Origin of the sequence: Tepidibacillus infernus (genome assembly GCF_048898065.1) — a bacterium.
Classification (GTDB): domain Bacteria; phylum Bacillota; class Bacilli; order Tepidibacillales; family Tepidibacillaceae; genus Tepidibacillus_B; species Tepidibacillus_B infernus.
In genome coordinates, this window is the sequence record NZ_JBLWFI010000001.1 from 1648233 (window position 1) to 1699333 (window position 51101).

At 36.5% G+C, this 51101-nt stretch carries 43 protein-coding genes, 3 pseudogenes and 1 riboswitch (1 of these 47 only partly in view); of the genes and pseudogenes, 10 read left to right on the forward strand and 36 right to left on the reverse strand.

The genetic code is table 11. The annotated features are described in order from the left end of the window. Together TEPIDINF_RS08300 and TEPIDINF_RS08305 are read right to left on the reverse strand one after the other, a co-directional pair. Window positions 1–290, reverse strand: a pseudogene (locus tag TEPIDINF_RS08300) (RNA-guided endonuclease TnpB family protein) (it extends 825 nt beyond the left edge of the window). Between the two features lie 520 nt (window positions 291–810). Then, window positions 811–1113: a YutD family protein gene (locus TEPIDINF_RS08305; RefSeq protein WP_068725622.1), complete on the reverse strand. Its 303-nt coding sequence runs from the start codon at window positions 1111–1113 to the stop codon at window positions 811–813. 167 nt (window positions 1114–1280) lie between these two features. Between TEPIDINF_RS08305 and TEPIDINF_RS08310 the strand changes: the two genes are divergently transcribed. The 3 genes from TEPIDINF_RS08310 to TEPIDINF_RS08320 all read left to right on the forward strand — a co-directional run bounded on the left by TEPIDINF_RS08310 (window position 1281) and on the right by TEPIDINF_RS08320 (window position 3246). Next, window positions 1281–1706, forward strand: a complete 426-nt coding sequence (locus tag TEPIDINF_RS08310) for a rubrerythrin family protein (protein WP_235589095.1) — start codon at window positions 1281–1283, stop codon at window positions 1704–1706. A gap of 113 nt (window positions 1707–1819) precedes the next feature. Then, window positions 1820–2404 carry a DUF3501 family protein gene (locus TEPIDINF_RS08315; RefSeq protein WP_069800551.1) on the forward strand — a complete coding sequence of 195 codons (585 nt, stop codon included), beginning with the start codon at window positions 1820–1822 and terminating at the stop codon, window positions 2402–2404. A 188-nt stretch (window positions 2405–2592) separates the two neighbouring features. Then, window positions 2593–3246 carry a hypothetical protein gene (locus TEPIDINF_RS08320; protein WP_421691736.1) on the forward strand — a complete coding sequence of 218 codons (654 nt, stop codon included), beginning with the start codon at window positions 2593–2595 and terminating at the stop codon, window positions 3244–3246. Here TEPIDINF_RS08320 and TEPIDINF_RS08325 read toward each other — a convergent pair. The 4 genes from TEPIDINF_RS08325 to TEPIDINF_RS08340 all read right to left on the reverse strand — a co-directional run bounded on the left by TEPIDINF_RS08325 (window position 3203) and on the right by TEPIDINF_RS08340 (window position 7069). Continuing rightward, window positions 3203–4411, reverse strand: coding sequence for an MFS transporter (locus TEPIDINF_RS08325; RefSeq protein WP_421691737.1), 1209 nt, complete (start codon window positions 4409–4411; stop codon window positions 3203–3205). The genes TEPIDINF_RS08320 and TEPIDINF_RS08325 overlap by 44 nt on opposite strands. A gap of 110 nt (window positions 4412–4521) precedes the next feature. Continuing rightward, the gene (locus TEPIDINF_RS08330; protein ID WP_421691738.1) at window positions 4522–5337 is read right to left on the reverse strand and encodes a metal ABC transporter permease; all 816 of its coding nucleotides are present in this window, start codon (window positions 5335–5337) and stop codon (window positions 4522–4524) included. 4 nt (window positions 5338–5341) lie between these two features. Continuing rightward, window positions 5342–6106 carry a metal ABC transporter ATP-binding protein gene (locus TEPIDINF_RS08335; protein WP_421691739.1) on the reverse strand — a complete coding sequence of 255 codons (765 nt, stop codon included), beginning with the start codon at window positions 6104–6106 and terminating at the stop codon, window positions 5342–5344. After that, window positions 6107–7069 carry a metal ABC transporter substrate-binding protein gene (locus TEPIDINF_RS08340; RefSeq protein WP_068725633.1) on the reverse strand — a complete coding sequence of 321 codons (963 nt, stop codon included), beginning with the start codon at window positions 7067–7069 and terminating at the stop codon, window positions 6107–6109. A gap of 194 nt (window positions 7070–7263) precedes the next feature. Between TEPIDINF_RS08340 and TEPIDINF_RS08345 the strand changes: the two genes are divergently transcribed. The 4 genes and pseudogenes from TEPIDINF_RS08345 to TEPIDINF_RS08360 all read left to right on the forward strand — a co-directional run. Continuing rightward, complete coding sequence (locus TEPIDINF_RS08345) at window positions 7264–8463, forward strand: ornithine cyclodeaminase, nickel-pincer nucleotide-dependent (protein ID WP_068725635.1); 1200 nt, start codon at window positions 7264–7266, stop codon at window positions 8461–8463. Window positions 8464–8582: 119 nt separating this feature from the next. Continuing rightward, window positions 8583–9353 carry a nickel pincer cofactor biosynthesis protein LarB gene (larB, locus tag TEPIDINF_RS08350; protein WP_421692156.1) on the forward strand — a complete coding sequence of 257 codons (771 nt, stop codon included), beginning with the start codon at window positions 8583–8585 and terminating at the stop codon, window positions 9351–9353. Between the two features lie 2 nt (window positions 9354–9355). Continuing rightward, window positions 9356–10183, forward strand: coding sequence for a nickel pincer cofactor biosynthesis protein LarC (gene larC / locus TEPIDINF_RS08355; protein WP_069800567.1), 828 nt, complete (start codon window positions 9356–9358; stop codon window positions 10181–10183). A gap of 3 nt (window positions 10184–10186) precedes the next feature. After that, window positions 10187–10325: pseudogene (locus tag TEPIDINF_RS08360) on the forward strand (IS3-like element ISBce13 family transposase); the annotation flags it as partial. A 75-nt stretch (window positions 10326–10400) separates the two neighbouring features. Here TEPIDINF_RS08360 and TEPIDINF_RS08365 read toward each other — a convergent pair. The 12 genes and pseudogenes from TEPIDINF_RS08365 to larC2 all read right to left on the reverse strand — a co-directional run bounded on the left by TEPIDINF_RS08365 (window position 10401) and on the right by larC2 (window position 24815). Then, window positions 10401–11315: an ROK family protein gene (locus TEPIDINF_RS08365; protein WP_421691740.1), complete on the reverse strand. Its 915-nt coding sequence runs from the start codon at window positions 11313–11315 to the stop codon at window positions 10401–10403. A 127-nt stretch (window positions 11316–11442) separates the two neighbouring features. Further along, the gene (locus TEPIDINF_RS08370) at window positions 11443–13377 is read right to left on the reverse strand and encodes a BglG family transcription antiterminator (protein ID WP_421691741.1); all 1935 of its coding nucleotides are present in this window, start codon (window positions 13375–13377) and stop codon (window positions 11443–11445) included. A 366-nt stretch (window positions 13378–13743) separates the two neighbouring features. Then, complete coding sequence (locus TEPIDINF_RS08375) at window positions 13744–15066, reverse strand: 6-phospho-beta-glucosidase (protein ID WP_421691742.1); 1323 nt, start codon at window positions 15064–15066, stop codon at window positions 13744–13746. A gap of 181 nt (window positions 15067–15247) precedes the next feature. Then, on the reverse strand, window positions 15248–16636 hold the full coding sequence (locus tag TEPIDINF_RS08380) for a glycoside hydrolase family 1 protein (protein ID WP_421691743.1): 1389 nt from the start codon (window positions 16634–16636) through the stop codon (window positions 15248–15250). Between the two features lie 167 nt (window positions 16637–16803). Next, window positions 16804–17109 carry a PTS sugar transporter subunit IIA gene (locus TEPIDINF_RS08385; RefSeq protein WP_069800577.1) on the reverse strand — a complete coding sequence of 102 codons (306 nt, stop codon included), beginning with the start codon at window positions 17107–17109 and terminating at the stop codon, window positions 16804–16806. Between the two features lie 192 nt (window positions 17110–17301). Next, on the reverse strand, window positions 17302–18585 hold the full coding sequence (gene celB / locus TEPIDINF_RS08390) for a PTS cellobiose transporter subunit IIC (protein WP_421691744.1): 1284 nt from the start codon (window positions 18583–18585) through the stop codon (window positions 17302–17304). 20 nt (window positions 18586–18605) lie between these two features. Further along, window positions 18606–18914, reverse strand: a complete 309-nt coding sequence (locus TEPIDINF_RS08395; RefSeq protein ID WP_069800581.1) for a PTS sugar transporter subunit IIB — start codon at window positions 18912–18914, stop codon at window positions 18606–18608. Between the two features lie 227 nt (window positions 18915–19141). Beyond that, window positions 19142–19339: a hypothetical protein gene (locus TEPIDINF_RS08400; RefSeq protein WP_421691745.1), complete on the reverse strand. Its 198-nt coding sequence runs from the start codon at window positions 19337–19339 to the stop codon at window positions 19142–19144. After that, on the reverse strand, window positions 19320–20276 hold the full coding sequence (manA, locus tag TEPIDINF_RS08405; protein ID WP_421691746.1) for a mannose-6-phosphate isomerase, class I: 957 nt from the start codon (window positions 20274–20276) through the stop codon (window positions 19320–19322). The genes TEPIDINF_RS08400 and manA overlap by 20 nt, the downstream gene beginning before the upstream one ends. A 59-nt stretch (window positions 20277–20335) precedes the next feature. Next, a pseudogene (locus TEPIDINF_RS08410) lies at window positions 20336–22191 on the reverse strand (fructose-specific PTS transporter subunit EIIC). A 110-nt stretch (window positions 22192–22301) separates the two neighbouring features. Continuing rightward, the gene (locus TEPIDINF_RS08415; RefSeq protein WP_421691747.1) at window positions 22302–24185 is read right to left on the reverse strand and encodes a BglG family transcription antiterminator; all 1884 of its coding nucleotides are present in this window, start codon (window positions 24183–24185) and stop codon (window positions 22302–22304) included. Window positions 24186–24269: 84 nt separating this feature from the next. After that, a complete protein-coding gene (gene larC2 / locus TEPIDINF_RS08420) occupies window positions 24270–24815 on the reverse strand; it encodes a nickel pincer cofactor biosynthesis protein LarC2 (RefSeq protein WP_321164182.1) in 546 nt (181 codons plus the stop codon). Window positions 24816–24886: 71 nt separating this feature from the next. Between larC2 and TEPIDINF_RS08425 the strand changes: the two genes are divergently transcribed. Then, window positions 24887–25873, forward strand: a complete 987-nt coding sequence (locus tag TEPIDINF_RS08425) for a M23 family metallopeptidase (RefSeq protein WP_068725647.1) — start codon at window positions 24887–24889, stop codon at window positions 25871–25873. Between the two features lie 55 nt (window positions 25874–25928). Next, a riboswitch (SAM riboswitch) is annotated at window positions 25929–26030 on the forward strand. Window positions 26031–26143: 113 nt separating this feature from the next. Continuing rightward, window positions 26144–29599, forward strand: coding sequence for a methionine synthase (gene metH / locus TEPIDINF_RS08430; protein WP_421691748.1), 3456 nt, complete (start codon window positions 26144–26146; stop codon window positions 29597–29599). Between the two features lie 76 nt (window positions 29600–29675). On the opposite strand, the gene TEPIDINF_RS08435 is transcribed toward metH, so the two are convergent. The 12 genes from TEPIDINF_RS08435 to yunB all read right to left on the reverse strand — a co-directional run bounded on the left by TEPIDINF_RS08435 (window position 29676) and on the right by yunB (window position 43741). After that, complete coding sequence (locus TEPIDINF_RS08435) at window positions 29676–29816, reverse strand: MetS family NSS transporter small subunit (RefSeq protein ID WP_181482157.1); 141 nt, start codon at window positions 29814–29816, stop codon at window positions 29676–29678. Next, window positions 29816–31297, reverse strand: coding sequence for a sodium-dependent transporter (locus tag TEPIDINF_RS08440; protein ID WP_068725651.1), 1482 nt, complete (start codon window positions 31295–31297; stop codon window positions 29816–29818). Before TEPIDINF_RS08440 ends, TEPIDINF_RS08435 begins: the two co-directional genes overlap by 1 nt. Before the next feature lie 223 nt (window positions 31298–31520). Beyond that, the gene (locus TEPIDINF_RS08445) at window positions 31521–33287 is read right to left on the reverse strand and encodes an ATP-binding protein (RefSeq protein WP_068725653.1); all 1767 of its coding nucleotides are present in this window, start codon (window positions 33285–33287) and stop codon (window positions 31521–31523) included. Next, entirely contained in the window at window positions 33274–33969 is a 696-nt protein-coding gene (locus TEPIDINF_RS08450; RefSeq protein WP_421691749.1) for a response regulator transcription factor, read from the reverse strand. Before TEPIDINF_RS08450 ends, TEPIDINF_RS08445 begins: the two co-directional genes overlap by 14 nt. A 1-nt stretch (window position 33970) precedes the next feature. Beyond that, window positions 33971–34948: a YncE family protein gene (locus tag TEPIDINF_RS08455; protein ID WP_068725658.1), complete on the reverse strand. Its 978-nt coding sequence runs from the start codon at window positions 34946–34948 to the stop codon at window positions 33971–33973. 189 nt (window positions 34949–35137) lie between these two features. Then, on the reverse strand, window positions 35138–36826 hold the full coding sequence (argS, locus tag TEPIDINF_RS08460; protein WP_421691750.1) for an arginine--tRNA ligase: 1689 nt from the start codon (window positions 36824–36826) through the stop codon (window positions 35138–35140). A gap of 126 nt (window positions 36827–36952) precedes the next feature. Next, on the reverse strand, window positions 36953–37849 hold the full coding sequence (locus TEPIDINF_RS08465) for an ABC transporter permease (RefSeq protein ID WP_068725662.1): 897 nt from the start codon (window positions 37847–37849) through the stop codon (window positions 36953–36955). A gap of 13 nt (window positions 37850–37862) precedes the next feature. Continuing rightward, complete coding sequence (locus tag TEPIDINF_RS08470) at window positions 37863–38867, reverse strand: ABC transporter permease (RefSeq protein ID WP_068725665.1); 1005 nt, start codon at window positions 38865–38867, stop codon at window positions 37863–37865. A gap of 68 nt (window positions 38868–38935) precedes the next feature. Further along, window positions 38936–40567 carry an ABC transporter substrate-binding protein gene (locus TEPIDINF_RS08475; protein WP_068725667.1) on the reverse strand — a complete coding sequence of 544 codons (1632 nt, stop codon included), beginning with the start codon at window positions 40565–40567 and terminating at the stop codon, window positions 38936–38938. 109 nt (window positions 40568–40676) lie between these two features. After that, a complete protein-coding gene (locus tag TEPIDINF_RS08480; protein ID WP_421691751.1) occupies window positions 40677–41666 on the reverse strand; it encodes an ABC transporter ATP-binding protein in 990 nt (329 codons plus the stop codon). Next, window positions 41666–42664, reverse strand: a complete 999-nt coding sequence (locus TEPIDINF_RS08485) for an ABC transporter ATP-binding protein (protein ID WP_068725669.1) — start codon at window positions 42662–42664, stop codon at window positions 41666–41668. The genes TEPIDINF_RS08480 and TEPIDINF_RS08485 overlap by 1 nt, the downstream gene beginning before the upstream one ends. Window positions 42665–42871: 207 nt before the next feature. Continuing rightward, entirely contained in the window at window positions 42872–43741 is an 870-nt protein-coding gene (yunB, locus tag TEPIDINF_RS08490; protein WP_068725670.1) for a sporulation protein YunB, read from the reverse strand. Window positions 43742–43854: 113 nt separating this feature from the next. On the opposite strand from yunB, the gene thyX reads away from it, so the two are divergent. Further along, window positions 43855–44637 carry an FAD-dependent thymidylate synthase gene (thyX, locus tag TEPIDINF_RS08495; protein ID WP_068725671.1) on the forward strand — a complete coding sequence of 261 codons (783 nt, stop codon included), beginning with the start codon at window positions 43855–43857 and terminating at the stop codon, window positions 44635–44637. A 47-nt stretch (window positions 44638–44684) separates the two neighbouring features. Here thyX and TEPIDINF_RS08500 read toward each other — a convergent pair whose 3' ends face one another. From TEPIDINF_RS08500 to TEPIDINF_RS08525, 6 genes are all read right to left on the reverse strand, one after another. After that, window positions 44685–45866: a DUF5667 domain-containing protein gene (locus TEPIDINF_RS08500; RefSeq protein WP_421691752.1), complete on the reverse strand. Its 1182-nt coding sequence runs from the start codon at window positions 45864–45866 to the stop codon at window positions 44685–44687. 136 nt (window positions 45867–46002) lie between these two features. Beyond that, window positions 46003–47097: a YkvI family membrane protein gene (locus TEPIDINF_RS08505; RefSeq protein ID WP_421691753.1), complete on the reverse strand. Its 1095-nt coding sequence runs from the start codon at window positions 47095–47097 to the stop codon at window positions 46003–46005. A 113-nt stretch (window positions 47098–47210) separates the two neighbouring features. Next, the gene (menC, locus tag TEPIDINF_RS08510) at window positions 47211–48320 is read right to left on the reverse strand and encodes an o-succinylbenzoate synthase (protein ID WP_068725675.1); all 1110 of its coding nucleotides are present in this window, start codon (window positions 48318–48320) and stop codon (window positions 47211–47213) included. Window position 48321: 1 nt separating this feature from the next. Continuing rightward, window positions 48322–49173 carry a GNAT family N-acetyltransferase gene (locus tag TEPIDINF_RS08515; RefSeq protein ID WP_068725678.1) on the reverse strand — a complete coding sequence of 284 codons (852 nt, stop codon included), beginning with the start codon at window positions 49171–49173 and terminating at the stop codon, window positions 48322–48324. Continuing rightward, window positions 49170–50327 (reverse strand): M20 peptidase aminoacylase family protein, encoded by a 1158-nt coding sequence (locus TEPIDINF_RS08520; protein ID WP_421691754.1) that lies wholly within the window; start codon window positions 50325–50327, stop codon window positions 49170–49172. Before TEPIDINF_RS08520 ends, TEPIDINF_RS08515 begins: the two co-directional genes overlap by 4 nt. Window positions 50328–50578: 251 nt before the next feature. After that, window positions 50579–51101, reverse strand: a 523-nt coding sequence (locus TEPIDINF_RS08525; protein WP_421691755.1) for an IS4 family transposase, incomplete at its 5' end; no start/stop codon positions are given.

The following is a 51101-nucleotide window of genomic DNA, read 5'->3' on the forward strand; positions in this document are numbered from 1 at the left end:
GCACGACCAGAGAAGAAGTTTTGGTATGCCTTCTGCAAATTCAGTTGAGCGTTTGCCAACGCAAGGCTATCGACTTCTTTGAGCCATGCAAACTCCTTTTTGTACTTGGCAGGAGTCGGAAATTTTTGCTTTTTCAAGGCTTCTTTGTCGTCCTTGAACTTCTCATATGTTTCCTTTCGTTCAGCCAACATTTTATTGTAAACGAAACGAACGCAACCGAAGGTTTTCGCAAGAAATTGCTCTTGTTCTTGTGTTGGGTACAGACGGAACTTATATGCTTTGTTTGCCATATCGAATCACCTCACTTCAATGGGCGCATCACCCGTTGTGAGTAAGCAAAAGCTTCTCAACATCGTGATTCCATTCTACTAAAGAAATATTGTAATTTTCACCCAGTCTAATTTCATTGATATATCAGCCTTTCATTTATATAAGACTAATTATATCATAGCAAAAAAAGACAACTTTAAGCTACGCCTAACCGAAATTCATCTCCCACTTTCACTGGTGTTGGCACACCTTCACGTTTAGAAGTGGGAGACTTCTTTCGGAGGGAAGTTAAAATTCCATAAAACATTAAAATAAGTTTGTATATTCCATCGCGCTCCGTCATCCGTGCCCTTCTATGAATAAAGATTAAGGAGAGAAAGGCACTTCTGAAGGCACACAAAGTGTACAAGTCGTGCTACACAGCTAAAGCTGCTAGTCACGCTATGTCACAGCTTATGGAATATACAAACCCTTAAATGACAAGTGGAGGAAACTTTTACTTTCTTAATCTTTAAAAAAGTGAGTTGTCGAACGACAAACTCACTTTTTTGATTCCTTTTGCTCGTGCTCCCCATTTTTTGTCTTTTTGAGAATAAAATAGGCACAACCAAAATTACAATATTCAAATAGATACTCTTCAAATGATTCGATTTTCATCTCATGGGATACCCGAGGGTTCTCTCCATAAAACCCTTTAAGGCGCAATTGGTTATAACCCCAATCCCCTACAATATAATCATATTTATCAAGTACTTCACTGTAACGATCACGAAAAGCTTCCGCGTTCCAACCATCTTTATGATTCACAACTAATTCGAATGTATGGCCAAACATGTGTATCATATCTTTTATCGACTCCTGTTGTTTAACTTCTCATTTATTGTAGCATAAAATATTACAAATTGTTAGATTTCTAATCATGGAAAAGATTACACTTCACTTGTTGACACTACTCTAAAATTTGACTAAAATTACTTTGTAAATAAAAATATATAAAAAGGGTGATAATAATGGAACTAAAAAATACGAAAACTCTTGAAAACTTAAAAGCTGCATTTGCTGGTGAATCTCAAGCAAATCGCCGTTACCTATACTTCTCAAAAAGAGCAGATGTTGAAGGATTAGCTGATGTTTCTTCCTCTTTCCAACGTATTGCTGATGGTGAAACATCTCACGCTTTCGGTCATTTCGACATGATCTTGAAATATGGTGGTGGCGACCCTGTAACTGATCTTCCAGTAGGAACAACTGCAGATAACTTAAAATCTGCAATTGCCGGTGAAGAATATGAATTCAGTGAAATGTATCCAGGATTTGCAAAAGTTGCTCGTGAAGAAGGTTTTGACGAAATTGCAGAATGGTTTGAAGTAATGTCAAAATCTGAAAAAGCACATGCTAACACATTCAAGAAAATTCTTGATCGTTTAAACGACTAATTTCTATTATAAATACTTATCCTATTCATGTATACTTAGAAGTGAGGACTAGGGCTAATTAACCTAGTCCATTCTTTTATATGACAAAGTGAAAAGTAAAGGAGGTAATCTTGATGGCAAAGCTAACGAAAGCCGATTTAATTCCATATGCACAATACGTAAATTTACACGAAAAATTTTTAAAAGAAGTGATCGCTGAAAAAAAAATGAGAAGGGTTTCGATCAGTGATCGAATGACAGGTTTATTTGAATCAAAACTGACCGTATTTTATCAAATTCAGGAAATGATCCGAGCAGAACAAATCACAAACGATACTTACATTGAGGAAATGTTAGATGTATATAATGACCTTCTTCCTGAGCCAAATGAATTAACCATGACCTTATTCATTGAAATACCAAATCAACAAGAACTTAGAGAATTTAACAAAACCATTGTTGGCATTGAAAAAGCAGTTGAACTTGTTTTTGATTCTCACGTCATTACTTCCTACGAACCAGATGCAGAAGATGAGGATGATGAGAAATATACGCAATCTGTACATTATCTCCACTTCCCATTTACCGATAGTCAAAAACAAGCCTTCTTAAATACAGACAAGGTCACCTTAAGAGTAAATCATGCCAACTATCAAAGAGAGACAACCTTATCTAAAGAATTAGTTGCAGAATTACAAAAGCAACTGGCAAATCAATAGAAAGATTTTTCTTTTACCAAGCAGTAGTGTCATCCAACTAGTTGGCGCTTTCCAATTAGTTGGATGATTTTATTTTTTAGTAAAATCTAAGTTTAAAAGCACTTTATAGGCCATCATACCAGTCCTTCTAAAAAAAAATCGAATACATATATTGTACGAACAAAATGATTAGGGAAGGCTTGGTTTGCATGAAAACCATCTATATCCTGTTTTTAGGCGGTTATGACCCGATGTCATGGATCATAAAAATGGTGACTAAAGCTCCTTATGTCCATTCCATTCTTGCCCTAGATTCCAAACTGACTGAGCTTTATAGCTATAATTTGAAAATCAGAATAAAAAATAGAAGATTATCCTTCCAAAATGGTTTTATTGTGGAACAAATAGATCAATATCAAAAGAACTTGCCCTATTGGTTGTATCGAGTGAAGGTTACAAACAAACAATATGATAAAATTGCCCATCTCATTAACAAATTTAAAAATAACCCCAATTTAACTTCTTACCACATAAAAGGAGCTCTTGGCTTTGCGTTTCCAATGCTATGGAGACATGTAAATAAACAAAAGAAATACACCTTTACTTGCTCGGAATTTATTGCCTATATGCTGCAAACAAGTAATGTCGTATCTTTTGATAAACCAATCTACCAAATATCACCTAAGGATATTATCCAGACAAACAAATTAAAGTTTTTAGGAAATGGGAAGATTGGCAACTTAAGCAACAGTTTAATACGAAAAAATCCCCCTGTTCTTAAGCAACAGAGGGGATATCATCGTATTAGGGATTATTTTACTACTGATTCGCCATTTTCTTATCATTTGGCAAGGTCAAACTAATCAATCCAGAAGCAACTAAAATCCAACTTAAGAGTTTTAAAACAAAGGTTAATCCACTTTCCGAAGATGCAGCATGGTCGACAAAATATCCTAATGCGGTCGCTCCAATCCCAGCTGCACCAATCGCAAAGCCAATCATTAATCCTGAAGCCATCCCCACTTTTCCTGGAATAAGCTCTTGCCCAAAGACCACGGTTACGGCAAAGGAGGAAAATAAGATAAAACCTAAAAAGCCAACTACAACCATGGCGATGATTCCTTCTACGTACGGTAAGAGAAAAAGGAATGGAATCGCAAGCAGCAATGAAGCGTTAACCACGGTCTTTTTGCCTAGATAGTCAGCGATTGGCCCTCCAGCTAAGGTTCCTAAAGCACCAAACAATAAAAAGATAAAGGTATAAACACTTGCTTGGTCAATCGTCATTTTCGACACATTGATATAGTATAATGGAAGAAAGGTCGTGACCCCGATTGTAATCCAAGACCGCATCGTCACAACGAAAACAAGTAGAAGTAAGAATAAAGGTTGGTCTTTACCCTTTATTTCTTTTACTGATCGTTGTTGACTTATGCGTTTTTCTTTCATCCAAGGTCTTAAAATCCATAGTAAGTAGGCCGCTAACACAGCTGGAATTAAAAAGAATGGTGTCCCTTTTACCCCCATCGTGGATAAAAACAATGGGATCATTAACGGACCCAATGCCTGTCCACCATTGCCACCTACTTGGAAAATCGATTGTGCTAGTCCTTTCCCTTTACCTGCAGCCAAATGGGCTCCACGACTTGCCTCAGGATGAAAGGCAGCTGAACCAAGACCACTTAATCCAACAAAGAATAACAGCCAGACATAGGATGGGGCAACGGCAATACCTGACAAGCCTAGACCGGTGAAGAACACCCCTAGTGGCAATAACCATAATAACGGTTTACGATCAGAAAGGTAACCAAAAACGGGTTGAACCAACGAAGAAGTAACATTTGCTACCATAATAATGAGTCCAGATTGTGTATAAGATAGATCAAACTCAATGATTAAAATAGGAATTAAAGCCGGTAGTACTGACGTCATTAAATCGTTAAGCATATGACCTAAGCTAATGATCAATAAAGGAACCCGATTACTCGCTAAAAGCCTCTTAGTTTGTACCGATGTGGCTGTTTCCATTTCACAGTTTCCCCTCTCATATACTCTCTTATTTCTTTCTTTTCTCAAATTAACTATACTTCAAACTATATTTCAAAATAGGCTCTCGATTTCCGTTCCTTAACCCTGCTTTAACTATGTTTACCGAAGTAAAATCGTTTTCCTGCAATGACTAGGATCAAAATTAGTACACTGGTTAAGACAATCGTTCCCCCAGTAGCCAAATTAAAAAAATACGACAACAAAATTCCGATAATCACAGATAACAAGGAAAAAATAACGGCATACATTAACGCTTTTCTAAAACTATTAGCTATTTGCAAACTTGCAGCGACTGGTATCGTCATCAATGAAGAAACCAATAATATCCCCACGACCCTCATCGATAAGGAAATCGTCAAGGCCACAAGAATAATAAAAATCGTATTGATAAAACGATGAGGTATCCCACTTAGTCTTGCAGCTTCCTCATCAAACGAGAGATAGAATAATTCTTTAAAAAAGAAATAGATCGCTAATAGTATAATAAATCCAACAATAGCTATCGTAAATAGGTCTTTTCCTGAAACAGCCATTACACTCCCAAATAAATAACCAAATAGATCAACATTTGTACCACTTACTAAGCTAATGAGCACAACTGCCAGTCCGATTCCAGTCGATAGCATAATCGGAATCGCCAATTCTTCATAGGAACGGTATAATTTACGTAACTTTTCAATTCCTAATGCAGCCAACACCGCAAAAATCATACCTGATAAAACAGGATAAATCCCACCTAAAATCCCGGCTGCTACCCCTGCTAGTGTAACGTGAGATAAGGTATCTCCAATTAAAGATAATCTTCGTAGCACGATAAATACACCAATCACCGGACTGATCACACCAATTAAAATTCCGGCTAAAAAAGCCCGTTGCATAAAATCATACTGTAATATTTCTAACATCTCTCTACTCCTTCATATGGTGGTGATGAGTGACAAGACTCATTTCAGAACCATAAGTTTTTTCCAATATTCCTCGTTGCATTTCAAACTCATGGGGCGTTCCATGGAAAAATAATTTTTTATTTAAGCAGGCCAACTTCGTCACTTTCTCCGTTACCATCCCTATATCATGAGAAACTAACATTAAAGTCATTCCTAGTTCCCTATTCAGTTTTCCCATCAATTGATAAAACTTTTGCACAGACTCTGTATCCACTCCAACTGTTGGTTCGTCTAGAATTAATATTTTGGGTTCACTTACGATTGCCCTGGCAATAAATACTCTTTGTTGCTGTCCGCCAGATAATTTGGCGATATTTCGTTTTGCATACTCTTCTAAACCAACTTGTTCTAAAGCTTCCATTACTTTATTTTTATCTTGCCTCGTTAACCTTTTAAATAAGCCAACTTTTCCATACAGACCTGTTTCAACGATTTCTTCCACCGTTGCAGGAAATCCTCTGTTAAAACTATTGGCCTTTTGGGAAACATAGCCAATTTTTGGCCAATCTTTAAACGTTTTAATCGGCATACCGAATAATTTGACTTCACCAGATGTAGGTTCTAATAAACCTAAGATGATTTTTAATAAGGTAGATTTTCCTGAACCATTAGGCCCTACTAACCCAACAAAATCGCCTTCCATCACTTTCAAATTGACATGTTTTAAAACATGTTGCTCACCATATCGAAAAGAAAGCTCTTTTACTTCAATGATTGGTTCATTCATCTATTTCACTCCCAAAGCAATCTTTAACACCTCAAGATTTTTCTTCATGATCGATAAATAATCTTCACCACGTTCTAGTTCATCCTTCGTTAATCCTTCTAATGGATTTAATTCTAACCTTTGAGCACCGATTTCAGCCATAATCGTTTTAGCATATTTTGATTCAACCAATGGTTCAAATAAGATGTATTTGATGTTAAGTTCTTTTGCTTTCTTTATAATATTCGCCATTTCTTTTGGGCTTGGCTCATCCGAAGTAGATAATCCAGCAATAGAAACTTGATTTAAACCATAGCGTTCAGCAAGGTATCCAAAAGCCGCATGAGAAACAAAGATATCCTTGCTAGGTGTTTTTTCCAAGGTGTGTTGATAAGCTTGATCCAAATCGAGCAAAGCTTGTTTTAATTGCTGAAAATTGCCTTCATACTCTGCTTGGTGATCAGAGTCAATTTTAACCAATGCCTCTTTTATTTGTTCTGCTTGAGAAATTGCATTGACTGGATTCAGCCAAACATGTGGATCTAAACCCTTTCCATGTTCATTTTTTTGTCCCTGTTCATCTGTATGCTCATCTTCAGTCGTAAGAAATTCGATCTGCTTCGTAGAATCGACAACTTCAACTTTTTCTTTTATATCATCCACTAGATTCCCTAACCATGGTTCAAATCCCCCACCATTATAAACAAATAGATCTGCTTGATTTAATTGGGCGATTTGTTTTGGCGTTAATTCAAAATCATGAGGTTCTACCCCAGGAGGAATGAGATTTGTAACCTCTACATGGTCTCCCCCTATTTTTTTAGCAAAATCAGCAAGAACATAAAAACTCGTATAAACTGTAACCTTTTGATCTTGATCAACACCCTGATTTTGATTATTCTCTTGATTTTTATTTACATTGGCACAGCCAACAAATGATAAAATAAATACCAATATCATCAAAGCCACAAATAACTTTTTCATGATTTATCCCCTTTCATAAATCGTAATCATTCTTATTTAACATATCCCATTATAATATGTTTCATTAAATATGTAAATCGTAATGATTTGGATTTAAACTATTTTTCAACTTTCTATGATACAATAATTTGAACGATTCTGAATTTATGTATACACTATTCATATAGAATTTAACCAGGCAAGGGGGAACATTCATGGAAAAAATGCTTCAAATTAAAGGGCACATTATTCGTGACGATATTTTAAAACGAATTGATGCTTCTTGTGTCCAATATAATGGTACCTATCGGGTTCTCGAACTGATTGTAGGAAAAGCAGTTGATGATTTATCATCTGCAAAAATAGCCATTGAGATCAGTGAAGAAGGCTTTAATTTAATATTAAACGAATTAACCAACTTAGGTGTAACAATTCCCACAACTGAGGTTCATGCCAAACTTAAGCCTAGCGAAAAAGATAAAACTGTACCTGATGATTTCTATTCCACTACGAATCATCCCACAGAAATATTCCTAGAAGGTAAATGGATCAAGGCGCAAAATCAGCGTATGGATGCCGTTTTAGTTGTAAAAAATGACGAAGTGTTCTGTACAAAGTTACGCGATGTAAAAAAAGGCGATCTCATTGTATGTGGTTCTGAAGGTGTCCGTATTTTGCAAGAAAAGAATGGCTCAGATGAACACGAATTCGCTTTTATGATTAACGACGTTAGCTCGGAACGTCGCGTTGAACTGGTTGTAAAGAAACTAGCTGAAGAAATGAAAGCGATTAAAGCAAATAATGGTAAAATCGTTGTTGTTGCTGGCCCTGTCGTTATTCATACAGGTGGAATGGATGCCTTTCAAGATATGATTCGTAAAGGGTACATTTCTGGTTTGTTATCAGGAAATGCCCTCGCCGTCCACGATATTGAGCGAGATTTGTTCGGCACCTCCTTAGGTGTCGATTTAGATACAGGTAAAGTGGTTAAAGGCGGCCATAAAAACCACATGCGAGCCATCAATGCTGTAAATAAATCAGGAAGTATAAGTCAGGCTGTACAAGATGGTACGATCAAAAGCGGTATTATGTATGAATTAGTGAACCATCAAGTGCCCTTTGTTTTGGCCGGTTCGATCCGCGACGATGGGCCTCTTCCTGATACCATCATGGATCTTATTAAAGCACAAGAAGCTTACGCCGATATGGTAAAGGATGCGGAAATGGTGATTATGCTATCTACCATGTTGCATTCGATTGGAACAGGCAATATGTTGCCTAGTTGGGTAAAAACGGTGTGTGTAGACATTAACCCTGCCGTCGTCGCCAAATTAGTAGACCGTGGCTCTGCCCAGGCAAAAGGGGTTGTTACCGATGTTGGATTATTCTTAACCCTATTAAACCAACAACTTTAACATTTACACGAATAACCACTGATTATCTCTTACCCATCTTACTCAAATTACTCAGTAATTAAACATCGATCGCAACTAAAGTTACAAGTTAGACTACAATCCTACTTTTAGGTGGAATGATGATGGAAAAAAAGGACTCATTAACATCACTTTTACTAGAAGTTCAACAGGGAAGACTCACTGTCGCTGAAGCAAAAGCAAAATTAAAAAACTATGAAGAACTAGGTTTTGCAAATCTAGATCTCCATCGAGCAAAAAGGACAGGTTTTCCTGAAGTGATTTATGCTGAAGGAAAAACGACAGAACAAGTATTAGTGATTTTTGAACGATTGATTACAAAGAATAAAGTCGTTCTAGCAACAAGAGTAACAAAAGAAATGGGAGAACAAATCCTTTGGAAATTTCCCAGCGTTGAATATAATGAAATAGCTAGAACCATTCTATGGAATCGTAAGTCAGAAGAAAAACACCCTGGTTATATAGTGGTGGTTTGTGCTGGTACATCTGATCTTCCTGTTGCAGAAGAAGCTGCAGTAACTGCCCAAGCGATGGGAAATGAAACGAAACTCATTTGCGATGTTGGTGTCGCAGGTTTGCACCGCTTAATTGATAAAATCGATTTGATTCGAAAGGCCAATGTGATCATTGTAGTGGCAGGTATGGAAGGCGCTCTTCCCAGTGTTGTCGGTGGTTTAGTTGATAAACCTGTGATCGCGGTCCCGACTAGTGTAGGATACGGTGCTAATTTCAAAGGGTTATCTGCCTTGTTAGGGATGTTAAATTCTTGTGCCAGTGGTATCTCCGTGGTTAACATTGACAATGGCTTTGGGGCAGGTTATCAAGCAGGGCTGATTAATAAATGGATGGATCCATCCTTTAAAGGAGAATGACGATGAAAATTTTATACTTTGATACTTTTTCTGGAATTAGTGGCGATATGGCTCTTGCAGCTCTTATTGATGCAGGGGCAAATCCTTCCTATATTGAAATGGAATTAAAAAAATTACCAGTTAATCCTTTTAATTTACAATACCAAAAGGTCGTCAAAAAAGGAGTTACTGCATTAAAACTTGATGTAGTCATCGATCCCCATACAGAAGCTATTCATCATCGCCATTACATCGATATTATACAGATGATTGAGGGGTCGGAATTACCAGAACGTGTAAAGGAAAAATCAAAAAAAATATTCGAAAAAATTGCTATTGCTGAAGGAAAGATTCATCATCTTCCTATAGAAAAAGTCCATTTTCATGAAGTGGGTGCAGTCGATTCTATTGTCGATATTATTGGCGTAAGCTTAGCTCTTGAGGATTTAGGTATTGATCTAATCTATACTTCTCCAATTCCTTTGGGTTCAGGCCAAATTAAAATTGAACATGGGATTTATCCAATCCCTACTCCCGCAACATTAGAAATATTAAAAGGGATTCCCATTCGTTCTTCTCATGTTCCCTTTGAAATGACCACACCAACTGGAGCAGGAATTGTAGCTGCCCTAGGTTCAGGTTTTCATGGTTATCCTTCGATGACAGTTGAAACAATCGGATATGGAGCTGGAACAAAGGATTTTGAAGATCGGCCCAATGTTTTACGTGCAGTTGTTGGGACAACAAATGAACTATACGCCACAGAACCTCAATTTACAATGGCACATGAACATGAACACCATCACCATGAACATCATCATGATCATCATAATCCTTTGACAATGCCATAATCCACACAATCTCCAACACCTGAATTAGTGTTGAATACAGACCTAGGGTCTCAATACACTAGTGAAGAATTTACACAATATGCTCATTCTAAGGAAATTAAACAGTTTTTGTCGAAAAGGTTGCCCTTATGATAACGCCTGTAGCAAAGTCAGACCTTTCAAAGGCCCATTCATAATTTTGGATGGACCATTTTTATGCGCCGAAATAACCCAAGCTTCACACAACATCAAAACATAATGCAGTTGCTCCGATTACACCGGCATTCTGCTCAAGTTTTGCCGGTACAACCTTCGTTTGGCGCCCTGTAGGATTCAGTGCAAATTGACTGACATAATCCTGAATCGATTTGAATAACGGCTCGCCAACTTTTGAAACGCCGCCACCAATGACAATTTTTTCCGGATCGAATGTATTGATAATCGAAACACATGCTACTCCAAGCACGCGGAAAATCCGTTCAATAAAATCAACAATTTCAGGTTCGCCTTCATTATACAGGTCAAAAACTTCTTTCGTAGTCAGTTCTTTTCCTACAATCTCTGAAGCCCGTTTGGCAATTGCGGTTCCTGATGCAATGGATTCCAAACACCCATATTGCCCGCATGTGCATTTTCCAAATGATGGATCAACAACAGTATGTCCGATATCTCCGGCATTTCCCTTCATGCCATGGAGCAATTTACCGTCGACAATAATACCGGCACCAATCCCTGTGCTTATTGTCATATAAACAAAATTTTCATTTTCCTGTGCTGCTCCGAGCCATTTTTCAGCTAGTGCAGCAGCATTGGCATCGTTTTCAAGCACAATTGGAATATCCCATATTTTTTGCATCCAGTTCACAATTGGAATATCTACCCATTTTTTCAAATTAGGAGGACATTTAATTATTCCATTTTTGCTATCTAGCGGTCCTGGTGCGCCAATTCCTATCCCGATTACATCATTCATGGAAACAGCCGATTTCTGAACAACTTGCTCAATTTGACTGCTAATCCGGGCAATCATTTCTTGCGGAGAGATCGATAAGTCTGTTGGAATTTTCGTCTGTTCAATGATTTCTCCTTTTTCATTAACAATGGCAATTGCAACTTTTGTTCCCCCAATATCAACACCGATGGAATACGCCATTTTTTATTCCCCCCATATACTTTTATAAACCAGCTTCCGTACATCATTTTACCCTTCCCTTTTAAGTAATTATTGCCTAATTGCAAGATAAACTCTATATTAATAGATATTTCCACATTTATTTTACTTAATCAACCAGTACCTTCATAAACTCCTCATAAGATTTTACCTTAATCAATTTCTGCACCATCGAGCTACTGTCAATTATTTTTCTCAGCAAATCATACATCGACTGCAAATCTTCCTGGCTATTTTTCTTTACACTTAGCAAACAAATAAATTGTACCGGCTTTTCCTTCCATATAATTGGATTTACCAATGTGCAAACAGCTAAAAATGTATGATCGGATTTCGGAGTGATTGAATGGGGGATTGCCACCAGATTACCGAATGAAGTTGGTGCAACTTTCTCGCGTTCATAGATTGCCTCGAGAAAATCCGGTTCAACCAGACCCTTATCAAGCAACTTTGCATGCAAAAATTCTAATACCTCTTCTTTAGTAATAAAGTTTTTTCTAAAGTACATGAGATCTTTTCTAAAATAAGAATGAATATGTTGTTTATTATCAACAACGAATTTTTCTATTTTAGCCAAATCTCTGTCCCCTAAAATGGCATTCACTTCGATTACAGGTACTGGCAATTGTTTTAGAATCGGAATGGAGCTGACAATTAAATCGATATCGTGCAAATTATATTGGTTCAAATTATAGTATTCGGTCGTCCCTACAACATCCAGGCTTTTTCCGAATTGGTTTTTTAATTTATAATAAATCAATTGAGCCGTCCCCAGCCCTGACGCACATACGATCAGACAACGTTTCGGTTCTGTTTTTAATTTTTTCCTTTCGATTGCAGCCCCGATGTGAAGGGCAAGATATCCGACTTCATTTTCGTTGATTTCTGTTCCGGTGTATTCCTCAATAGCCAATCCTGCTATTATGCCTGCCTCGAAAGCCAATGGGTAGTTCTTCTTGATATCCTGAAGCATTGGATTTCTAAAATTCATTCCATATTTATACCGGTTTATCGCAGGTTTTAAATGCAGGCTTAAACCAATAATCAACTCTTTGTCATTTTTCAAATCAAGATTCAGTTTCGATGCTATTTTATCAAGAGCTACCATAACGAGCTCTATAATATTATCATCCATTACTTGTTCAACGACTTTATCCCCTGCATTTGTTTGAGTAAGCATTTTTGTCCCAAGCAAGTGGATTGCAATATAAGCAACTTCCGGTTGTGGAAACGCTACTTGAAATGTTTCTTCAACTTCTTTGACAATCTTCTTTGCAACCTCATACTCTTTTTGTTCCATAATTTCCTGTATATCGGATTTATATAATGTAACATGATTGCCTTTTTTTATTCGTCTGTAGGCAATGGCTATATGAATGAGGAGGTTATTGAACGCAATGTCGGATAATGTGATGTTGTTCTCTTGTATTTGCCGCATGATGATTTCCTGGATCGTATCCAAGTCTACCTTTGGCAATGGAGATAAATGATAATCAAACATTTGATCACCTTGTCCGTCATTACGATCAAATACATATTCCGCCATGCAAAAACGCATTTTAAGCTCGCTGCCTCTTAATTTTAAGCCGTAGTTGGGGCGTGATACGAGACTTATGTCATATTCAGCCAGTATTTCTTTGACATGTTTCAAGTCATTTTGAATGGTTGATTTGCTGACATAGATTTCATCAGCCAAATCATCGAGTTTCAAATAGCCTTCGCTTAATAGTAGCCGTTTGATTACATATGAAATACGTACCTCTGGTGATTTAGGAACAAATCCATCACCTTTTGTCTCTTCACTGACATTAGTTTGCAAATATTTACGAAATTTTTGGTTATCTGTAATTTCCAGTTTATAGCCTTTCCCCATTATGGATTCAATATGGGCTCCATTATTAGCAAGCAACGAGTCGAGGACTCTGACATCTTCTCTTGTTGTCCGGTCTGTAACCTGATTCAAATTTGCCAAGTACGCACCTGTGACAGGTGTTTGGGATGTCATTAATTCACGCAAAATCGTTTTCATTCTGGAGTTCAACATGCGTTTCTTCTCCTTATCATGCTCTTTACCACTTCAACTTGAATGTCAAAACTCGTTTACCGGTTTTACCGGGCCAAAATTCATGTGGATTTTCTTTTGAACCCATTTTATAAAAAAGTAAGATTGCATTTTGTTCCTGATACAGTCCAGATAAAAATAACGTAATCTTTTATCTTTTTTAAAATTCCCATGGAATTATCCTTTGTAAAAAATTAATCGCTAATAGGATCCTAATTGAGAGCTCCATTTTAGTAAAAACAATGATTTACTTAGGGCTTGTTGAACGAATCTCTTTATAAAAACTTTTTGATCGGTAAAGCCCATGAACAACTCTCTGAAAAAATGGCGAAAAAGAATTCAGTTGTCTTACTTTTCTACAGCTGCATTGAAAAACTGTGGCAAATAGTCTTTATGTGCTTCAAGCATTTCATCCAAAATTTGTTTTGCGACTGCATCAGAAGGAACCAATGGATTGATTGTCATAGCGAGAAGTGCCTTATGGTAATCACCAGTAACTGCAGCTTCTGCAGCCACTCGTTCAAAAGATTTAATTTGTTGCACAAGCCCCCTGACAGCAACAGGCAAATCTCCAATACTGATTGGTTTTGGGCCTTCCTTTGTGATTACGCAACTCACTTCTACCGCTGATTCGTCCGGGATACTGGCAATTGTACCATTGTTTCTTATATTAACCGGTTGGATATCACGTTTATCATTATAGATAGAATTGATTAAACTGCAGGCAGCGTCACTATAGTATGCCCCACCACGCTCTGCCAATTTTGCTGGTTTTATTACCAACCCAGGGTCTTTGTACAATTCGAAAAGTTCTTTTTCCAATTGCTGGACGACTTTAGCGCGAGTTCCTTTTCCCGCAAAATCTTTTTGTTCCTCTTCAAGCATTTTACTCGTCTGATAGTAATAGCGATGATAGGGGCATGGTAAAATTCCAAGCGCTTTGATAAAATCTTTTTCCCAGCCTAGATCAACAATATTTTTCATAGTCATGCCGGCACCACTGCTAAGCATGTCCACAACTTTTTTGGTAACGTTTTTTCCATCCAGATAAACATTCAGTCCATATACCATATGGTTCAAGCCCGCAAAATCAATATGGACTCTGTTTGGATCAACCTGAAGCATTTCTGCCACACCGATAAGCATACCAATTGGAACGTTGCATAAACCGACAGTTTTAATGTTGCTATAGCGAAGTACCGCTTCTGTAACCATGCCGACGGGATTTGAAAAATTGATCAGCCATGCATCAGGGCAAAGCTCTTCCATATCCTTGCTAATATCCAAAATGACAGGAATAGTACGTAAACCTTTGAACAATCCTCCCGGACCATTTGTTTCCTGGCCAATTACCCCATATTTTAAAGGGATTGTTTCATCTTTGGCCCGTGCTTCTAATTGACCGACACGAATTTGTGTTATCACAAAATCAGCACCTGGCAATGCTTTCCTGAGATCAAGTGATAAGTGGATGTCAATCGGAACATTTGCTTTTTCAACCATCCGTTTTGCAAGCGTACCTATTATTTCCAACTTTTCTTTTCCCTCGGGAATATCAACAAGCCATAGCTCACGAACCGGCAATTCATCATATCGATTGATAAAACCTTCAATAAGTTCTGGTGTATAGCTTGACCCTCCACCAATCGTTACAATTTTAATCCCCTGCATTCTCTCACCCCTTGACAAATCTTTTTATCGGCTGTTTATTATCTTTTGGTTGTTGTCCATGAATCCAGATTCTGCCTCGCAAATTCTAGTTGTTATCGCATGAATTTGAATTATTGCTTCTAAATTTTCTGCCAGCTCTTATTAAAATCCTTAACTACAGTTACTAAGAATTTCCATTCTTTTAAAATCCATTATTTTTAGAAACTTCTTTGATCCAATGTGCGCTCTTTTTTTTAGTTCTTTTTTTTGTTTTAATATCTACAGAGAAAAAGCCATAACGGTTTTTATACGCATTCATCCATGACCAGTTATCCATGAACGTCCAAAGATGATATCCTTTTACATTACAGCCTTCCTCAATTGCTTTGTGCAGCCATTTCAAATGTTCACGGATAAATTCAATCCGGTAGTCATCCTGAATTTCCCCGTTCTCTACAAATCGCTCTTCATCCTGGACACCCATTCCATTTTCAGAAATAAATGACTCAATATTACCGTAGTTTTCTTTCAGGTTAATCATGATATCATAGATACCTTTTTCATAAATTTCCCATCCGCGATATTTATTTATTTTTCTGCCAGGCATTTCATAGTTATCAAAAAACCAATCAGGCATGAATGGGCTGTATGGATTAGGCAAATGTTCTTTTGCTTTTACCCTGCGAGGCTGGTAATAGTTGACCCCCAGAAGATCGATTTTTCCTGCTTTCAAAAGTTCCTTATCCCCTTTTTGTGTAACAGGAAGATGACCATGTTCCCTTAGAATCTCGATCAAATCTTCTGGATATTTCCCCAAAACTGCTGGATCCAGGAAACTGCGGTTGAAAAAAAGATCAGCGATATGAGATGCTTTTAAATCAGCCGGATGTTGGCTTCTTGGATAAGAAGGTGTCAGATTTAAAATAATTCCTATTTTTCCATCCTTAATATTAAATGTACGGAAAGTCTCGACAGCTTTGGCGTGAGCAATCATTGTATGATAGGCAACTTGCACCGCACGTTTTGCATCAATAACGTTTGGATAGTGAAAATCATAAAGGTAGCCGCCTTCAACTGGTACAATCGGCTCATTAAAAGTGAACCATTTTTTCACACGATCACCGAACAATCGAAAAACTTCCTTTGCATATGCTGCGTAAGCGTCGACAACCTGTCTATTTTCCCATCCACCTTCATGTTGTAATTCCAACGGCATGTCAAAATGAAAAAGGTTCACAAATGGTTCAATGTCATTCGCTATGAGTTCGTCAATCACATTATTGTAAAATTTTACTGCCTCTTGATTCACTTCTCCACGTCCTCCCGGGATTAAGCGAGACCAGGAAATGGATATGCGAAATGTATTGTGGCCTATTTCTTTCATCAATTGTATATCTTCTTTGTATTTGTGATAAAAGTCGGAAGTAGTTTCAGGGCCAATATTTTCAAAGAATCGATTTGGTTCTTTTTCATACCAGTAGTCCCAAATATTTTTACCTTTCCCGCCTTCATTTGCTGCTCCTTCAATTTGTGTTGCCGAAGTCGCGCTTCCCCACCAGAAACCTTCAGGGAATTTATACTGTACAGACATACAAATACCTCCTATAAAATTTTCTGCTAGACGAACGAAAAACTTTTTGAATGTTACGTTCTACCAGATTTACAAAGATTGGAGTCCACCCTGGATATAAACGCCATCTGCGCTATGTTATCCATCAATCCGGAAATACATATATAAACGATGACTATCTATCAGCACTATTTGTTCCGATAGATTTCAATAATCTCGATTGCTAGGTCCCTTACAGTCATTGCAGTCATTAAGTGATCTTGTGAATGTACCAAAATAACATTGACAGAAGCACCATTTCCACCTGCTTCTTCTTGAAGCAACTTCGTTTGATAGCCATGTGCCTTGCCGAGCTCGGCACTGGCTTCCTCTATAAGCCGGTCGGCCTCTTCAAAATTTCCCGCTTTCGCTTCTTGTATGGCTTCCATAGCATTGGATTTACCATTTCCGGCATTTAAAATAATTTGGAAAGCTATTTCTGTTATAGAATCCATGTAATTGTCACCTCTGAAGTCTGAATATATTTGAACAGGATTTACTTTAGTTTCTTTTTGTTTCCCCGTAGCTTGGTGTATCAACAATTGGCTTAAGTTTATACAGTTCTTAAATAACCAATTAAGAAGGCTCCAGAAAGCATTCGATTGGAGCCATTCATACAATTGTCAATTGATGAATCAAACTTTATTTTATTTTGAGTCTTTTTTCTCATTTTCGTAATAATTTTTATCAAGTATTTTCAAGAATGGCCACCAGATAGCCATTACAACGAGCAGGTTAAATGCCTGTAATACTCCGCCTTGCCATGCGTTTCCTGTTGCAAGAAATCCGTTTAATACTACTGGGGTTGTCCATGGAACGATTACCCCTGCAGGTTTTGGAACCATGCCAGTCGACATGGCAAAATACGTGATAATCGTTACAACAACCGGTGCCAACAACCATGGGATCAGCACTAATGGGTTCATGATAATCGGCAGACCAAAGATAATCGGTTCGTTAACGTTAAAGATACCGGATGGACCTCCTAATTTTCCTAACTCTTTCATCTGTCTACTTCGTCCAATAATAAAGATCAAAATAACAACAGCCAAAGTCATTCCAGATCCGCCCATACCAACCAAAAACGAATCGATAAATTGTTTTGTAATAACATTTGGAAGCTCAGTACCTGCTTGAAAAGCCTGTAAGTTTTGATCATTCAATGTATACCAGATCGGGTCAAATACCGAGTTTACAATGATTTGACCGTGCAAACCAAAGAACCAAAATAGTTGAATAAGCACTACTGCAACAATTGTAGCGATCAAGCCACTGCCCAATTTGGTCAAAGGCTGCTGAATAATTGTATAGATAAAGTTTTGTACAGTTTCAAAAGGAGTGTAACTGAAAATAATCCGAATTAGCAAAAATACAGATAATGTAAGCGTTATGGGAATCAATGCACTAAACGATTTGGATACTGCATTCGGTACACCAGCAGGCATTTTGATTGTCAAATTTTTATTTACAAAAAAACGGTAAAGCTCAGCTGCAAAAAATGCTGTGAAAATTCCAAGGAACATTCCTTGAGCACCAAGACTAGATGTTGGAATAACGCCTGTGACGTCTTCCAGTACTTGTGGTGTCAAAATCAGAAATGCTGCTAATGCAACGATACCTCCATAAATAGCTTCTCCGCCATAATGCTCAGTCAGCTTATATCCGATACCAATAATGACAAACAAGCCCATAATACTTAGCGTTGCGGCAGATGCGGGGCCGAGCGCATTTTGATATGCTGCAAAAGCCTCTTTACTAATCACTCGATCGAGGAAGGGTAAATTGGAGATTACAACAAATATGGAACCAAAAATAATCAACGGTAAAGCCACCATAAAACCATCACGAAGTGCAGTTAAATATCGGTTGTTATTCAATTTATCAGCAATTGGCAATAAGATATTTTCTAATACTTCCATAAATTTGTTCATAGTTCTCTCCCCTTTATATTTTATTTACTTAATAATTCAAGAGCTTTATTCAAAACAGCTTCACCATCTATTCGACCATATGCCACTGGATCAATCACTTCCAAAGGAATACCCAATTCCTCAGCAACTTTTGAAAATTTCTTTTTCAAAAATCTCATTTGCGGTCCGATTAATAGAATATCTGCTTTTTCCATTTCCTTTGGTGCCTTATCTTGTGCAACAGCCCAAATTTCTGTCTCAATTCCTTTTTCTTTTGCCACCTCCTTCATTTTAGCTACCAATAGGCTTGTAGACATTCCTGATGAACAAGCTAATAAAATACGTTTCATAAATAATTCCTCCCAAAAGATGTGTAATAAACAAGAAATTTAACAAGTTCAACTTATACTATCATTTTAAATTACAAGCGCTTTCAACAACACACATTGTTTTTCCTCTAACTAGAGGAAATAATTAAGCGATATTAGATTCTTTTCAAAAAACTGTTCCATAAAACTAGCCATCTTCCACTTTAGTAACCTATCCAGTATTTACTGTTTGTTTTACCTTAACAACATTATTTAACCTCTATTTTAATAATGCCATATACAGCACCTAGAAGATTAGCATTTTGATGGAAATCTTCTCTTACACTAATTCCCCCTCCGATTAAAATTACTTCTGGATCATAAAGGTTATAAATTCCTACTTCCCTTAATTTAAAAAACCGGCATACGCCGGTAGGTAAAATATTATTAATAAGAAACGATAACATTAGCTTCACCTTGAATGAGAAAATTTTGAAAATTAAAAGGCAATATAAAGTGATCCCCTTTTTTAAAGGTATAACTTTTACTATTTTTAACAATTTCGCCATTTCCATTTAATACACTAAAAAGCATAAATGACTGATTTTGTATAGATTGTGCCTTTCCCTTTATTCCCCACTTTTGAACAGTAAAAGTTTCATTTTTAATAAAAGTGGTAATAATTAGACCTTGATTTTCTGTTTTAACAGGCTGTATTAAGTAATCTTGATGTGGGACTTGAATGACATCAATTGCTTTGTCTAAATGCAATTCTCGCAACTGGCCTTTATCATCCAATCTATCATAATCATAAATTCGATAGGTTGCATCAGAGCTTTGTTGGATTTCTAAAACCACCGTTCCTTTTGTTAAGGCATGAACAGTACCACTTGGAACATAAATAAAATCACCAGATTGAATCGAAATTTTACGCAAAAGTTGATTCCATTCTTGTTTTTCGATCATTTCAGTTAATTCTTCTTTATTTTTTGCATGATGTCCATAAATCAATTCAGCATTTTCATTACAATCAATCACATACCAACATTCTGTTTTGCCTAATTCTCCATTTTCATAATGGTTCGCATATTCATCATTAGGATGAACTTGTATCGATAAATCATCGTTGGCATCTAAAATTTTTACTAATAAAGGAAATTTTTCATCATTTATATACCCAAAAAGTTCCCTATGTTCCTCATATAGTTCTCCTAAGGTCATTCCTTTATATAATCCATTAGTCACAACACTTTCTCCATTAGGATGAGCTGATATAGCCCAGCATTCCCCTGTCTTGTTACTTGGGATGTTATAGTGAAACATCGTTTTTAATTTATTTCCACCCCAAATTCTTTCTTTAAATACTGGTTTAAGAAAAATAGGCTCCAAAATATAAGTGTCCATAAAACTACCCCTTTTAAAAAGATTTTCTACGGTTATTAAAAAAGGGGAGATTTCTCCCCTTAAATTTGTGCTAAAAGCTCAATGATATCTTCTTTTGTTGGTGCGTCTAATAGAGCACTACGAAAATCATCATCAATTAATTTTCTTGATAGCAATTGTAAAATTTTTAAATGTTCATCTCCAGCATTTTTCTCAGGAACCCCAATAAGAAAAATTAATTTTGCATCAGTTCCATCAAAACTATTCCAATCAATGCCATTTTCTTTTTTTCCAAAAACTACAGCTGGTTTTTTAATAGCATTAGATTTTCCATGTGGAATTGCTATATTGAAACCAATTCCTGTAGTTCCTTCTTCTTCTCGATGAAAAACTGCATTTGTGAATACCTCTTTATTAGTTAAAAATCCTTTATGTTCAAGTAAAGAAATCAATTCGTGAATGACTTCTACTTTAGATTCTCCTTTTAAATCAAGTATGATCATGTCCTCCGTCAAAAGTTCAGTTAAATTCAATTTATTCACTCCTGTATGTTCTTTTTAAGACTATTGACCATAAAAGCAGTAACAATTGCACCAATAATAATAGCTACAAAAAACATCAACGAATTTTCAACAGCACCAAGGATAGCAACAATCGGTCCACCATGAGGAACATTATCTCCAACATGGCTTAACATCGCAATAACAGCACCTACCATAGAGCCTGTCATAATACTTGGGATGACACGAAGTGGATCTTTTGCTGCAAAAGGGATGGCTCCTTCTGTAATCCCAACAAGTCCCATGGCCAATGCAGCTTTACCAGCTTCTAATTCTTCTTTTTCATATTTCTTTTTATTTAGCAATGTAGCTAACCCCATTCCAAGCGGTGGCACAGCAATAGCAACTGCTATTGGCCCCATAATATAAGGATTTCCTTCAGCAATCATCGCAGAACCAAAAAGGAAAGCAACTTTGTTTACTGGTCCACCCATGTCAAATGCAATCATAGCACCTAATATTAAAGCTAAAACAATTGAACTTGCACCTTGCATACCATTTAGCCAATTAGTTAAACCTTCCATAATTCCTGCGATAGGTTGACCAAGAATACCAATAAAGATAAATGCAACAAGTAAAGTTGTTAGAAGTGGAATTACTAGAATTGGCATAATCGGTTGTACCATTTTTGGTACCTTCCAAGATTTAATCCACTTTGCGATATAACCAGCAAGGAAACCAGCAATGATACCACCAATAAATCCAGCTCCTGCACTACTTCCGTAAAAACTACCATTTGCCGCAATATATCCACCGATCATACCAGGTGCAATACCAGGACGATCAGCTATACTCATTGCAATAAAACCAGCTAAAATTGGAACCATAAAAGTAAAACCCGCAACGCCTACATTAAGGATTGATTGCCAAATTGAACCTTCAGGAATCTGCAATCCTTTTGCTGTTGGTTCTCCGCCTATAGCTAGTGATAAAGCAATTAAAAGCCCACCTATTACAACGAATGGAATCATATAAGATACACCATTCATTAAATGGCGGTAAATTGGATTTTGTTTTGCTTTTCTTTCCTTTTTTACTTCTTCCACTGATTTTAATTTTTTTCCATATACTTCAACTTTACCATCTATAAATGGTTGAATTAACCCTTCTGGGTTTTTAATCGCTTCCGCTACAGCTACTTCAATTAACTTTTTTCCTACAAAACGATTTTTATCAACCGTTTTATCAGCGGCAATAATAATTCCGTCAGCCTCTTTAATCTCTGCTTCTGTTAATTCATTTTCTACACCTATTGATCCTTGGGTCTCTACTTTAATTTGAATACCCAACTTCTCAGCTGTTCTTGACAATTTTTCAGCTGCCATATAAGTATGGGCTATTCCGTTTGGACAAGAAGTAATCGCTAATAACTTCATATTGTATTCCTCCTATTATTATTTGAAAGCGTTTAACTATATTGTTATTATGCATTAAAAAATAATAGGTTTAGGATCAATTTTTTCCACAATATGTGGTAAAAATAAATCTAAAGGTTATTCAAGAATTCATTTACGGTATTCACATCTTTTAAGCGTTCCAAATCTTTCTCATTTTCAACAAGAGTAACAATTTCATGAAATAAAATTTGAATTTGATCTGATTTTGCTAGTTTTGTAGCCATCAGAAAAACAAAATTAATTTTTTCACCATTCAAATCTATTGTCCTTTTCAATCTTGCAACAGCTATAGTGGAATGAATCACAAGCTTTGGATCTCCATGGGGAATAGCAATTTCACCACCAACTGCTGTAGATCCTACCTGTTCTCTTTTAATAACACTCTCCTTATATTCTATAGAGACATACCCTTTTTCAGCTAAAGCATTGGCTAGAAATTCAATCAGTTCATAATATTGATTGAAATCTACATCTAAAAAAACTAGTTCTTGGTGTATAAAACTTTTTAACGTTGGATATTTCGCTTGCTTGGATACATATTCTAATTCTAATATAAAATTTTCTAACTTTTTTTGTTCTTGTTCAGAAAATAATGGTGTAACTGTAATTGTACGAATTTCTTTATTTTCAATTGGTATTGTACTAATGATGAAATCAGGTTTGTTCTTTTCAAGAGCTTTATTCAAGCCAGAAGCAGGTACTACATCAAGGATTTGTAACGATTGAAATTTCCGCTCTAATTTTGTTTTTAAGAGTTGAGACATCCCTATTCCCATATGGCAAACAATGATAGCTTTTTTATTCGATCCAACTCTATTATTTCTTTTCTCTACTGAAGCTTGAAAATGTAAAACTATATAGGAAATCTCATCTTCTGGAATAAAAAAATTAGTTTTTTCTTGAATAAAAGGGATAACTGATATAACTACTTCAAACATGTAGCGATACATTTTTTTTATTTTACTTGCCAATGGGTTTGTGAGGGATAAATGATATTTCAAACGGTTTAAAGCTGACTGCAAATGTATGGCTAAACCAATAAACAACTCTTGGTCGTTAAAAAAGTTTTCTCCTGTAATCTTTGAAACTTCTTCAATCAATTCTTTTGCAAACTGAATAATTACTTTATCAAGCTGTGATAAAGCTCCCTCCTGTAGTAATAAATAGTCATAACGAATTTTAGCACCTGATAAATGAGATGCAATAAATGCTATTTCAGCAGGAGGAAAATTAATAACAAAGGCTTTTTTTAATCGCTCTGCCAGTTGTAAAGCTACATGATATTCTTTTTGATTTTGTATTTGTTTTAAATTTTCAGCATCCATTTTTATGTAATGCCCTAATTTAATTCGTTTTATCGAAATTAGTATATGAATAATTAAATTTTTTATCGCCTCATCCGAGAAAGAAAAGGTAAATAATTGTTCAAACTCAAGGAGATGTTTTTTAACTAAGGAAATTTCATAGGGTTCAAACCAATCATCGTATATTTTTGATAATGCAAAACGCCGTAGCTTTTCTTCTCCTTCAACCTTAATACCAACCTTGGTCTTTCGTATAAGTTGAAGTCCAAAACGATTTAGCCATTTTTCAATATTTTCTAGATCTTTTCGTATTACTGATTTACTAACATAAAATTGTTTCACTAAATCTTCAATTGTTATCTCTTTTTCTTGTCGTAGTAACCATTTTAGAATTTCCTTTTTTCTTTCATCTTCGGTTAGAATTTTTTCTTTTGAAATTTCATTCAGCAATTTTTTCTTTTCAAAAGGATCGACTTGTAGATATACACCAATATTTGGTTTCCTTATTAAAATGCCATTTGATTTCTGCTGCAACCATTGATCGATTATCTTAAAGTCGTTTCTTATAGTTTTTTCTGAACACTGATGTAAATCAGCTAATTCTTGAATAGTTACGTATTGATCATTATTTAAGAGAAATACTAACAATTTATATTGTCTGTCATTCATAAAATATCTCCCTTTTTATTTGATCCTTTTGTAAATAACTTTATCATAAAATGCCTGTAGAAATGATCATTCATCGATTAGCTCTTATTGTTCTTTTGCCCACTGATATCCTTTTTCCTTTACCAGATCATAGACCCATTTAATTGGAACCTGATGTTCTTTTGCTAACCGTACACAATCTTCATACTCAGGGGCTATTTGAACAATTTTGCCTTCTCGTTTCCCGATCTTCACTGTACATTTCCCCCACTCTGTTTCCACCTCTATAAATGTTCTTTCTAAACGATGAACTGTATAGGGAGTATACCTGATGCCTAGAGTGGTGGTTTCAAGAAAAAGAAAATCCATCACCTTTTCTCGAATTTCCTCTCTACATAATATATGAAGAACTTGTCCAGGACGATTTTTCTTCATGATCACTTGTACAATATATACATCATTTACACCCATACTAAATAATTGTTCCATGATATATCCATAAAATTCTGGATTCATGTCATCAAGGGAAACCTCTATCTTTACCATTTGTTTATCAATATGTTCATTTAGATTATTTTTCATATTCTTCATGATCTCCCTTACTATATTTTTCGAGATAAATTTCAGGTCAATTTTACCATTTTCCTTTATACATAGAAAAGGAAACTTTTTTAAAAACTATTTAAATGAATTGAACTAAAGATGATTTTGGAGAGATGGAAATGAGACTGTTAAACAAACGATTAATATGCACTTTAATAATTATCAGCTTAGTTTCAACGATTCCTATACAGAGTTTAGCTAAAGGAGAACAAGACGATCTGTTTCAAACGAGAATGGAGCTATATAAAACCATGGATAATATTTATCAAATCCCATGGTACTATATTGCAGCCATTGATCAGTATGAAAGAAATATTCAACCTGTCAGGCAGGATCTTCCTATAAAAAAAGGTCTAATCAGCATCTATTTTTCAAAAGAAAAATGGGCCGGTTTTCTCAATCCAAATCCCGAAGATCAAAATCCAATGCGAATTCAGTTTTTTAATGGTTTTGGTGTAGATGGGGATGGGGATGGTTTAGCTGATCGAAATAATGATGCTGATGTTCTTGTTGCTTTTTTAAATTATCTAAGTCGGTATGGGACGACAAAAGATAGCCTCAAGAATGCTTTAATGGATTATTATCAAAGCGAGTTACCAGCCAAAATCATTGATGAAATCGCTCTCATCTACAAAACCTTTAATACCCTTCAATTAGCAGAACGGGTTTTCCCAATTCCCAAATGGAACAGTTACTCCTATCGAAGTACATGGGGAGATACAAGAGGCTGGGGAGGGCGAAGAATACACGAAGGGACTGACATCTTCGCTTCTTATGGTGCAGCAGTACGAAGTGTTTCTTATGGGTATGTTGAAGTCCTAGGCTGGAATAAATATGGGGGGTGGCGTGTTGGAATAAGAGATACAAACAATATTTATTATTACTACGCTCATTTAACAGGGTTTAAAAAAGGATTAAAAGAAGGAGATATTGTCAAACCAGGTGATGTCATCGGATATGTTGGAAGTTCTGGTTATGGCTCTCCAGGTACGCAAGGAAAATTCCCCCCTCATTTACATTTTGGTATGTATAAATATAATGGCCGTCATGAGTGGGCATTTGACCCTACCCCTTATTTACGTGTTTGGGAAAGAAAAAGAAAATAGTTGACAATTTGCTGATTCTCGTACAAACTAGAAGAAATAACAAAAGCATACTTCACTTCTATCCAGAGTGGTGGAGGGATCTGGCCCTACGAAACCACAGCAACCGGTCGAATGACCATGGTGCTAATTCCAGCAGAATTTTTCTGGAAGATAGGAGAATCGTGAATACACGTAGCCCTCTCCTATTTTGGTGAGGGTTTTTTCATTATAAGATTCCTAGGGAATGTATATTATATGTATACATCTCCATATTATGAGGAGGGAGAAACAATGAACAAAATAGATCGTTTAAAACAACAAATGGAGCAAAAAATCCTCATTCTTGATGGTGCAATGGGTACAATGCTACAAAATGCTCAATTAACTGCCAAAGACTTTGGTGGAGATCAATACGAAGGTTGCAATGAAATCTTAAATCTAATCCGTCCAGATCTAATTAAACATATCCATCTTACCTATTTAGAAGCAGGAGCAGACATCATTGAAACGAATACTTTTGGAGCTACCCCAGTTGTATTAGCAGAATATGGACTTGAAGCCCGAACTGAAGAAATCAATCTTACTGCAGCAAAGATTGCAAAAGAAGCTGTTGATCAAGTTTCTACCCCCGAATGGCCACGCTTTGTCGCTGGCTCCATGGGGCCAACAACCAAAACCCTTTCTGTTACAGGTGGGATTACATTTGATCAATTATCGGATTCATATTATCAACAAGCAAAAGGATTAATCATCGGTGGTGTAGATTTACTTTTGTTAGAAACTGCACAAGATACACTTAATGTGAAAGCGGCTGGAATAGGAATTCAAAAAGCTTTTGCAGAATGTAAAGTAGAATTACCTGTTATGATTTCAGGCACGATTGAACCGATGGGTACCACTCTTGCAGGTCAAAATATTGAAGCTTTCTACATCTCCTTAGAACATTTGAAGCCCATTTCCGTAGGACTAAACTGTGCAACAGGGCCTGAATTCATGCGTGATCATCTCCGTTCCCTCTCGCAATTAGCTACAAGTGCAGTTAGTTGTTATCCTAATGCCGGATTACCAGATGAAGATGGTCATTACCACGAGTCTCCCAAAGCCTTAGCTGAGAAGATGTCGCAATTTGCAAAACAAGGTTGGTTAAACGTTGCAGGTGGATGCTGTGGCACTACACCAGATCATATCAAAGCTCTTTCAGAAACATTAAAAGAATTTAAACCTAGACGATTTCAAAAGGAACATCTCCCTGCCGTGTCAGGAATTGAGCCAGTTTTTTTAGAAAAAGAAAATCGTCCCCTCTTTGTAGGAGAACGAACGAATGTGATCGGTTCTAAGAAATTTCGGGACCTGATTGCAGACGGTAAGTATGAAGAAGCCTCTGAGATTGCCCGTGCTCAGGTAAAAGGCGGCGCACAAGTGATCGACATCTGTTTGGCCAATCCTGACCGTGATGAGTATTTCGACATGGAGCAGTTCCTACAATATGTAGTCAATAAAGTCAAAGTACCGTTTATGATTGATTCAACCGATTCAAAGGTAATTGAGCTTGCTCTAAAATATTCTCAAGGAAAAGCCATCATCAATTCAATCAATTTAGAAGATGGCGAAAGACGTTTTCAGGAGATCGTCCCACTCATTTTACAATATGGTGCATCCGTTGTTGTTGGAACGATTGATGAAAAGGGAATGGCTGTTACGAGTGAAAGAAAATTAGAAATAGCTAAACGTTCTTATGATTTGCTTGTTCATCAATATGGAGTAAATCCTCAAGACATTATTTTTGACCCATTAGTCTTTCCAATAGGAACAGGTGATGAAGCATATATTGGATCTGCAAAAGAAACGATTAAGGGAATTCAACAAATCAAGGAAGCTTTTCCTGAATGTCAAACCATTCTTGGCATTAGTAACGTTTCCTTTGGGTTACCCCCTGCTGGTCGTGAAGTATTAAATGCTGTTTTTCTTTACCATACAACACGTGCCGGCCTAGATTATGCTATTGTGAATACACAAAAGCTTCAACGCTATGCTTCCATTCCAGAGGAAGAAAGACAATTAGCTGAACAATTGATTTTTAACACAAATAAACAAACCCTTGCTCAATTTGCTGATTTTTATCGCAATAAAAAAGTGATCAAGGAAGAAACTAGTATCAGGTATCCATTGGAAGAACGGTTAAGTAACTATATCGTGGAAGGATCAAAAGACGGCCTGATTGATGACTTAAAAGAAGCCCTTAGCCGGTATACTCCTTTAGACATTATCAACGGCCCTTTGATGAAAGGAATGCAACGTGTTGGGCAACTATTTAATGACAATGAATTAATTGTTGCCGAAGTATTACAAAGTGCTGAAGTGATGAAAACGGCCGTTTCCTTCTTAGAGCCTTATATGGAAAAAAACGATTCTACACAAAAAGGAAAAATTCTACTTGCTACTGTAAAAGGGGATGTCCACGATATTGGGAAAAACCTTGTAGAAATTATTTTATCCAATAATGGTTACGAAGTAATTAACCTTGGAATTAAAGTACCTCCCGAACAATTAGTGGCTGCTTTTAAACAGGAAAAACCTGATGCCATTGGCTTATCTGGACTCCTTGTTAAATCAGCACAACAAATGGCCATCACTGCTCAGGATCTAAAAACCGCTGGGATTGATGTTCCCCTTCTAGTAGGAGGAGCTGCATTAACAAGAAAATTCACTGAAAACAAAATTGCAAATGAATATGATGGACTTGTTTTCTATGCAAAGGATGCAATGGATGGGTTAAATATCTTAAACCAGATTAGTGATGAAGCCTATAAAAACGAACTTATTGCTGAATTACGAAAACAGCGCCAAACAACTGCTGATATGGGTCATACTGACAATATAATAAATGATTCAGTCTTGACCAATAAAAGTATCAAGCGTTCATCAACCAGTCAAAACGTACCTGTTTTTCAACCGCCAGACTTCGATCGTCATATTTTGCGGAATTATCCAATTGATTTTTTGTATCCTTATTTAAATATGAGGATGCTACTCGGAAAACATTTAGGGGTCAAAGGAAATATTGAGCAACTTCTTGCTCATGGTGATGCTAAAGCTTTCGAGCTAAAAACAGCGGTCGAACAGCTACTAACGGAAGCAAAAAATAAAAACTTCATAAAAGCAAATGGAATGTATCAGTTCTTCCCTGCTCAGTCGCAAGAAAATGACATTCTTGTTTACGATCCAAAAGATTATTCAAAAGTGATTCAACGTTTTTCATTCCCAAGACAGCAAGAGGAACCCTATTTATGCCTAGCTGATTTCCTTCGACCTGTAGAAAGTGGTGTGATGGATTCTGTTGGATTCTTAATAGTAACCACTGGTCAAGGGATTATCGATCTAGCTTCAGAGTGGCGAGAAAAAGGAGATTATTTACGTTCTCACCTCTTGCAAGCAACTGCCTTAGAATTGGCCGAGGCTTTTGCAGAAAGAATACATCACATGATGAGAGACATCTGGGGCTTCCCGGATCCTTCAGAAATGACTATGGTAGAGCGGTTTGCCGCCAAATATCAAGGAATTCGGGTTTCATTTGGCTATCCAGCTTGTCCTAACCTTGAGGATCAAAAGAAATTGTTTGCCTTACTAAATCCTGAGGACATTGGCATCCACTTAACAGATGGCTTTATGATGGAACCAGAAGCTTCTGTTTCAGCAATGGTCTTCGCTCATCCCGAAGCCAGATATTTTACCGCTGTTAAATCTTAGTCATTATCTTTATCTACACAAAAAACCTCACTAGAACTTAGTGAGGTTTTCCTATTTAATCTAACATCCAAAAATTCTACTGATGACTTACCGCATTTTTTCCTGTTTGGTTTGAGGCTTTTTTTGATTTAGAGATAGCGACTGATAAGGCAACCCCTAAACCTCCCCAAAGAAGAGTAGCTCCAAAGATAAACATAAAGATTGCACCTGTGCTCATTAGAATTCCTCCCTTTTATAACCTGGAATGAGTTTCATCATGACTCCTAACACAATTGCAGCAATCGCAACTCCCCAACCAAATACGATTAGACTATTTAATGTATATCCTCCATATAGTTCAGTAAATTCCGTTTTAAAGTTTAGAACCATCATGACTCCTAACACAATTGGTGTGACAAAACGGATCATAATATCCCACCAGCTACCAATTGCAAAATCGGAAAGCGGGTTATTATGCTCACGAATCGTTGAAACCTTGAAGAACCAGCCAAGGAGAATAACCTCAACTAATCCTGCTAAAGCAATACCAAAGGAATTGATAAAGTGGTCTACAATATCTAAGTAATATAAACCACCACCGGTAACATAAAAGAGACTAAGCAAAAAGGTTACAGCAGTAGAAGCAACAACTGCCTGTTTTCTACTTAAGGAGAATTTATCCATCACTGCCGCAACAACTACCTCTAGAATGGAGATCGCTGAAGTTAATCCGGCAATCACTAATGCACCAAAGAACAAGACACCCATCAATTCGTTCATAGCAGGCAATTGGTTAATAATTTGTGGGAAAACAACGAAAGCTAACCCTACGCCTGCTTTTGCAACATCCTGTACAGGCACACCACTTGATGTAGCCATAAAACCAAGTACCCCAAACACACCTAATGCAGCTAAAAATTCAAAGCCACTATTGGATAGACCAGTAATGAAAGCACTATTGTTGATCTCTGCTTTCTCAGGTAAATAACTAGAATACGTAATCATAATTGCAAAAGCAATACTTAGACTAAAGAAGATTTGCCCGTACGCAGCAATCCAAGTATCACCATCAAAAATCTTGCTAAAATCTGGGGTTAATAAGACATTTAAACCTTCTGTTGCACCAGGTAATGTTACCCCACGGATTGTAAATATAATCATGATAATCAATAATAATGGCATTAAAAATTTGGAAATACGTTCAATCCCTGCTTTAACACCTCGATATAATATAAAGAAAATAACTGCCCAGACTACTAATAGAACGAAGAAAATGTGCCACTGAATTCCTCCAGTATGCCAAACTCCTTCTGATATGTTTAAATATTCTGAAAATAAAAAAGACTCAGTATCCTCACCCCATTTTAACCCTAGGGCAAACCATGTATAACTTGCACTCCACGCAATGATCGCAACATAATAGGTCATAATTACAAAAGAAATAAGTACCTGCCACCAGCCAAGCCATTCAGAATTCTTTAAGATTCTACGAAATGATAATGGTGCAGACCCTTTAAATTTATGGCCAATACCGAACTCAAGAATAAGGATCGGAATACCTGCTGTTAGAAGTGCGAAAAAGTATGGTATTAGAAATGCGCCACCTCCATTTGCATATGCTACATAGGGGAAACGCCAAATATTACCTAATCCAACTGCGGAACCAATGGCTGCCAGGATAAATCCTGCCCTGCTTCCCCATTGTTCTCTTTTACCCATGTGAATGACCTCCTTTGAAGTTTGTATAACTTTTATATGTTTTATATATTACAGCACTTGTGTGATAAAGAAAAGAGCAAATTTTTAAAAAAAATATATTTTTCATATAGAAACGCTTACATTTATACTTTCAATATAACCCACCAAAGTGACAACTTCTTTCGAAGTAAAATCCGATTACTTTTGTGGGGTCGCATTAAAATAAAGAAAAATCCAACCATGTTTACTCATGATTGGACCTAGATATTGACGGAAAATAGATTCGAAATGTGGTTCCTACATCGACAGTACTTTCTACTTCTAATCTACCATGTAATCTTTCTATGATTTGTTTTACAATAGCTAGTCCTAACCCTGTTCCACCACTTTTTCTACTTCTTGCTTTATCCACTCTAAAGAACTTTTCACCGATTCTAGCAAGCTGTTCTTTCTCCATTCCTTCGCCTGTATCACTTACTTGTAAGACGATGTCATCATAATAAGGATAAATTTCAACAGTAACTTTTCCACCTGACTTCGTATGTCTTAATGCATTATCTAGTAAATTGACTAGAATTTGAATGATTCGATCCTCATCCCCAATCATCCACATCGGTTTACTATAATGCTTTTGTAAGGCAACTCCTTTTTGCATATAAGCTGGTAGATACCTTTCAACCACTTGGTTAACAATATGATCAAGGCGTATTTCTTCTAGATACATGGGGTAGGTGCTTTTTTCTAATTGTGCCAAGTCTAGTAGATCATTAACCAACCGTTCCATACGACAAGTTTCGTTATGAATCGTTTCTAAATATTTTGCTTGTGTTTCTTTTGAATCAGCCACCCCATCTATGATAGCTTCCGTATAACCTCGAACATAGCTTAAAGGGGTTCTTAATTCATGAGACACAATGGCTAGAAACTCTCTTGTATCGTTTTCCCGCTTTCTTTCCGCAGTTACATCATGAATTACCAGGATAATCCCCCATAACTCCTGATCTTCGATTAACGGGCTTAAATATAAGAAATAGGTCTTATCATGTAGTTCAAATTCACCTGTAACAATATCCTTTTCTTGTTTAACCCTTTCGATATAAGCTTTAATCTCTGGTAAATGGATAAATTCTTCCTTTTTCAAACCTAATTTTCGTAAAAGATTCTTTGACGGATTATTTAGTAGGACAAATCCTTCATTTTTGTGGATCGTTAGAACACTATCACTGATTCCATCTAAGATTTGTGAGAGTTGTTTTTTCTCTTTTGATAATAAACTAATCGTTTTCTTTAGCGAATCAGATAGATGGTTAAAGGTTCTCCCAAGTCTACCAATCTCATCTTCTGTATAGACTTGTATTTTAGCTTCAAAATCCCCATCCATCATTTTTTTGGCTACAGATTCCATTTCTCGCAGTGGTTTTGTCATTGTACTGGTAATGAATTTTCCCATGATAATCCCTAGAAAGAAAAAACTGACAAGGAAAAGAAATAGTAAAAATCGTATTTCTGCAACGGCTTCAGTCACTGTTGCTAGTGGCATATAAAGAAAAACAGCACCTACCAACTGATTTATCTCAGGATCGATTAAAGGAACAGCCACGGCAATAATATCTCTTTTAAACCGTGCATGTTCACCAATAATCGTGATCACTTCACCCTGTGATAACTTTTCTCTCTGTTCATAAGAAACAAGTGGTTCTGCATGCTCACTATCAACAGGAAGGCAAGCCCCCAAGTCTGCAGGATTATCGGTAATCACGATTTCTTCGTTGGTTAATGAGTTAATATCATTTACTTTTTCCTTAAATGACTGACTGATTTCCCCTCCTGTATACCTGCTAACAATCTTCTTTCCCTTTTCTGCTAAGTATTTTTCTGTCTGTTCAACATAGAGATGTCTGTAGAGGTAAAGAGTGGTCCAATAATTAAATAAGCTACTAATCAAGAATGCAATAATCAATGTAATCCATAGTTTTGAACTAAGGTCTAATCTTAATTTAGTATATCTCAAACTTATAACCTACCCCCCATATGGTAGAGATGTAATTTGAAAGATCCCCTAGTTTCATCCTTAAAGTTTTGATATGGGTATCTACGGTTCTTAAGCTTCCATAAAAATCATAACCCCAGACATGTTCTAAAATTTGTTCCCTTGTCCACACCTGATTTTGATTTTTCGTTAAAAAGAGTAACAGATCATATTCTTTAGGTGTAAGAACTAGTTCTTTTTCTTGAACCTTCACTCTTCTAGCTTTTTCATCAATTGAAATGGCTCCAAAAGATTTCATCAGTAGTTCACTCTCAGACTTATTGGTCACTTGTGACCTCCTTAAAAGTGCTTTGATTCTTGCCACTAATTCCCTAGGACTAAAAGGCTTCACGATGTAATCATCGGCACCAAGCTCTAATCCGTGAACACGGTCTAGCTCATCTCCTCTAGCTGTTAACATAATAATTGGGACTTCTGAACTCTTTCGAATTTCTAAACAAGTCATTAACCCATCCATTTCAGGCATCATCACATCTAACACAATACAATCAAATTCAGAAACCGAAAGTTTATCTAATGCGTCTTGACCGTTGTTTGCTTCCTCCACGATGAAATGTGACTTTTCTAGGTATGCTCTTAATAATTCTCGCATTTGTGGTTCATCATCAACAATTAAGATCTTCTTGTCTTGAAATTGAACCATTTTATTCTCCTCCCATATAAACAATTGATAATGGATGACCGCCAATATCTATTTCTTTTACCTTTAGTAAACTTTCCTCTCCAAAAATAGTTAAAGAACGACTATCATAGTTTGAGACATAAATATACCCATTAGCTATCGTAAAATCAAAAGGATTATTTCCTACATAGACTGTTTTCTTATCTTTTTCCTTCCCATTGAGAGAAAAGATGGATAGCTGATTTGAGCCATGGCTAAGAACATATAATTTTTTCGTCTTCTCATCAAATTCTATTTTTATTGGCATTAATCCTGTCTGTAATAGATGATACGTACCTTGATCTAAATTGATTTCATAAATCTTATCATTCGGGGCTTCAGCATCCCCATGGCCACCAACCCATAACCTCCTTGATTCTAAATTTAAACCAATCCCCATGGTTCTTTTTGGGCTTTTAAAATCTCTTGTCACTACCCATTGTTTTAGGTCAATTTCTTTTACTTTCCCTTCCTCTAACAAACCTACATATAAAAATTGTCCATTCTCAGAGATTTGTAATGTGGCTGGTTCTTGTCCGATCTCCATTTTTCTAGTAATTTGTAGATCATATGCATCCCATTGGTAGATAGATCCCTCTTGTGTTCCAAAATAGAGATATTGCCCATCTTTAGAAATGGTTTGAGCAATGATTCCCCCTCCAATTGGATATTTTCCAATCAATTTTCCTGTGTGTGCATCAAAAAGGAATAATTGATTCATCTCTTTTCCAGAAGCATATAAAATCTTTTGATCTGGGGATAGTAAAAGATGTTGCACAGGTGCATCAGTTGTAATCTCCGCTATTTTTTGAAAATGAATCGGATCAATGACTAAAATTTGCCCCTTGTTTACAACTGCAACAAAAATCGCAGAATCAGAATCTTGAAGAAGATATGGAGTTTTGGTACTGCAACCTGTAGCTAATATCAAGATGATCAACGTAAAGATATACTTTTTCATCCTTTTCCCCCAAAAAAATATCAACCTTATTTACATCTATTGTACATTATATTTGTGTTAAGAAATTATGAGGATTTTATGAAAAAAAAGAAGCCCACAAAAGTAACGACTTCTTTTGAAGCGTATTCCGAGTACTTTTGTAGAGCTCCATGAATATTGAAATAAGTTTGTATATGACAAGTGAAAGATTTAAATCGCCTCGGGTGCTTTTAACCCTAATATACTTAACCCATGCTGTAATACCTTAGAGGTGGCAGTAGATAAACCTAATTTTGCGATTTGCTCTTTCTCATTTTCAGTAATCACTCGTTCTTGATGGTAAAAACGATTAAACTGTGCACTTACATCCAACAAATATCTAGCCACAATTGATGGTTCAGCACGATTTGCTGCTTTAATCAAGATATCTGGGTATTGGTTTAAAAGCAAAGACAAAGCCCAAGCAGCATCCCCTGTAAGATAGCTTCCATCAATTGAATGGATCTGTTCTTCGCTTATGTTCGCCTTTCTTAACAGACTTCTAGTTCTAGCGTTCGTATATTGGACATAAGGGCCTGTTTCCCCTTCAAAATTTAGCGCATCTTCCCAAGAGAAATTCACTTCATGCATCCGATGTTGTTTTAGATCATTAAAAATCACTGCACCAACTCCTACTGCTTTGGCCGTTTCCTCACGATTTGGAAGATCAGGGTTTTTATCAGCTATGATCTGATCAGCCATCTCAATACTTTTTTGTAAAACTTCCTCTAATAAGACAATGGTTCCTTTACGCGTAGACATCTTTTTATTTTCAAATAACATAAGACCAAATGGCACATGTTTCATTTCTTCTGCCCACTGATATCCCATCTTCTTTAAAACGGCAAAAACCTGTTGAAAATGTAACGCTTGCTCGTTCCCTACCACATAAAACATTTTATCAAAATCAAAAGCATCTTTACGATATAATGCAGCAGCTAAATCGCGAGTAGCATAGATCGACGAGCCATCTTTCTTTTTAATCAAGACAGGGGGCATTTCTAGATCTGAAAGGTCAACAATCATCGCCCCTTCACTTTCTTGCAATAATCCTTTTTCTGTTAGTTCTTGGATAACTCGATCCATTTTGTCATTATAAAAGCTCTCGCCCATAAAATGATCAAAATGAACACCTAAGAGATCGTAAATTTTTGAGAATTCTTGTAAGCTTTCTTCAACAAACCATTTCCATAAGCGGAGAGCTTCATCATTACCCTCTTCAAGCTTTCTAAACCATTGTCTTGCCTCATCCTCTAATTCTGGATGTTTCTCTGCCTCTTCATGAAATTTAACGTAAATTTTCACTAATTCTTCAATTGGGTTTTTGCGAATCACTTCATCATTACCCCATTTATGATAAGCAACAATCAACTTACCAAATTGGGTTCCCCAATCTCCTAAATGATTGATACCAACCACTTGATAACCTAAAGCTTGATATAAATGAACAATCGCATTACCAATCATCGTCGAACGCAAATGAGGTAAACTAAATGGCTTAGCAATATTAGGAGAGGAATAATCGACCACAACCGTTTTCCCTTTTCCAATTTCACTTTCACCATATGTATTTTTCTTGTCTAAAATCGTTTCAATCAGCTGTTTTGCATATTTTGCACGGTCAAAATAAAAATTTAAATATGGACCAATTGCTTTACAACTAACTAATGGATCACTTAGTTGTCTTGACAAATCTTCAGCGATTTGGTTTGGGGCTTTACGAAATGCTTTTGCTAAAGAAAAGCAAGGAAATGCCACATCCCCCATCTCACGATTTGGTGGGGTTTCTAATAGATTCAGAATATCCTCTACACTAAGGTCAAGCGATTGACTTAAAACTTTAGCCACATATTGTTTCATTTTTTACCAACCTTTCAATATATAAAACCCCTCATCTCATAGAGAAGAGAGGCTAAATTCACCCTATATTCCCAATTATTATATACAACTGTCCAGCTATAAATCAAGTAATAGTCTAATTAATGCCTATTTTTTCATCTTAGGGTCAAGCGTATCCCTTAATCCATCTCCTAATAGGTTAAACCCTAATACAACAAGCATAATGGAGATGCCCGGAAAAATTACTGTCCAAGGAGCCAATTGAATATAATCTTTGGAATCAGCTAACATCGTTCCCCATTCAGGTGTTGGTGGAACTGCACCTAGTCCAAGAAAACCTAAGGCAGCCGTTTCAATGATCGCTGTTGCAATGCCTAATGTCCCCTGAACAATAATAGGAGTCATACTATTTGGTAACAAATGGTGAAAAAGTATGCGGCTATTTTTCATTCCAATTGCTTTTGCCGCTAAGATAAATTCTTCTTCTTTTAGACTTAACACTTTAGACCTTACAAGCCGACCATAAGTAGGGATATTAATAATGGCAATGGCAATCAAAGCATTGGTTAAAGATCTTCCCAAAACCGTTACAATCGCTATCGCTAATAAAATACTTGGAAAGGCCAACATGATATCGAAGATTCTAGAAATAATCATATCGATCCATTTTCCATAATACCCTGCAATAAGTCCGAGCATCGTACCAATCACAATCGAGCCAATTACCGATAAAAATCCGACTCTTAATGATATTTGCGCTCCATAGATGATTCTAGTAAATAAATCCCTTCCTAAATCATCCGTCCCAAAGAAATGCCCTTCAGATAGAGGAGGTAAAAAACGATTTTCTAGTACTGATTCCTTAAAGGAATAGGTAGTTAATAAAGGAGCAAAAATAGCTAAGAAAATAAAAAACAGAATGATTGTACCACCGATGAGTGCTGATTTTTGTTTAAATAATCTTCGAATAATTTCCAACCATAAGGACGGAATCTTTTGTTCTTGAGCATAAGGCTTTAGTGGCGTTTCTACTTCTGTTTGCATCGATTTCCCCTCCTTAACGGTATCTAATTCTTGGATCAATGGCTGAATATAGTAAATCGACGATCAGGTTAACAAGGACGAAAATAGTAGCAATGACTAAAATTCCTGATTGGATCACTGGATAATCCCGAACCGCAATCGCATCATAAAGATACTTTCCAATTCCAGGCCATGCAAAAATCGTTTCTGTTAAAACTGCACCACCTAAAAGTAAACCAGTTTGTAAACCAACGACAGTTAAAATAGGAATAAATGCATTTTTTAAAGCATGCTTATAGATTAAGAAGAATTGATGAACCCCTTTTGCCTTTGCTGTACGAATATAGTCTGAATTCATCACCTCTAACATACTCGAACGGGTCATTCTTGCGATAATGGCCATGGGAATTGTACCTAAAGCGATACTTGGTAAGATGAGATGTTTCAGCACTTCTTTTAATCCTTCAAAATCACCCGCTATTAATGTATCGATGAGATAAAAGTTGGTAATCGGTTGAACAGGATTTAGAATCCCGTCTCGACCAATAGAGGGCAACCAATTTAACTTTTGTGCAAATACCCATTGTTCCATTAAACCAAGCCAAAAGACCGGCATTGATACACCTAAAAGGGCAATAAGCATCGCGATATAATCAAACCATGAGTTTTGTTTCCAGGCTGCAATAATCCCTGCATTTACTCCAATCAAAATGGCAAATGCCATCGCAAAAAAGGTCAATTCTATCGTTGCAGCCAAATATGGCCTAATCTCCTCAGATATCGCTACTTTCGTTTTAATGGAGGTTCCTAAATCCCCCTTGAATATTCCTACCATGTAGTTTTTGTATTGAACGATTAGTGGATCATTCAATCCTAATTCCTCTCTCATATTTTCTAGGACTTCAGGGGAAGCCTTCTCACCGAGAATGGTTTTGGCAGGATCACCGGGAATGAGATGGACAATAGAAAATACGAGTAAAGACATTCCAATCAAAACAGGAATCAACATTAATAAACGGCGAATTGTATAAGATACCAACTTCTTCCACCCCAATCTATGTTGAATAAGATAGGGTAGTATGTAGTCACACTACCCTTTAACCATAATTATTCAAAATGAACTTTTGTAAATTTATCTGAACCTGTAGGATGAGGATTAAAACCTACAATGTTCTTTTTACCAAGAAGTGGTGGTGTGGAGTGTACTAATGGTACCCATGGTGCATCATTATGAATGATTTCTTGCGCCTGTTTGTATAGCTCTGTTCTTTCGTTCACATCACTGGATTGCTGTGCTTTAATTAAGATTTCATGTAACTGGTCATTTTTATAGAAGGAGATGTTACCAGCATCTGGCGCTTTAGCATTATCCTTATCTAAGAGAACATAAAGGAAATTATCTGGATCACCATTATCACCAGTCCAACCTAAAAGAGCCATCGAGTGTTCGCCCTTACCTGTTTTTTCAAGGTATGTTGCCCACTCTTCAGTGACTAAATTCGTTTTTACGCCAATTTTTTCAAATTCCGCTTGCATCGCTTCGGCTATTTTCTTTCCTTGTGGAATGTATGGACGAGGAACAGGCATATACCATAGATCAGTTGTAAATCCATCTGGATAGCCTGCTTCTGCTAATAATTTTTTCGCTTCATCTAAATTATAAGCATAGTCTTGAACTGCATCATTATATCCCCATAAAGAAGGTGGCATTGGATTTTTGGCTGGTTCAGCTAAACCGTTATAGAATGCATTGATCAAAGCTTGTTTGTTAACTGCCATACTTAATGCTTGACGAACTTTTACATTATCAAAAGGTGGTTTTTCAGTATTAAAGGCTAAATAACCAACGTTCATACTTGGGCGTAACCATACTTGTAAATCTGCATTTTTCTCCGCTAAGGTGACATCATCTGGATTAACCCCATCCATCATATCGATATCACCACTTTGTAAAGCCGTAAATCTTGCTTGATTATCAGGAATCGATTTGAAAATCAATTGATTTAATAATGGATAACCTTGTACCCAGTAATTCGGATTCTTTTCTAAGACTATTTTATCATTACGAATCCACTGTTTAAAAACAAACGGACCAGTACCTACAGGATTTTCACCAAATTTATCTCCATATTTTTTGATGGCGTCTGGAGAAGCAATTGCAAAAGCAGTCATCGCAATATTGTTTAAAAATGGACCTTGTGGTTTATTTAATTGAATTTCAACAGTATAAGGATCTTTGGCCACTACTTCTTTGATGACATGACCTTCATCCCCTTTATATCCACCGAACATGTAACCATAATAAGGGAAATCCCCTTGATGGTACGGATTTTCCTTATCCATCCAACGATTAAAGTTAAAGACGACGGCATCTGCATTAAAATCAGTACCATCATGGAATTTAACCCCTTGTTTTAAGTAAAAAGTCCAAGTTAAACCATCTTCAGAAGCCTCCCATTTTTCCGCTAAAGCAGGTTCAATTTCTGTATTTCCTTCCTTATAATCTACTAAGGTATCAAAAATATTTTTGGTTACGTTAAGTGATTCTCCATCTGTTACATTTGCAGGATCTAATGACACAGAATCTCCCCCACGTCCAAAAACCAAAGTAGATTGAACTTCTGCTTCTTGTTGTTCTTGATTTTCCTTTGGTGCAGTTGTTTCCTTACTACCACAACCAGCTAAAACGACTGATAATAAAACTAAAATAGCTAGTATAAAAGATAATCCCTTCTTCATTTTTCTATTAACCCCCTTATTTTCTTTCATTGATTTTCAAAAAAAGCAAAGCGATTTTATTTGATAAGTAAATCCTAGACCACTCCCTTCTTCTTTTTTGTAAATATAGTTAGGTACCAAGGTGAGAAGATTCACTATGTAAATGGCAAGCCACAAAATGTCCTTTTCCCACCTCAGCCCATTCAGGTATTTCGTTCTCACAAATCTCCATTTTGTACTTACATCGGGTATGAAATTTACACCCTGAAGGTGGGTTTACAGGACTTGGTACATCTCCGCTTAATATAATTCTTTCTTTTTTTACGTCTGGATTTGGTTCAGGTACAGCAGATAACAAGGCTTGGGTATAGGGATGTAATGGTTGTTCATAAACTTCATCTTTTTCAGCCAACTCTACTAAACTACCTAAATACATCACGCCTACTCGATCAGCAATATGGCGAACAACACTTAAATCATGGGAAATAAAAATATAAGTTAAGGAAAATTCCTCTTGCAAATCTTCCATGAGATTTAGGATTTGTGCTTGAATGGAAACATCTAAGGCTGAAACTGGTTCATCTGCAATAATCAACTTTGGATTTACAGACAAGGCCCTTGCAATTCCTATTCGTTGTCTTTGCCCCCCACTAAATTGATGGGGATAACGTTTTGCCTGATCTTTATTTAGTCCTACCACTTCAAGCAATTCATATACTTTTGCTTTTCTTTCTTGCTCATTTCCTAATTGATGAACAAGTAAAGGTTCTTCTAAAATTCTCTGGATGGTATGCCTTGGATTTAACGAAGCAAAAGGGTCCTGAAACACCATTTGTAGATCCCTTCTCTTTTTCCTCATTTGTTCTTGATTTAAAGAGACTAAATCTTCCCCGTTAAATAAAATCTTTCCTGCTGTTGGTTCTACTAAACGTAATATGGATCGACCCGTAGTAGATTTCCCACAACCACTTTCGCCAACGAGTGCAAGGGTCTCCCCTTTATCTACCTGAAAAGTAATACCATCTACGGCTTTAACATAGCCTGTTGTTTTTTGGAACACACCGGTTTGAATCGGAAAATAGGTTTTTAAATTTTCTACTTGTAAAATGAACTCTGACATTATGCACCCTCCTCGTTCAGCAAATCCTTTTGTTCGTTTAACCAACATCTAGACTTGTGGTTCGTCCCGACATCTTTTAATTCGGGTACTTGATGAAGACATTGGTCAGTCGCATATTCGCAACGAGGAGCAAATGTACAACCGCTAGGCATCTCTTTAATACTTGGTACATTTCCAGGAATCGAGTAAAGCCTTTGTTTCGTTTCCTTTAATTGAGGAGTTGATTGAATCAGCCCTTTGGTATAAGGATGGTTTGGATGGTGAAAAATCGTTCGAACATCCGCCTCTTCAACAATTTTTCCTGCATACATTACGATCACACGATCACACATTTCTGCAACAACGCCTAGATCATGTGTAATCAGCAAAATAGAGGTATTGGAATCCTTTTTTAAATTTCTCATTAAATCTAAAATTTGCGCCTGGATCGTCACATCTAGTGCAGTTGTTGGTTCATCTGCAATCAAAATCGAAGGAGTACATGACATTGCCATAGCAATCATGACCCGTTGTCTCATTCCTCCAGACAATTGATGAGGGTATTCATTCATAATCTCTTCTGCTCTTGGAATTCCTACGCGTTTCAACATGTCAATTGCCTTTTTCTTTGCTTCTTTCTTCGAGAGGGAGGTATGTAAACGAATCGATTCTACCATTTGGTTGCCAATCGTAAAGACGGGGTTTAATGAAGTCATCGGTTCTTGAAAAATCATCGCTATTTCATTTCCCCGTAACTTTCTCATTTGTTTTTCTGATAGATTCGTCAACTCTTTTCCGTTATAAAGAATAGAACCTTCTACTTTCCCATTTGATTTTGGAATTAGTCCCATGATCGATAGGGAGGTTACACTTTTCCCACTTCCTGACTCCCCAACGATTCCTAATGTTTCACCAGGTTTAAGGGAAAACGATACGTCATTTACTGCTGAAAAAACGCCGTCTTCTGTATAAAAATTCGTTATTAATTGCTTTACTTGTAAAAGATATGGTTCAGACACGTTTTCACCCACCTTCTAGCATAAAAAATATATAAATAATTCATTAAAATACAAACTAAACGTTATTTATGAGAATTTAGAAAATTGTAAATACATGTTATTGATTATAGCATAACATCGTTAATAGGGGAAAGAAAAAAATGATCAAAGTGAGATCCTACAAAAGTAATCGGTCACTTTTAAGTAAATCGTCACTTTTGTAGTTTTTTACTGTGCTACACCCGTGAATGGCACCCCTTTACCTGAAATAATAGGATAAAAAGATTCAAACCCAGGAATCGGTTCAGCAGCTGGTGAAGAAGATGGTGCTGCTTCTCCTACATTTGGTTGAGTATTATTTGGAATACTTGGTGTACCAGGGATGATTTGAATTGGTGGTGGTGTAGTAGATTTACTTGGATCTGTACTGTTGTAATTACTACCATCATAATAAAACTGTGGAACCTCACCAAAGATTTGTGTTTGGGCAATAGGAACAGAAGTTGCAATGGATGTAGCTTTCGTAACAAAAGGAATAACCACTTGTACCTCTGCCTTTATATTGATCACAACAGTCATGACTACCACGTTGATACCAGCATTTTGAAAATTGGTATCTGGAGTAACTTCTGCGTGGCCTATTGGTACAAGCGTGATTGGAATTTCTGGTCCAGCATTTGCAAATATTTTACTATTAAAAGCGGCTCCTAATTTAATCTTTTCTTCCATCTTTTCAAGATCGTTTAATGTATCTTCTACTCTGGCCGTTGCTTCACCCACGACCCTTGCAAATTCCCCATAATTAAATAGTGCAGCTCTTATTTTACCTTGATTGTCTGTTTCAAATTGAATGAGGTCATTGAAACTCGTATTTTGGGCAATTTTTTTAGAAATCGCATCGTTTAATGCGTTTGTCGCTATTTGTTTTACCCTTGCTTCAGCAATACTGATTAATATCGGTTGAAGTTGACCTTCTATATAGAAAAAGGATTGTACCATCATTCCTAAAAAGATAACAAAGCTGATGAAGATAAGTTGTCTTTTTCGAAGATTGATTTTCTTCATCTTCCATCTTCGTCTAGTTCCCCAACGTGGCATCTGTCCCCCTCCTCTCTATACATACATATTCGAAAAAAAAACTCCAATACATTTTCTTTCCCAAAAAAGGTTATGATTCTGTTAAAATAATAAAAGATGGAGAGGTGAAGGCAATGGCAATTGATTTTACATATCAAGGTGTTGAATATAAAACCTTAGTTGAATTAGCAAAAGCATTACCTTTAAATTCTGCCAAACTTGTACAATGGACAGAGGATGCGGATCGCTTTGCTGCTGAAGCTGGTTCTCTTTGTTATGAAAGTGAACCTCGATTAGGTATCGTTAATCATTGTAGAGATAGTGGTCATAATACGGTTTTGGAACATAATATCTTTAGTTTCGTTAAAAAAGTACCAATCTTTGTTGCAAGACAGGATATGCGTGCCCGTCATGCTACTTTTGATGAACGAAGCCTTCGTTATGTTCGGTTAAATAATGGAGGATTTGAGTATTACATTCCACCAGAGCTGAAAAAGCCTGGTCGGGAGCAGGAATTAGACCAATGGATTTATCATCATGAAAAAGCTTTTGAATTATATGGCCATTATACAGACGAAGAAATTATGGAAAACGAACGAGCTAGAGCTATCCTACCTTTAGGAATCGCCACTATGTATACCGATTCAAGAAATGCTGTAGGCTGGCGTCATCATGCGATAAAACGGTTATGTTTAAGAGCTCAAGATGAAATCCGACTCTTGTATCGTTCCATTACTGATCAGTTAGTAGAAAAAGCTCCACGTTTGTTCGGTGACTTGGACATGCCTTGTTATATGAAACAAGGATGTGGTGAGGTTAAAACCTGTGGATTGATCGAACTCGATCCAAAAACAAGACGTGCTGTGGCCTATGAGAAGAAGTTACAGCGTGAGCATACAAAAGTTGAATTGAAATGAACTAAAAACCTCCCAAATCATTTGGGAGGTTTTAATTCATTTATCTATTAGTCGCGCTCTTTTTCACCTTTTTTATGTTCTTCTCTTTCCTTTTTCTCTACCTTAACTTCTTTTACTTCTTTTTTATCGTCATCTTTATCTTCTTTTTCTTGTTTTTCTTTTTCAAGCTTGATTTCTGCTTTGATTTCCAATCCTTTTGGTGTTTCCTTTATTTTTAATTCATTTTTTTGAAGTTTCATACCTGTATTGACCGCTACTTTAGCTTTATCCTTACCTTCATTTACGCTATCATCTGTACTATTTTCAGTTGTCATATTAGAAGTTGTTTGAACTTGTTGGTTCATTTCACCAGTTGTAGCTTCTGTTTGGTTCTCTGTCGTTTGAGTGGTTGAATCTTCAGTATTTTCCTCTGAATCAGCAACAGGTTCAACATTTATCGTTAAACCGCTTTTTTTAAGATTTCCAGGATGTAAGCCTAATTCTTTGGCAACCAATCCAACCCCTTTTGTTGCAAGAAGATTCGTCACCTCTTCTACGGTTTTTCCTGAAAGATTGGAAATAGCGACTGTTAATGCAATCTTACCATATCCAACACCTTGCTCCTTCAAGGTAATCACAATTTCAGGATCTATATCCTTGACAACAGCTGCTGTGATTTTTGCATTTGTAATGGTTTCTTCCATTTGTTCAACTTGTTCTTCATCTAATTCTTCTGTTTCTTCTTGAACAGTAGTGTTTCCTTGCTCAGCCACCTGATCTATTTGTTCACTAGCTTCCGTTACATCCTTTCCATCTGCTTTTGCTTCTTCTAGCGTTGCTCCTGCTTTTACTAAAGCATCTTGGTATGCAGCTAATAAATCTGTAAGAAATTCACTCTTGTTCTCTTCACTGATCGCATCTAATTCAGCTAGACGTTCTGCTGCGATATCTGCATAAAGGGATGCCTTGAACTCTGGATCAAATGTAAAAGTAAGTTGAACATTTTCAAGTAATTTATCTAGGAAATAAAGTGTATCCTCAGGAGTTAATCCAGCATTTACTGTTGTTTCTGCTTGAGTGTTTGTTGTTGCTTCAGTTGAAGTTTCTTGTTGAGTCGTATCAGTTGTAACGGTTTGCTCTTGAACAACTTGTGTTTGCTCATTAATGCTATTAGTGGATTCAGCTGCACTTACTGCAGTAGGAATTACTAAGCTTGATGCTAATAATAAGGTTGCTAATTGTTTTTTCATCTATGATTTCTCCTTTCAAATCAAATCTTGTGATTTTCTTTTCGATATAATTGTTCGGAGAAATCTAAAATTATAAGTGGGTAGATAGAAACTTTTTTGGGAGAATCCCAGCAATATTTATTTCATATAATCGTTTCTAATTTGATTGATTTACCGCTACATTCATGCTTGTTTCTTTTCTTATTTTCACTCGGAACCAAGTTACTACCACCGCACCCATGAGCAAAAATCCTAAATAACCCATAACTGGGTATACGGTTCCTACTAGCTTAGAGAATCCTGCTAAACTAGAAATATAAGCTAGAATACCGGAAAGGATTAAGGCAAACTTAAACTTAGCACTAGTTGGTGAGACGACCCGGGTTGTAAAAGTATAGAGCATCCCTACTGCAGTGTTAAAAATCATGCCTAGAATGACAATGGAAAGAATAGGTGCCAACCAAGGTAATAATTGATTAGCCATGAATAATGTCGGTAATTCTACTCCTGCTAATTGATCGAGTTTTGACATCATTCCTAAATGAATGGTTAAAACTAGCAATCCTAATGTTGCACCTCCAAGAAGCCCTCCTAATCCTAAACTCTTCTTATTATAAGAAACCCCTCCACCCATGGTGATTAAAATCGGGGCGGTAGCTGCCAAATTATAAGAAACATACAAAAGAGCACCAAAAAACCAGTTACTTGAAGCGGCCTTCTCTGGACTAGCAAATGAGTTCATAACCGATAGATCTTTATTCATGTATAAATAGGAAACTAATGTGATGGTTAATACAGCAATCAATAGAAAGGGAGTAAATAAACTAATCACCGAAATCATTTTTTCCATTTTTAATAGTAAAGTCAAGATGGTTAAAACTAAGATAATAATACTACCTAATGTTACAGGAACTCCAAATTGTTGATTTAGAACAGCCCCTCCTCCTGCTAACATGATACCCGCTACCCCAAAAAGGAAAAAGGTTACAACGATATCCATTATCCACCCAATATACTTCCCACTGATTTGATGAATGGCTTGTTTATGAGAAGCAGCTTTAACGTCAGACCCTAATCTCAGCAATTGATACCCAAACCAAGCAAAAAGCAGCCCAGCTATGACACTTCCTAATGTCCCCCACCAGCCAAAATAAGTAAAGAACTGTAGAATCTCTTGTCCAGAAGCAAATCCTGCTCCGACGACTACCCCTACATATGCCCCTGCGATCGTCAATACCTGTTTACCATTCATACTATCATCTCCCATTATTATAATTGATTAAATATTCAGACATTTATATTTATAATTGATGGCTATTTAGTTGATAGCCATCTAATATGATCATCTAGTAATCTTCCACCTTATTACGGGCGAAATGTTTTACTAAATAGTGTTCTCTCCTCAATTTTTTCTCGATTTGGCTCATATCCAATGCCAGGTCGATCAGGAATAAATATGACACCATTTTCTACTGTCACTTCTGGATCAATAATATCTTCCTCCCAATATCGAGAAGATGCTGCTGTATCCCCAGGCATCGTAAAATTGGATAAAGTAGTGATCGCAATATTATGTGCTCTACCTACTCCTGACTCTAACATTCCTCCACACCATACAGGAATCCCATTTTTTTGACATAGGTCGTGGATTTTTTTCGCTTCTGTTAAACCGCCAACACGGCCAATTTTAATATTGATGATCTTACAACTGCCTAGTTTAATCGCTTTTCGAACATCTTCAGCCGAATGAATACTTTCATCAAGACAGATTGGGGTTTTTATCTTTGCTTGTAATTCTGCATGATCAATAATATCGTCATGGGCTAATGGTTGCTCGATCATCATCAGATTATATTCGTCTAATTTAGCCAAATGATCCACATCAGCCAGTGTGTAAGCAGAATTAGCATCTGCCATTAACTGAATATCAGGGAACTTCTGCCGAATCGCTCTAATCACCTCAATATCCCAATTGGGCTTAATTTTTACTTTGATTCGTTTATATCCTTCATTGACATGTTGTTCAATCACTTGCAAAAGCTGGTCAATAGATTTCTGGATACCGATACTGATACCCACTTCGATCGTTTTCTTTTCCCCACCTAACGCTTTAGCCAATGGTATTCCCTTTTCTTTAGCATAAAGATCCCAGACTGCCCCCTCCAACGCAGATTTGGCCATATAATTTCCTTTAATATGTGCAAAACGTTCCGATACCTGATCAGGATGAGTGATGGGCTCTTTTAGTAGTAAAGGAATCAAAAAATCCTCCATAATATGCCAATTGGTTTTAACTGTTTCCTCTTTATAAAGGGGTTCAGTAAAAGCGACGGATTCTCCCCAGCCAGATAATCCATCAGTATTTTTTACTTCCACAAGAATAAACTCTTTATCTTGCTGGGTACCAAAGCTTGTTGTAAAAGGTTTTTTCATCCTCATCTTCATATGTCTTAAAGTAATATATTTAATCTGCATCTCATTCACCCTTTCTTTTTAAAACATAGAAATGAACACCAGCAAACTCTTCATTATTCATTTTTAGAAAATCGCAAACGATCCAACCTTGAGAGAAATAATGGATAAAGATCAATCTTGTTTTCTGTCGCCACTCAATTGCTAACTCAATATCTTGGTGTTTTAATTCCTGAAATTTAGAAGGGATGGGAATAAATAAATATTCTTCTTCATTCTTTGTTATATCTATTTCATTAGGAACCGGAAATCCTTTATTATTCATTTCCCATTGGATAAGAGAATCTTTTGAATGGAATAGGGACTCATCGATCCTTTTACCCATTTGTTTCTCTAATACATGGGAACTTTCCAACCACCACTCGACAAGAAAACGATCAGAAGCCAATCCACGGTTTAAGGGATCATTCATTTCCCCATAAGCATTTTCTATGTAGGTGTTGGTAATTGCTCCTAATTTTCCAATATTTAAATTGGCATTTACACTTTCTAAGGGATCGTAAGTCCAAGTGATTAAACGATACCCCAATTTTAATGCTTCATCCCGTTGAACTCTTTTTAATCGTTCTCCAATTTTTTGATGACGATAATCTGGATGAATAGCGAGCATATGAGAACATAGATAAGCTTCCTTTCCATTAAACCCAGCAAAGCTATATTGGAACCCTACTAATTTCTCTTTGTGAAAAGCTCCAAGTACCAATCCACCATTCTTTACTGCTGTTAAAGTTTGGTGAGTAGGAACAATTTCTTTCATCCCCCAAACTAATTTTTCTAATTCTTGTACTTTTTCCAATTCTTCAAGATTCTTTAAAGAACGGGTCACAATAGATGTTACTACAGGTGTTTGGCTCAATCCTTTCCTCCCCTTTCGAATGTATCAATTACAGCTTGTGCTAAAATCTCTGCACCTAAAAATATGGCTTGATGATTAAATGTCATATTAGGGTGATGTAACCCAGGTTCTAGATCACAGCCAACTCCCAACATCGTTGCCTTGATCGTGGGACGTTCTAATGTATAAAAATGGAAGTCTTCGCCGCCGGGTGTTACGATTCCGTTTACTGCGTTTTCAGAACCTAATGTTTTTTTGATCGTCTCACTCATGATTTTTTTTGCCTCTTCATTTACTTCAGCAGCAGCAATTTTATTGGATGGCAATAGTTTTATTTTTGCTCCATACATCGTTGAAATATTTTGAGATAGACTTTCTATTTTTTGATAGAGCTCATCAAGAACTTGATTGGTTTGTGCACGCAGATCTAAAGCAAATTCTGCAAAATCCGGAATGATATTTACATTTTCCCCACCTGCGTTTAGCCTTGTCATCTTTACTGTTGCAGGTACCATCGGATCTGTATAAATAGTGTGTAGACCATGAATAAAGTGGGAGGCCACATCAATAACATTCACTCCTAAGTGTGGTCTTGCACCATGTGCAGCCTTTCCATGAATCTCTCCTTTTACTAATAAAGCTGCTCCATTATATATGGCAGAACTAACCTTCCCAAATGGAAGCTCTTGAATAGGTCGAAGATGAACACCATATAAGTAATCCACATCATCGACTACACCTTTCTCAATCATTTTTAGAGCACCTGTCCCTTTTTCTTCAGCCGGTTGAAAAATAAGCTTAAACTTTCCTTTTGGTTGAAAACCTACAACTTTAAGAATTTCTAGTGCTCCTAATACCATTGCCATATGGGCATCATGTCCACATGAATGATTGGCGCACCATTTTCCATCAACCTCTTGCCATAAAGCATCCATATCTGAACGAAGAGCAACAGTCAGCTTATGATCTGTATGTATATTGTCCCAAATTCCTATCACTCCAGTTGTATCTTCAAACGTTATCGTTTCTAAACCTAATGCTTGTAATCTCTCTTTTAAAAATTGTGTCGTATTGACTTCCTGCCAACTCAGTTCTGGATGAGTATGTAAGTGTAGAAAATTCTCCATCATCTTTTCTTTTATATTTGCTCTTATATGATTAGAAAGTTCCATCATCTAACCTACCTCATTTATAAAATGTTTCATCCAACTATTAAAAACCAAACTTTTCTGAAAATAATGTTCATATTAAAATTTAATTAAAATTTATAGTTAATCACTAGCGTTGCATAAATATAGTCGAAATTTTCAGTAAATATGTTTTTGTGAATTAGAGCCAAAAGGACAAAACCTAAAGAAAAGGTGATTCTGTCCATTTGGTAAATATATACATTTAAATACTGGAGTGACAGGAATCATGCTTTTATTTATGTGCTAGATCGTTCGTCAAACCGACGTAACCAAATATATGCTGGCTTCCAAATCGCAGCCTTTAACCAGCGAGTGATTTGAAGTAAAGATTTCTTACTCTTCATCTCAAGTTGCACGAGAACATTTAAGCAATAAGTGATTAGTGCTAAGTAGATTTGATTTTGTATTGCCGTTTCACTCATTCCATAAAAATGTTTGATCTCAACATGCTGCTTGAGCCATTTAAAAAATAGTTCAATTGCCCAGCGTGATCGGTAAATTTCACTGATTTCTTCGGCGCTCAAATCAAATCGGTTCGTGATTAACCGAAGGTTATTCCCCTTTGTATCGATCACCTCAAGAAGGCGAAAGATATTTTCTGCCCGTTTTTGTGGTGTCCCGATGTAGACCATTTTATCAGCTAAAACCTTGCTACCTTCGGGAAGAGTAAAACGTTCGATTTCTCGTATGACGGCATTTTTCTTTAGCCTTGATACAAAGAAGTAACCATCATCTGTCATTCGATCAAAACGTTCATAA

What these genes read in the sequence shown, in the direction of transcription:
- TEPIDINF_RS08305 (WP_068725622.1), bottom strand. Translation starts at nt 1,113, where the DNA reads ATGATACACATGTTTGGCCATACATTCGAATTAGTTGTGAATCATAAA.
- TEPIDINF_RS08310 (WP_235589095.1), top strand. Translation starts at nt 1,281, where the DNA reads ATGGAACTAAAAAATACGAAAACTCTTGAAAACTTAAAAGCTGCATTT.
- TEPIDINF_RS08315 (WP_069800551.1), top strand. Translation starts at nt 1,820, where the DNA reads ATGGCAAAGCTAACGAAAGCCGATTTAATTCCATATGCACAATACGTA.
- TEPIDINF_RS08320 (WP_421691736.1), top strand. Translation starts at nt 2,593, where the DNA reads ATGAAAACCATCTATATCCTGTTTTTAGGCGGTTATGACCCGATGTCA.
- TEPIDINF_RS08325 (WP_421691737.1), bottom strand. Translation starts at nt 4,411, where the DNA reads ATGGAAACAGCCACATCGGTACAAACTAAGAGGCTTTTAGCGAGTAAT.
- TEPIDINF_RS08330 (WP_421691738.1), bottom strand. Translation starts at nt 5,337, where the DNA reads ATGTTAGAAATATTACAGTATGATTTTATGCAACGGGCTTTTTTAGCC.
- TEPIDINF_RS08335 (WP_421691739.1), bottom strand. Translation starts at nt 6,106, where the DNA reads ATGAATGAACCAATCATTGAAGTAAAAGAGCTTTCTTTTCGATATGGT.
- TEPIDINF_RS08340 (WP_068725633.1), bottom strand. Translation starts at nt 7,069, where the DNA reads ATGAAAAAGTTATTTGTGGCTTTGATGATATTGGTATTTATTTTATCA.
- TEPIDINF_RS08345 (WP_068725635.1), top strand. Translation starts at nt 7,264, where the DNA reads ATGGAAAAAATGCTTCAAATTAAAGGGCACATTATTCGTGACGATATT.
- larB (WP_421692156.1), top strand. Translation starts at nt 8,583, where the DNA reads ATGATGGAAAAAAAGGACTCATTAACATCACTTTTACTAGAAGTTCAA.
- larC (WP_069800567.1), top strand. Translation starts at nt 9,356, where the DNA reads ATGAAAATTTTATACTTTGATACTTTTTCTGGAATTAGTGGCGATATG.
- TEPIDINF_RS08365 (WP_421691740.1), bottom strand. Translation starts at nt 11,315, where the DNA reads ATGGCGTATTCCATCGGTGTTGATATTGGGGGAACAAAAGTTGCAATT.
- TEPIDINF_RS08370 (WP_421691741.1), bottom strand. Translation starts at nt 13,377, where the DNA reads ATGTTGAACTCCAGAATGAAAACGATTTTGCGTGAATTAATGACATCC.
- TEPIDINF_RS08375 (WP_421691742.1), bottom strand. Translation starts at nt 15,066, where the DNA reads ATGCAGGGGATTAAAATTGTAACGATTGGTGGAGGGTCAAGCTATACA.
- TEPIDINF_RS08380 (WP_421691743.1), bottom strand. Translation starts at nt 16,636, where the DNA reads ATGTCTGTACAGTATAAATTCCCTGAAGGTTTCTGGTGGGGAAGCGCG.
- TEPIDINF_RS08385 (WP_069800577.1), bottom strand. Translation starts at nt 17,109, where the DNA reads ATGGATTCTATAACAGAAATAGCTTTCCAAATTATTTTAAATGCCGGA.
- celB (WP_421691744.1), bottom strand. Translation starts at nt 18,585, where the DNA reads ATGAACAAATTTATGGAAGTATTAGAAAATATCTTATTGCCAATTGCT.
- TEPIDINF_RS08395 (WP_069800581.1), bottom strand. Translation starts at nt 18,914, where the DNA reads ATGAAACGTATTTTATTAGCTTGTTCATCAGGAATGTCTACAAGCCTA.
- TEPIDINF_RS08400 (WP_421691745.1), bottom strand. Translation starts at nt 19,339, where the DNA reads ATGTTATCGTTTCTTATTAATAATATTTTACCTACCGGCGTATGCCGG.
- manA (WP_421691746.1), bottom strand. Translation starts at nt 20,276, where the DNA reads ATGGACACTTATATTTTGGAGCCTATTTTTCTTAAACCAGTATTTAAA.
- TEPIDINF_RS08415 (WP_421691747.1), bottom strand. Translation starts at nt 24,185, where the DNA reads ATGAATGACAGACAATATAAATTGTTAGTATTTCTCTTAAATAATGAT.
- TEPIDINF_RS08425 (WP_068725647.1), top strand. Translation starts at nt 24,887, where the DNA reads ATGAGACTGTTAAACAAACGATTAATATGCACTTTAATAATTATCAGC.
- metH (WP_421691748.1), top strand. Translation starts at nt 26,144, where the DNA reads ATGAACAAAATAGATCGTTTAAAACAACAAATGGAGCAAAAAATCCTC.
- TEPIDINF_RS08435 (WP_181482157.1), bottom strand. Translation starts at nt 29,816, where the DNA reads ATGAGCACAGGTGCAATCTTTATGTTTATCTTTGGAGCTACTCTTCTT.
- TEPIDINF_RS08440 (WP_068725651.1), bottom strand. Translation starts at nt 31,297, where the DNA reads ATGGGTAAAAGAGAACAATGGGGAAGCAGGGCAGGATTTATCCTGGCA.
- TEPIDINF_RS08450 (WP_421691749.1), bottom strand. Translation starts at nt 33,969, where the DNA reads ATGGTTCAATTTCAAGACAAGAAGATCTTAATTGTTGATGATGAACCA.
- TEPIDINF_RS08455 (WP_068725658.1), bottom strand. Translation starts at nt 34,948, where the DNA reads ATGAAAAAGTATATCTTTACGTTGATCATCTTGATATTAGCTACAGGT.
- argS (WP_421691750.1), bottom strand. Translation starts at nt 36,826, where the DNA reads ATGAAACAATATGTGGCTAAAGTTTTAAGTCAATCGCTTGACCTTAGT.
- TEPIDINF_RS08465 (WP_068725662.1), bottom strand. Translation starts at nt 37,849, where the DNA reads ATGCAAACAGAAGTAGAAACGCCACTAAAGCCTTATGCTCAAGAACAA.
- TEPIDINF_RS08475 (WP_068725667.1), bottom strand. Translation starts at nt 40,567, where the DNA reads ATGAAGAAGGGATTATCTTTTATACTAGCTATTTTAGTTTTATTATCA.
- TEPIDINF_RS08480 (WP_421691751.1), bottom strand. Translation starts at nt 41,666, where the DNA reads ATGTCAGAGTTCATTTTACAAGTAGAAAATTTAAAAACCTATTTTCCG.
- yunB (WP_068725670.1), bottom strand. Translation starts at nt 43,741, where the DNA reads ATGCCACGTTGGGGAACTAGACGAAGATGGAAGATGAAGAAAATCAAT.
- thyX (WP_068725671.1), top strand. Translation starts at nt 43,855, where the DNA reads ATGGCAATTGATTTTACATATCAAGGTGTTGAATATAAAACCTTAGTT.
- TEPIDINF_RS08500 (WP_421691752.1), bottom strand. Translation starts at nt 45,866, where the DNA reads ATGAAAAAACAATTAGCAACCTTATTATTAGCATCAAGCTTAGTAATT.
- TEPIDINF_RS08505 (WP_421691753.1), bottom strand. Translation starts at nt 47,097, where the DNA reads ATGAATGGTAAACAGGTATTGACGATCGCAGGGGCATATGTAGGGGTA.
- menC (WP_068725675.1), bottom strand. Translation starts at nt 48,320, where the DNA reads ATGCAGATTAAATATATTACTTTAAGACATATGAAGATGAGGATGAAA.
- TEPIDINF_RS08520 (WP_421691754.1), bottom strand. Translation starts at nt 50,327, where the DNA reads ATGATGGAACTTTCTAATCATATAAGAGCAAATATAAAAGAAAAGATG.